Source organism: Ralstonia sp. 1B3, from assembly GCF_036631435.1.
Genome location: NZ_JAPNUG010000041.1, coordinates 54,349 through 112,019 on the forward strand (window position 1 = coordinate 54,349; position 57,671 = coordinate 112,019).

Sequence of the window (57,671 nt, forward strand, 5' to 3'; positions counted from 1 at the left end):
TTGACGAAGTCGCCGCGCAATTGGCCCTCGCCGATGACCAGGACACGATCGCTCATGCCAAGGATTTCCGGCATCTCGGAAGAGACCATGATGATCGCCACGCCGCTGGCGGCCAGGTCGGCAATCATCTTGTAGATGTCGTACTTGGAGCCGACATCCACGCCGCGCGTGGGCTCATCGAGGATGAGCACCTTCGGCATCGCCAGCACCATCTTCGTGACCACGGCCTTCTGCTGGTTGCCGCCGGAAAGGCTGGCAATCGACAGCGCCGGGCTGGCCGTCTTGATGCGCAGGCGCTTGATTTCGCGGTCGACGGTGGTCAGTTCGGCGCCCTTGTCGACACGCAAACCGCGCGCGTACTGGGCCAGCGTGGCCAGCGTGATGTTTTCGCCCACGGCCATCAGCGGGACGATGCCGTGGCGCTTGCGGTCTTCCGGGACGAGGCAGATGCCGTTGGCAATCGCTTCCGCCGGCGAGCCGACCTTGACCGGCTTGCCCTCCATGATGATCTCGGCGGTGGAGCGGCCGGGGTAGGCGCCAAACAGCGCGGACACCATCTCCGTACGCCCCGCGCCGACCAGGCCGGCAATGCCGAGAATCTCGCCGCGGCGCACGGCAAAACTCACGTTGTCGGTGCGCTTGCGGTTGGGGTTGGTGACATCCCAGCAGGTGACGTTGCGCGCTTCCATCACCACTTCGCCCACGGTGTGTTCCACCTTCGGGAACAGCGATGTCATTTCGCGGCCGACCATCATCGTGATGATGTTGTCGATGGTCATGTCGGCGGCGGGGCGCGTGCCGATGTGCTTGCCGTCGCGGATGACGGTGACGGTGTCGCACACGCGCTTGACCTCATCGAGCTTGTGCGAAATGTAGACGCACGCCACGCCGCTGCGCTTGAGGTCGTCGATGATGGACAGCAGCACCTCGATTTCCTTGGCGGACAGCGACGAGGTCGGTTCGTCCAGGATCAGCAGGCGCGCGTTTTTGGCCAGCGCCTTGGCAATCTCGAAGAGCTGCTGGTGGCCGCTGCCGTAGTTCATCACGGGCGCGGCCACGTTCACATCGGTCAGGCGCAGGCGGGCGAGGAGTTCTTCTGCCTTGGCGTGCATGGCGTCGTAGTCCATGCGGCCCCCGGCTTGGTGATCTCGTTGCCGAGGAAGATGTTCTCCGTGACGGAGAGCTGCTGCACCAGCATCAACTCCTGATGGATGATGACGATGCCGGCGCGCTCGCTGTCGCGCACGGAATGTGCGTGCAGCGGCTCACCTTCCCACAGGATCTCGCCTTCGAAGGTGCCGTAGGGGTAGACCCCCGACAGCACCTTCATGAGGGTCGATTTCCCGGCGCCGTTCTCCCCGCACAAACCGACGCACTCGCCCGGCTTCACTGCCAGGCTGACGCCGTCGAGCGCGCGCACACCCGAGAACGACTTCACGATGTTGCGCATTTCGAACAGGGTGCCGTTACTGCTCATGGCGTTCTCCTACTGACTACGACTGACCACTGCACCGGCGGCTTACTTGCCGAAGATCTGCTGATGCGTATAGAAGCCATCCTTGACGACGGTGCTGTCCAGGTTGTCCTTGGTCAGCAGCGTCGGGGTCAGCAGCACGGTGTCGACGTCCTTCTTGCCGTTGTTCAGCTTGGTGTTGAACTTCGGCGTCGTGCCCTTCACGAGGTCGACGGCCATCTCGGCTGCGGTGGCGGCGATCTGCTTGATCGGCTTGTACACCGTCATGGCCTGCGTGCCTTCGGCCACGCGCTTGACGGCGGCCAAGTCGGCGTCCTGGCCCGACACTGGCACCTTGCCCGCCAGCTTCTGGCGTGCCAGCGCCTGGATCGCGCCGCCGGCCGTGCCGTCGTTGGAGGCAACGATGCCCTGGATGTTGTTGTTGTTCGCGGTCAGCGCGTTTTCAACAATGTTCTGCGCCTTGGAGGGGTCCCACTCCGGCGTCCACTGCTCGCCGACGATCTTGATGTCGCCCTTGTCGACGTACGGCTTGAGCACCTTCATCTGGCCTTCGCGCAGCAGGCGTGCGTTGTTGTCGGTCGCGGCGCCGCCCAGCAGGAAATAGTTGCCCTTCGGCGCGAGCTTGACCACGCCCTGCGCCTGCAGCTCGCCCACCTTCACGTTGTCAAAGGTCACGTAGCCGTCGATGTCGGCGTTCAGGATCAGGCGGTCATACGACACCACCTTGATGCCCTTCTTCTTGGCGCTGGCGATGGCGTTGCCCAGCACCTTGGAGTTGAACGGCACGATCACGAGCACGTCGACGTTCTGGGCGATCAGGTTTTCGATCTGGGCGATCTGCTTGGCTTCGTTGGCGTTGGCCGACTGCACGTTGACGGTCGCGCCCAGTTTCTTGGCCGATTCGACAAAGTAGTCGCGGTCGTGCGTCCAGCGCTCCACGCGCAGGTCGTCGATCGAGAAGCCGATCACCGGCGCTTCCTTGCTGGCGTGGGCCGAGGTGGCGGCGAAGGTCAGGACCGCCGCAGCGGCGAGGGTATTCAGTACGCGGGAAATCATGAAAGGTCTCCTATTGTGCGCAAGTGCGTGCTTAGAACGTGACGCCGGTCTTCAGGCCGACGACGAAGGCATTCTTGTTTTGCGAAGTGCCGCCCGGATGAAGGATGTACTGCAGATTAGGACGGAAGTACACAGACTTCACCGGCGACCAGCTGTAATACAGCTCGCTCACGTATTCGTAACCGTCACCCACCACGGTATTGGCGCCGGTGCGGGCATTTGTCTGACGGACAAAGTCGGCGTAGCGGCCGTTATTGTGCGTAGCACCCACGGCAAAGCCCACCGTGTCGGACAGGCGATCGAACGGCCCCTTGTACTGCACGCCCACCGAGATCTGATGATCGGTCTGCGCGGTGTTGCGATCGGCCTGCGAGAAGTTCAGGAACACCGTGGCGCCGCGTCCGTCGGGTGCACCCGTGATCTGCTGCTGCAGGTTCAGGTAGACGCCGTACTGGCCGTTGCGCTGCTTGGCGTCCAGGCCGGTGATGCCGCGGGCGTTGCCGTTCACGTCTTCGTACAGGTCTTTGCCGTTCGAGGTGTTGTACCAGACGCCTGCGCGGTACGTGCCCGGGCGGCCCTCGATGGTGGGCATCCAGCCGAATTCCAGCGGAATCAGCGCGCCGGTGGTGCCGCCGGGGTTGTTCAGCTTCCAGCCGTTGCGGCGGGCCCAGCCGTCATCCACGTAGTTCGGGTTGACCTGGTACACGCCGATCTGCGCATAGGTTTCGGCCGAGGTGTGCACCTTGGCGCGTGCGCCCCACTGGCTGGTCGGCCAGTTCACCCAGTAGCCGCCCACCAGGTTGCCCGGTTGCGAGCCGCAGAACGTCAGGTTCTGGAAATCGCACGAGAACGAGAAGAAGTCTTCACCCACCGTCACGCGGCCGGCCTTGATTTCCAGGCGGTCGTTGAGCAGCTTCTGGTTCAGCCAGAACTGCGTCAGGTGCCAGGTCTGGCCGCGGCCATAGACTTCCTGGATCAGCATGTTGTTGCCGATGTTCGCATCGCTGCCGAGGTTGCGGCCGTTGCGGTCGGTGACGGTGGCCTGGAACGTGGCGCCCTGCCAGCCGACAAGTTTCTGCAGGTCCAGCGCCGTACCGATGACCCATTGATCGGTGTAGCGCGTGAGATGTTCGGTACCGCCGCTGAAGTTGTGCGCAACTTCGCTGCCGTAGCCGAGGTTGAAGGTCACGCCCTGTTCGGCCAGACGGGTGCGCAGGCCGCCCCAGTCGCCGGTCAGATACGGGCTGGTGGTGATGTCATACGCGTGGGCACTGCCTGCGCCCAGCGCGAGTACGGCGGCTGCAATGGCCGACGCGCCGACGCGTTGACCAAAGCGCGTGTTGCGGGATTGACGACGTGCGGCCGGACGTGCGGCTTCAAGCTCCATGGACTGTCTCCTGATATTGGACCGGCTGTCATGCGTGACAGCGGTGTCAGCGTTCTCTTCTGAATAGTGTGGCGGGCCGACGGACGCAAGAATGGCCACAATTGACAGCGCTGTCAATCTCGGGGTTTGCCCTAGTTCGGGTGGCGTTGGACGCTGTGCCGTGGATCGCGCGGCCCGATGTTGCGGCGCAAAAATCGGTGCCGCCCGAGCGAGCCCCGCCCGGGTCACCGGGCTTCGTACATGGCATCGACCTTGCTCATGTTGCGCGCCGTTTCCTCAACCCATTGGAGGTGCCGATATGCAACGCGAAGATGTGACCGAAATGATCGTCCTGCAGAAGATCAGGAAGCAGTTGAGCTGGGTCCAGTTGGCCGAGGTGATCGGCCATAGCAAGGGAGTGGAGCACCGCTGCGCTGCTCGGCCAGATGACGTTGACTGAAGCACAGGCCAAGGCCGTGGGCGCGGCATTGGAATTGCCGGAAGAGGCCGTCGCGCTGCTGCAGGTGCCGCCGTACAAAGGCTCGCTCCCGACGGCCGTGCCGACCGACCCGCTGATCTATCGCTTCTACGAACTCATCAGCGTGTACGGCACGACATTCAAGGCGCTGATCCACGAAGAGTTTGGCGACGGCATCATGAGCGCCATCGATTTCAACATGGACCTCACCCGCGAGCCCGACCCGAAGGGCGATCGCGTGCGCATCGTCATGAGCGGCAAGTTCCTGCCCTACAAGACTTACTGAGCCGTCACGCGTCGTCTTCGCTGTGGCCGCTGCCGTCGCTGTGGTCGTGTTCGTCGATCAGCGGCCGATGGCGGCGCGGCATCTCGGAGTCCAGCACGAGGCGGCCGTGCACGCGGCCCTTCATGCGCGTGACGTGATGCGTGCAGTCGTCCATGTGCGTACTCATGAGTTCACGCACGGTGTCGGCGTCGCGCGCGCGGGCCGCATCGAGAATCTGTCGGTGGAATTTGACATTGGATGCGCCGAACTTCGCGTGATCCTTCGGCGAGGTTTCGTTGCCGAACACCACAAGCTGCCGGATCATCTCGTTGATCAGCTCGCAGCAGAACCGCAGCATCGGATTGGGATTGGCCGCAGCCAGGATGTCGTGAAAGCTCAGATCTTCCTGACGCTGGTCGAGCGGCGCAGCGGCCTTGGCGGAAGCCGGGTCGCACAGGTCGATGGTGTGCTCGAGCGCCCGGAAATCGTCTTCGGTGAGGTGCGGTACCGCGCCTGCAGCCAGTTCAGGTTCAAGCAGACACCGCACGGTGTACACGTCCACAATGCCGATGTCCTTGAAGAACAGATAGTTCTGCATGAGCTGGAACGTGCGGTCCAACGGTACCTCGACGATGGTGCCGCCGCCCGCGGGGCCCGTGCTCACACTCACCAGGCCTTGCACCTCCAATGACTTGAGTGCCTCGCGGATGGTGCCCTTGCTGACCCCGAAGGTCTCCTGCAGCTTGACCTCCTGTGGCAGCTTGTCGCCGGGCTTGAGGTTGCGCTGCGTGATGAGCCGCTTCAGTTCTTCTGCAACGAGGTCGGCGCGCTTCTGCTTGCGGATGCCGATCGACGCCGTCTTGCCTGGTCCGAGTGTGGCCATGAATGTCCGTTCCTTGTTGCGCGCATTCTAACTGCCGGGTTGTGCTGCACGGCCTGCCCGACGTGGTGCATGCATGCCCTTCGATCGTGCGCACGCACCGCGTATCCGCATCGTCGCCCGGCACCTCCATCGCACACACCTTGGCGTAACACCGACCTCGTCGTCGTTGACGCGGCGTGGAGGCGGCTTCTATGATGATTTCGCCTATTTATCATAACAAATATAAGAAACTGGTCTGGTTCTTGCTCGACGTGATGGTCGGCGAAAACCTCGCCGGTCAAGGCTAGGAGGAAGCTGCCGCCGGTGGTGGCTCCGAGCGCTGTTCTGTATCCACGAACCCAAGGAGTGCGCTTTGAATCGTCGAGACTTGCTCAAACTGGCGGCGTTGTCGGCCGTGCCCGCGTCGCTGCTGCAGGCCCGTTCTGCGTGGGCTGCCGACGCCATCGAACTGGGCTGTCCGGTGCCGATGTCCGGCCCGTTCGCCGCCAACGGCAAGTTCGCCGACCTCGGCATGAAGCTGGCCGTGGAGCAATACGGCAAGGTGCTGGGCCGGCCGCTGGTATATAGCGTGCTCGACACCGAAGGCAAGCCGGCCACGGCCGTGCGCAAGGTCCAGGAGCTCGCAGCAGAACGCGCGCTACTTCGCGGGCGGCATCCTGTCGTCCGAATCGCTGGCGATGGGCAAGGAGGCGGAGAAGTTCGGCGGGGTGTTCATCACGACCGCGGGCGCCGATGAAATTACCGGCAAGGACTGCAACCGCGCGACCTTCCGCTGGTCGGTGCCGACGTACGGCGCCATCGAGCACCGTGCGCCCGCTGATCGAATCGATGCCCAAGGCCAAGCGCTGGTACACGATCACGCCGCAATACGTGTTTGGCGACGGGTTGCTGTCGGCGGCCAAGAACATCTTCAAGGAAAAGGGCATCGAGCATGTGGGCAACAGCTATCACGCGCTCACCGAGAAGGAATTCAGCGGCTACCTGACCAACGCAATGGCTGCCAAGCCCGACGTGCTGCTGATCCTGAACTTCGGCTCGCAATCGTCCGACACGCTGCGCCAGGCGGTGAGCTTCGGCATGAAGAAGAACACGACGATCCTGGTGGCGTGGGCGTCTGGACTGGAGCAGTTCGAATCGCTTGGCGCCGATCTGTGCGATGGCGTGTACTTCGGCGCGCAGTACTGGCACGACGTCGATACGCCCGCCAACCGCGATCTCGTGAAGCGCACGCAGGCCGCGTTCAAGACCAACCCCAACTACAGCCTCGCCGGCTCCTACACCTGCACGAAGATCCTGCTCGACGCGATGGCCAAGGCCGGCAGCGCCGAGCCGAAGGCCGTGATTGCCGCGCTGCAGGGCATGAAGTACGACGGCCTGACGGGCCCCGAAGAAATTCGCGCGGCCGACCACCAGGTGCTCAAGAACTACTACCTGCTCAAGGGCAAGCCCAAGAACCGCATGAAGGACAAGGACGACTTCGCCGAAGTGGTCGCCGTCGGCAAGGCGTTCCTGCCGGTCGAGCAGACGCAGTGCAAGCTGGCCTGAGGGTCTGATCTGCCGCACGCCCGGCTTCAGTTGCTGAAGCACGGGCGCCTGTCTTCCTGAGTGCCATTTCGGTCAACGCAATGAACGTCTACCTGCTCCAGGTCGTCAACGGCGTGGGGATCGGCATGCTCTACTTCCTGCTGGCGGTGGGGCTGTCGATCATCTTCGGGCTGTTGCGCTTCGTCAATTTCGCCCACGGCGCGTTTTATGCGCTGGGCGCGTATCTCTGCTTCCAGGCCCTGCAGATGGGCATGGATTTCTGGCTGGCGTTGGTGCTTGCGCCCATTGTCATCGGCGCGCTGGCGTGGGTGACGGAGAAGGTGCTGCTGCGCCACGTCTACGCGCAGGCGCACGAATTCCACATCCTCGTCACGGTGGGTCTGGCCCTGGTCGTGCAGGAATTGATCATCGTGGCGTGGGGGCCGCTGGGCGTGGATGTGCCGGCGCCCGATGCCTTGCAGGGCGTGGTGATGTGGGGCGATTTCGTCTACCCGAAATACCGCCTGTTCGTCATCGGCTTTACGGCCGTGCTGGCGCTCGCCCTGTGGTGGCTGCTGGAGGGCACGCGACTGGGCAGCGCGGTGCGGGCGGGCAGTGAATCGACGGAGATGGTCTCGCTGCTCGGCATCAACGTGTTCCGCCTGTTCAGCTTGATGTTTGCACTGGGCGCGGCGACGGCAGCGGTGGCCGGGGTGCTGGCGGCGCCCATTCGCGGCGCGGAACCCTTCATGGGCGTAGAGGCCCTCGGCGTCGCCTTCGTGGTTGTGGTGGTGGGCGGCATGGGCAGCTTTGCGGGGGCGCTGGTCGGCGGCCTGCTGGTCGGCATCGTGCAGAGCCTGATGAGCACGCTGTGGCCCGAGGGCGCGCGGCTGATGATCTACGTGGCGATGGCGGCCGTGCTGCTGCTGCGCCCGCACGGCCTGCTGGGGAGGGGATGATGCAAGCCGCATTCCATGGAATTTCGCGACACCGCTTCTGGTGGCTGGCGCTGGGCGTGACGTTGCTGCTGCCGCTGGTGCTGAGGTCCGGCACGTTAGCCACCGAAGTGCTCGTCTACGCGATGGCCGTGATGGCCTGCAACCTGCTGCTCGGCTACACGGGGCTGCTGTCGTTCGGGCAAGGCATCTTCTTCGGGCTCGGCAGCTATGCCGCCGGCATTGGCCTCACACAACTGGCGCTGCCGATGCCGGTGGCGCTTGTCCTGGCCGTGGTGGTGGGCGCGGTCGTGGCGGCGGTGGTCGGCTGGTTTGCCATCCGCCAGCGCGGCACGTACTTCGTCATGCTGACGCTGGCTTTCTCGCAGATGTTCTATTTCCTGGCCTACACCACGCCGTCGCTCACGGGCGGCGACAACGGCCTGCTGGATGTTCCGCGTCCGGCGTTTGCGGCGTCGCCGTGGGCGTTCTACGCGTTTGTCGCGGCGCTGTTCCTCGTCGTGTTCTTCCTCGTGCAGCGTGTGACGGAATCGGTGTTTGGCCGCACGCTGCTGGCCATTCGCGACAACGAAGAACGTGCGCTCGCCGTCGGCTACAACGTGCGCGCCTTCAAGCTGCTCGCGTTTGTCATCTCCGGTGCGGTGACGGGGCTGGCGGGCGCCCTGCACGCCATGCTCACGGGCATCGCGCCGCTGGCCAATATCGACTACCACGTCAGCGAGATGATTCTAGTGATGACCGTCATCGGCGGCACGGGCAACGTGTTTGCCTCGGTGTTGGGCGCAGCGTTCTATGTGTTGCTGTCGGACTGGCTCTCGAGCCTGTGGCCGCGCTGGCTGATGCTGCTGGGCTTCCTCTTGATTGCGGTGAGCCTGTTCATGCAGCGCGGGCTGTTCGGGCTCGGGCAGAAGCTGTGGCAGCGCCTGCGCGCGCCGCGACACGCACCGGCGGTGCAGGAGGAGCGCGCATGACCACCACGCCCATCCTCCAGGCCACCGGCATCGTCAAGCAGTACGGCAAGTTCACGGCACTGGGCGGCGTTGACTTGCGTGTGATGCCCGGCACGGTCCACTCCGTCATCGGGCCCAACGGCGCCGGCAAGACCACGCTGTTCCACATGCTCACGGGCACGCGCATGATCACCAGCGGCACCATCGTCTTCGATGGCCACGACGTGACGCGTGAAGCCGACTACCAGCGCGTACAGCGCGGCATCGCGCGTTCGTTCCAGGTGACGAGCCTGTTCCCGAGTCTGTCGGTGCGCGAGAACCTGCGCCTGGCCGCACTCGGCACCACGCCGCGTCGCGCCATGCACGGCTGGCGCCTGCCGCAGGGCGATCTGGCTTGCACCGATACGGTCGACCGCGTGCTCGATCGACTTGAGTTGCCGCGCCTGGCCGACACGCCGGCGGCCGCGCTTTCGCACGGCCAGCAGCGGCGGCTGGAAGTCGGCATGGCGCTGGCCGCCAACCCGCGCGCGATCTTTCTCGACGAGCCGACCTCCGGCATGGGCGTGGACGACCTGCCCGCCATGAAGGCGCTCATCCGCGGCCTGGCGCAGGACCACACGGTCGTGCTGATCGAACACAACATGGACATCGTGATGGACATCTCCGACACGATCACCGTCATGCAGCAGGGCAAGGTGCTGATGGAGGGCACGCCCGATGCCGTGCGAGCGGACCCGCGCGTGCGCGCCGCCTATCTCGGCAACATGATCACGGGAGGCAAGAAATGACGACGACGGCGATTCTCGACGTTGCAGACCTCCACGGCTATTACGGCAAGAGCCACGTGCTGCAGGGCGTGGCGCTCACGGTGGGCGAGGGTGAACTGGTGACGCTGCTCGGCCGCAATGGCGCGGGCAAGTCGACCACGCTCAAAACGATTGCCGGCGTCGTCACGCCGCGCGGTGGGCACGTGCGTTTTCGCGGCCGCGACATTGCCGGGCAACCACCGCATCGCATTGCCGCGCAGGGCTTGTGCCTGGTGCCTGAGCATCGCGGCATCTTCAAGCTGCTGACCGTGGAAGAGAACCTGAAGCTCGGCGCGCGGCGGGATTCTCCGTGGCAGCTGGCCGACATCTACCGCATCTTCCCGCGCCTGCATGAGCGGCGGCGCAACGGCGGCGCGAATCTCTCCGGCGGCGAGCAGCAGATGCTCGCCATCGGGCGCGCGCTGATGAACCACCCGCGCCTGCTGATGCTCGACGAGCCTGTCGAAGGTCTGGCGCCCGTCATCGTGGAAGAGATCGTTGCGCAGCTGAAGGTCATCAAGCAGGCGGGCGTGTCCATCCTGCTCGTCGAACAGAACCTCGAAGTCTGCACGCAACTCGCCGATCGCCACGTGATCATCGAACAGGGCCGCGTGGTCTACACCGGCACCAACGAAGCCTTCCGCGCCGACGACGCCATCAAGGACCGCTACCTTGGCGTCGGCCTGGCCGCTTAAACGTACACATCATGACGACCACCCAACTCGACACCACCTTGCGCATCAACGGCGCACGCCTGTGGGACACGCTCATGCAGCAGGCGCGCATCGGCGCCACGCCCAAGGGCGGCGTGCGGCGCCTCGCACTGACCGATCTCGACCGGCAAGGCCGCGATTTCTTCGTTGCACAGGCCGAAGCCGCGGGCTGCACCGTGCGCGTCGACGCCATCGGCAACCTCTTCGCGCGCCGGCCGGGGCGCAACAACGCGCTGCCGCCCGTCATGACCGGCAGCCACATCGACACGCAGCCGACCGGCGGCAAGTTCGACGGCAACTACGGCGTGTTCGCCGGCATCGAGGTTGTGCGCGCGCTCAACGATGCGGGCATCGAAACGGAAGCGCCCATCGAAGTGGCCGTGTGGACCAACGAAGAAGGTTCGCGCTTCGTGCCGGTGATGATGGGCTCCGGCGCGTTCATCGGCGAGTTTGCGCTGGACGCCGTGCTGGCCGCGCAGGACCGCGACGGCGTGGCCGTGGGCGAGGCGCTGCGCAGTATCGGCTACGCGGGGAGTGAGCCTGTTGGAGGCCGAGCCGTCGGCGCCTACTTCGAAGCGCATATCGAACAAGGGCCGGTGCTGGAGGCGCACGCCACGACCATCGGCGTGGTGACGGGCGCGCTCGGCCAGCGCTGGTACGACGTGGTCTTGACCGGCATGGAAGCGCACGCCGGCCCCACGCCGATGGAGCTGCGCCGCGATGCGTTGCTGCCCGCCGCAGAACTCGTCGGCATTGCCAACCGCATCGCGCTGGAGCGCCCGCCCCATGCACGGGCCACGGTGGGCTGCCTGAGCGTGCATCCGGATTCGCGCAACGTGATTCCGGGCCAGGTATCGATGACGATCGACTTCCGCGCGGCCGACGACGCGATGTTGTCCGACATGGACGCGGCGCTGCATGACGCAGTGGCAGAGTTGCGCACACGCAGCGGCATCGACATCGCATTGCGCCAAGTCGTCTACTTCCCGCCGCAGCCGTTTGACGCCACGTTGGTGAACGCGGTGCGCAGCGGCGCGCGGCAGCTCGGGTTGTCGGAGATGGACGTGATCAGCGGCGCAGGCCATGACGCGGTCTACCTGGCGCGTGTGGCCCCCACCGCGATGATCTTCGTGCCCTGCAAGGACGGCATCAGCCACAACGAGATCGAAGACGCCCGCCCCGAACATCTGGAAGCCGGGGCCAATGTGCTGCTGCACGCGATGCTGCAGGCCGCTGGCCGCGTTTGACACCATCACCCGACCGCTCATGCGCATCCTGATCGCCCGCTTCAATCACGAGACGAATACGTTCTCGCCGGTGCCAACGCCGCTGGCATCGTTCCATCCGCACTACGGCGCCGACGCGTACCGCGCCGCCAAGGGCACGCGCACGGCGGCCGGTGCGTTCATCGATCTGGCAGAGGCGGCAGGCGCGGAAATCGTTGTGCCCGTCGTGGCCGGAGCGAACCCCAGCGGACGCGTCGCTGCCGAGGCGTACACCACGTTGTGCGACGCCATCGTCGCGGCGGCGCCGGGCTGCGATGCGCTGTTGCTCGACCTGCACGGCGCGATGGTCGCGGAGAACAGCGACGACGGCGAAGGCGATCTGCTCGAACGCCTGCGTGCGGTGGTGCCCGACGTGCCGATTGCCGTCGCGCTCGACTTGCACGGCAATCTCACGCAGAAGTTCATCGACTTGGCCGACATCGCAGTCAGTTTCAAGACGTATCCGCACGTTGACATGTACGAAACCGGCGAGCACGCCGGCCGCCTGCTGTTCGACAAGCTGGCCGGCCGCGCGAATCCCGTGCTCGCGTGGCGCCGCCTGCCGATGGTCACGCACACCCTGCGCAGCCGCACCGACGAAGGCGCGATGCACCGCGCTGTGGCGCTCGCCAAACAGGCCGAGAACGACGGCATGCTCGCCGTGTCGGTCCTGGCCGGATTCGGGCTGGCGGACATTGCCGCCCCGTGCCTTTCCGTCGTGGTGGTCGGCAACGGCGACAAACATGCCGCCGACGCTGCGGCGCAACGCATTGCCGATGCCATCTGGGCTGATCGCGAAGGGTTTGTCTATCGCTCTGAACCGCTGACCGAATCGATCGCGCGCGCAGCCAGATTGGCGGACGCGCCCGGCAGCGGCCCCGTGCTGCTGCTCGACCACGGCGACAACTGCATGTCCGGCGGCACGTGCGACGACATGCACGTTGTGCACGAAGCGTTGCGGCAAGGCTTGAGAGGCATCGCTGTCGGGCCGGTGTGCGACCCGGAAGCCGTCGCGGCGATGATCGAGGCGGGCAAGGGTGCCACGGTCACGCTGCCGGTCGGCGACAAGGTGCCGCTCGTGCAGCTCGGCATCTACCCCGTGCCGCGCGCGCTGACGGGCAAGGTTGTCGCCATCAGCGACGGCGAATACACCATCACGGGGCCGACCTATACCGGCCAGCGCATCCGCATGGGGCGAACGGCGCTGCTCGACATCGGCGCGGCGCAGATCGTCGTCACCGAGACGCCGCAGGAGCATTGGGACCTCGGCATCTTCACGCACATCGGCGTAGACCCACATGCCGCGCGCTTCGTGCTGTTGAAGTCGCGCATGTATTGCCGGCCCGTGTTCGTGCCCATTGCCAGGGCCGTAGTGGAGTGCGACGGCGGCGGCGTAACGAGTTCGGACTACGCGCGCTTCCCGTTTGCCAAGGTGCAGCGGCCCGTGTTTCCGCTCGATGCGGACGTGGTGGCCGCCTGAGCGCTACGCGCTGTCGCGCTCAACGAGCGTGAAACCCACATCCACCGTGCGGCGTTCTTCGTCGCCGTGTTCGATGCGGTCGATCAGCAACGTCGCTGCCAGCTTGCCGATGCCTGTACCGTCGATGCGGATGGTGGTGAGTGCGGGCGTCGTGTCCTTGGCGAACACCTGGTCGCCGTAGCCGACCACGCGGAGTTGCCCGGGCACGGCAATGCCGCGATGTTGGGCCTCCATCAGCACGCCGAGCGCCAGGATGTCGGCACCGCAGAAGATGGCATCGGTGTCCGGATGCTGCGCGAGCAATGTGCCCAGTGCGCGCCGCCCGTCGCCCAGGTTGGCGGGCGATTCGGCGGCCATCACGGGAATGTGGGCTTCTGAGCCGAACGTCTTTACGAAGGCTTGCGCGCGGGCCTGCGCGCGGCGGTCGCTCGGCGTGATGACGGCGGGGTGCTTTGCGCCGCGCTGCTTCAGATAGCGCGCCGCCGCCTGGCCGACCTTCTGATGCGAGAAGCCCACCAGCATGTCCAGCGGGTTGCGCGTGATATCCCAGGTTTCCACCACCGGCACGCCGGCCGCCTGCAGCTTTTGCCGCACGCTGGCGGAGTGCACCACGCCCGTCAGCACGATGCCCGCGGGGCGCCGTCCGACGATCGCGTCGAGCAGTGCATCTTCGCGTGATTCGTCATAGCCGCTCTGGCCGATCAGCAATTGATAGCCCGCAGCAGCCAGCTCGGTGGTCAGCGCCGCGACCGTTTCCTGAAACACGCTGCCCGCAATCGTCGGGATGAGCGCGACGATCAATCGGCTGCGGTTGGATGCCAGTGAGCCGGCCACGAGGTCCGGCGTATAGCCGGTCTGCCGCACCGCTTCGCGCACGCGCTGCAGCGTGTCGCCCGACACCAGCTCCGGCGTGTTCAGCGCACGGGACACCGTCACCTTCGTCACACCCACCAGCTTGGCAAGGTCGCTCAATGTGACGCGCCCGGTGTTCTTGCGCGCACGGCGTGCGGCCGCGGGCGCGGTTTCTACGGGGACACGGTGGTGGACTTGGTCACGTGATCGATGGGCCGATTAGGGAAACACAGGGAAAAAGGGGCTAGCAATTATCGCAAAACCCGACTACGATTGCGCCAATGTTACCGGTTACATAAACCGGTAACATCAAAACTCATGACAGACGACGGCTGCACCAGATGACAGCCCGGAGGAGCAAAGGATGTTGCAGGCAAACCCAGCGTATGCTGGGCCGCTGATTCAGCTGAACGCGGCAGACAACGTGCTGATTGCGCGCGAAGGGCTCTCGCTCGGGGCCAACCTGTCGATCAACGGCACGACGGTGCGCCTGCGCGCGCAGGTGCCGGCCGGCCACAAGATCGCCGCGCGGCGGATCACCCAGGGCGAAGTCATTCGCAAGTACGACACGATCATCGGGCGCGCCGCACGCGACATCGAGGCGGGCGAGCACGTTCACACGCACAACATCGAGCTGATCGACTACGCACGCGACCCCGGCTTCGGCCTCGATGTGCGTCCGGTCGATTACATCCCGGAGGCGCAGCGCGCTACGTTCAATGGCATCGTCCGGCCCGACGGCCGTGTGGCCACGCGCAACTTCATCGGCATCCTGGCGTCGGTCAATTGCTCGTCCACCGTCATCAAGAACATCGCGGCGTGGTTTACGCCGGAGCGCCTCGCGCCGTTTCCCAGTGTGGATGGCGTGGTGGCGTTTGCGCAGACGAGCGGCTGCGGGATGTCGTCGCCGTCGGAGCATTTCGATGTGCTGCGCCGCACGCTGGCGGGCTATGCGCGGCATCCGAACCTGGCGGGTGTGCTGATCGTCGGCCTGGGCTGCGAGCGCAACCAGGTGGCGGATTTGATGGCGAGCCAGGGCCTGGAAACCGGCAAGCTGATGCACACGCTCGTGATGCAAGACACCGGCGGCACGCGCGCCACCATCGAGGCGGGCATCAGCGCCATCCAGAAGATGCTGCCGGCGGCCAATGACATCGTGCGCCGCCCGGTTTCGGCCAGCCATCTCAAGATCGGCCTGGAGTGCGGCGGCTCCGATGGTTTCTCGGGCATTACCGCCAACCCGGCGCTCGGTGCGGCGATGGACCTGCTGGTGCGCCATGGCGGTACGGCCATCCTGTCGGAAACGCCGGAGATCCACGGCGTGGAAACGATGCTCACGCGCCGCGCGGTGTCGCCGGAAGTCGGGCAGAAGCTGCTCGATCGGCTCGCCTGGTGGGAGAACTACACCCGCGGCCACAACGGTCAGTTCAACGGCGTGGTGGGCCCCGGCAACCAGCAGGGTGGTCTGGCCAACATCTTCGAAAAATCGCTGGGCTCGGCCATGAAGGGCGGTACTACGCCGCTGCAGGCCGTGTACGAATACGCCGAGCCCATCGACTGCTCGGGCTTTGTCTTCATGGATTCGCCGGGCTACGACCCCGTCGCCGTGACCGGACAGATTGCGAGCGGCGCCAACCTCATTTGCTTCACCACGGGACGCGGCTCGATGTTCGGTTCCAAGCCCGCGCCGACGATCAAGCTCGCCAGCAATACGCCCATGTTCCGCCGGCTTGAAGAAGACATGGACATCAACTGCGGCCGCATTCTCGACGGCGAGCGTTCGGTGGAAGAAATGGGCCAGGACATCTTCGAGCACATCCTGCGCACCGCTTCGGGCGAGCGCACCAAGTGAGCTGCTCGGTCTTGGCGACCATGAATTCGTGCCCTGGCACATGGGCATCGTGAGTTAGCGCCTCGACTCGAAGGCACGCATCACCTATTACAAAACAGGAGACAAACCATGCAGGACACGTCACAGGGCGGCCCGCGCTCGAAAGTGCGCTGGGTCGTCGCCGGCCTCATGTGGGCGGCGATTGCCATCAACTACATCGACCGTACCGTGCTGTCGGCCGCCGCGCCGCACATCCAGAAGGAATTCCAACTGAGCGCCGTGGAAATGGGCGTCGTCATGTCGGCGTTCTTCTGGTCGTATGCGCTGCTGCAGTTGCCGGCGGGCATTCTGGCCGACCGCTTCGGGCAGAAGAAGGTGCTCGGCTTTGCGGTGCTGTGGTGGTCCGTTGCAACGGCGTTGACGGGCCTGGCAAACGGCTTCAAGTCCCTGGTGGGCCTGCGTGTGGCGCTGGGCATCGGTGAGGCGGGTGCGTACCCCAGCAGCGCGGGCATTACCGGGCGCTGGTTCCCCAAGCAGGAACGCGCCACGGTGGCCGCCATCTTCGATAGCGGCTCCAAGCTGGGCAGCGCTGTCGCGTTGCCGCTCATCGCGTGGTTGCTGGTGATGTTCGATTGGAAGATCACCTTTGCCGTGACGGGCGGGCTGGGCATCGTGTGGGCAGTGGTGTGGTGGGCGGTGTTCAAGGAAACGCCGGAAGAACACAAGGGCGTGAACGCCGCTGAGCTGGCCCACATCCAACGCGGCCTGCCGGCAGCCCGTAGCAAGGATGAACCCAAGGTGCCCTGGACGAAGCTGCTGACGCACCGGAACATCTGGGCGATGTGCATCGGCTTCTTCATGATCAACTACAACTCGTACTTCTTCATCACGTGGCTGCCGACGTACCTCGTCAAGGAGCGTGGCATGGGCCTGATGCAGATGGGCCTCATGGCGTCGCTGCCGCTGTTCGTGTCGATGTTCGTGGAGGTGTTCGCGGGCTGGGCGTCGGACCGTGTGTATGCCTCGGGCAAGCTTTCGCTCACGGCCACGCGCAAGCTGTTCCTCATCATCGGCCTGGTGATGGCGTCGAGCATCGGGCTGGCGGCGTTCGCACAATCGGCCGTCGTGGCGGTCATCCTGCTGTGCATCGCGAAGTCAGGCACGACCGTGGCGGCATCGCAGGTGTGGGCATTACCGGCCGATGTGGCACCGGGCAACAACGTGTCGATGGTGGCGGGCCTGCAGAACAGCGTGTCGAACATGGGCGGTGTGGTCGGCCCGATCGTCACCGGCGCCATCGTGGGTGCCACGGGCTCGTTCATTCCGGCGCTGGTGTTCTCCGCCGCGCTGATCGGCCTGGCGATCCTGAATTACCTCTTCCTGCTCGGCAAGGTGGAACCCATCAGCTTCGAGCCCACTTCTGAAACCCTCCATTCGCATGACCCACGCAATGCAAACGTCCGCGCTTGAGCGCCCGAACAGCTTCAAGGCCGCGCTGGCCGCCGGGCAACGCCAGATCGGCTTCTGGCTGGCGATGAGCGATCCGTACCTGGCGGAGGTGAGTGCCACCGCCGGCTTCGACTGGTTGCTGATCGACAGCGAGCACGCCCCGAACGACGTGCGCACGATTCTCGCGCAGCTGCAGGCCGTGGCGCCGTACCGTGCCGAGCCCATCGTCCGGCCCTACAACGGCGATCCGTCGCTCATCAAGCGCTTGCTCGACATCGGCGCGCGCACGCTGCTCGTGCCGATGGTCGATACGGCGGAAGAGGCGCGCGAGCTGGTGCGCGCGGTGCGCTATCCCCCGCACGGCATTCGTGGCGTGGGCAGTGCCGTGGGCCGCGCATCGCGCTGGAGCGCCCGCACCGATTACCTGCAGGTTGCAGATGACGAAGCCTGCCTGCTCGTCCAGGCGGAGACCGTCACCGCGCTGCAAAACCTCGAAGCCATCTGCGATGTGGACGGCGTGGACGGCGTGTTCATCGGCCCGGCGGATCTGGCTGCATCGATGGGCCACCGTGGCAACGCCGGCCACCCCGACGTGCAGGCGGCCATCGACAACGCCGTGCGCACGATTGTTGCGTCGGGCAAGGCCGCCGGCACGTTGACGTCCGACGCGGCGCTCGCGCGTCACTATCTGGAGTTGGGCTGCACCTTCGTCGCCACGGGCGTTGATATCCTGATGTTCGCCAACGGCGCCCGGAAGCTCGCCCGCGAGTTCATCGCGCCGCAGGGTGCCTGATTCTTCCTCTTCTTTTTTACCGGATCTGACATGACCCGCAAGACGTACCGGATCGCCGTGATCCCCGGCGACGGCATCGGCCGCGAAGTGATGCCCGAGGGCCTGCGCGTGCTGGAAGCCGCCGCGCGCCGTTTCGGCATCAACCTCGAAACCCAGCACATCGACTGGGCCAGCTGCGATTACTACCAGCAGCACGGCACGATGATGCCCGACGACTGGAAGCACCAACTGCAAGGCATGGACGCCATCTTGTTCGGCGCGGTCGGCTGGCCAGCCACGGTGCCCGATCACGTCTCGCTGTGGGGTTCGCTGCTCAAGTTCCGCCGCGAGTTCGACCAATACATCAACCTGCGCCCCGTGCGATTGTTTGAGGGCGTGCCGTGCCCGCTCGCCAACCGCAAGCCCGGCGACATTGATTACTACGTCGTGCGCGAGAACACCGAAGGCGAATACACATCGCTCGGCGGCATCATGTATGAAGGCACCGACCGCGAAATCGTGATCCAGGAATCGGTTTACTCGCGCAAGGGTGCAGAGCGGCTGCTCAAGTTCGCCTTCGACCTTGCACAAAGCCGCGAGCGCAAGCACGTGACGCTGGCCACCAAGAGCAACGGCATCGCCATCAGCATGCCGTGGTGGGACAAGCGCGCGGATGAAGTCGCGCAGCAATATCCCGACGTCACGCTCGACAAGCAGCACATCGACATCCTGACCGCGCGCTTCGTGCTGCAGCCGGGTCGCTTCGATGTGGTGGCCGCCACCAACCTGTTCGGCGACATCCTGTCCGATCTTGGGCCCGCGACGACGGGCACGATCGGCCTGGCGCCTTCGGCCAACCTGAACCCCGATCGCACGTTCCCTTCGCTGTTCGAGCCGGTGCACGGCTCGGCGCCGGACATTTACGGCAAGAACATCGCCAACCCGATCGCGATGATCTGGTCGGCGGCGCTGATGCTGGACTTCCTGACCGAAAGCCAGGGCGAAGGCCGTGCGGCGCACGACGCGATCGTCGCCGCCATTGAAGCCGTGCTCAAGGACGGCCCGCGCACGCCGGATCTGGGCGGCACTGCCAACACCACGCAGGTGGGCGAGGCGATTGCCGCGCACCTGGCTTGAGCGGTTTGAAGGAATCGACGATGGCTTTCAGCTTGGACCAACTCCGCCACGCCGGGCTCGTGCGCACCGACAACCTGATCGACGGCCTGTGGGTTGCCGGCACCGACGGCGCACGCTTTGCCGTGACGGACCCCGCCACCGGCAGCCTCATCGCCAACGTGCCTGACAGCAGCGCCGCTGATGCGCGTGCCGCCACCGACGCGGCAGCGCGCGCCTTTCCCGCGTGGCGCGACACGCTGCCGGCCGAGCGCGCGGCCGTCCTGCGCCGCTGGCACGCGGCCATCGTTGCCAATGCCGATGCGCTGGGGCGCCTGATTTCGCTGGAGCAGGGCAAGCCGTTTGCCGAGGGGCGCGGCGAGGTCATGTACGGCGCGTCGTACGTCGCGTGGTTTGCCGACGAGGCCACGCGCATCTACGGCGATCTGATCCCGCAGCAGCAGCGCGGCAAACGCATGAGCGCCGTCAAGGAGCCCGTGGGCATCGTGGCCGCCATCACGCCGTGGAATTTCCCGCTGGCGATGATTGCGCGCAAGATCGCGCCGGCCCTGGCAGCGGGCTGCACGGTGGTCGCCAAGCCGGCGGAAGACACGCCGCTCACGGCGCTGGCACTGGCGCAGCTCGCGCAGGAAGCAGGGCTGCCCCGGCGTGCTGAACATGATTTCCGCCTCGCGTGATCGTGGTATCGAGGCCGTAGCCGATTGGCTGCACGACAGCCGCGTGCGCAAGATCACCTTCACGGGCTCGACGCCGGTGGGCAAGTATCTGGCGCGCGAGTCGGCGGGCACGCTGAAGAAGCTGTCGCTGGAGCTGGGCGGCAACGCCCCGTTCATCGTGTTTGACGACGCAGACCTCGACGCGGCCATCACCGGCTTGCTGGCGGCCAAGTTCCGCAACGGCGGCCAGACCTGCGTGTGCCCCAACCGCGTCTACGTGCAGACCGGCGTGTATGAGCGCTTTGGCGCCATGCTGGCCGCGCGGGTTTCCGCGCTGAAAGTTGCGCCGGCCACCGACCCGGACGCGCAGATCGGTCCGATGATCAACGCCCGCGCCGTCGACAAGATCGAACGCCACGTGCAAGACGCCGTCGCCAACGGGGCGCGCGTGCTGGCAGGTGGCAAGCGCCTGCCTGAAGTTGGTGAACACTTCTATGCGCCCACCGTGCTGGCCGACGCCCACAACGGCATGGCGCTCTGCAACGAAGAGACCTTCGGCCCCGTCGCGCCGCTGTTCCGCTTTGTCGATGAAGCCGAAGCCGTGCAGGCTGCCAACGACACGCCGTTCGGGCTGGCCTCGTACTTCTATACGCAAGACATCCGCCGCATCGAGCGTGTATCACGCGCGTTGGAAGCGGGCATCGTCGGCATCAACGAAGGCGCGCTTGCCAGCGAGGCGGCGCCCTTTGGCGGCGTGAAGGAATCGGGCTACGGCCGCGAGGGCTCCAAGTACGGGCTCGACGATTACCTGTCGATCAAGTACCTGTGCCAGGGCGGGTTGAACTAGCGCGCTGAATCCCAGAAGCGTTGCGCACGGAACGGGCGAACATCTACCGTCGATGTCTCGCCCGTCATCATTTCCGCAATTAATCGCCCGGTGATCGGCCCCAGCGTCAGGCCGTGGTGTGCATGGCCGAACGCGAACCACATGTTTGCGTGGTGCGGCGCCGGCCCGATGATCGGCAGCATGTCGGGCGTGCAGGGCCGCGCGCCCATCCACGGTTCCGCATCCACCCGCTCGGCCAGGGGAAAGAGCTTGCGCGCGACGGGCTCGACGGCGTTGAGCTGCACGGGCGTCTTCGGCGCATCGCGGTGTGCGAGTTCTGCGCCGGTGGTCAGACGGATGCCGCGCGCCATCGGCGCCAGGACATAACCGCCGTCCGCATCGAGCACGGGATGATTCAACTGCGCGCCTTGCGCCGGCGCGTAGTGCATGTGGTACCCGCGCTTGACGGCCAGCGGCAGGCTGTAGCCCAGGCGCGAAGTGATGACGTCTGCCCAGGGGCCCATGGCGATGACGACGTTGTCCGCGCGCAGCTCGCCTTGCTTGGTTTGCAACAGCCACGGGGCGTTGGGCGTGAGCGTGTTGGCATCGGCTTCAACCAGGCGGCCGCCGAGTTGCTCGAAATACCTTGCGTAGGCCGTGACCAGGGCGTTCGGGTCGCTCACGGAATCCGCTTCCGTATAGCGCAGGCCGCCCAGCAGCGATGTGTCCAGATGCGGTTCAACTGTGCGCAGGCGCGCCGGGTCGAGCGCTTCAAAGGCGACGCCGTATTCGCGCTGCCAGCGCTCGACGTTGCGTGTTTCCTTGTCCTGCGTGGCGGCATTGCGGAAGACCTTGATCCAGCCGCTGGGGCGGATGAGATGCGTGGCGCCGGCGGCTTCGGCCAGCGCGCGGTGCTCGCTCACGCTATGCGCAATCAGCGGTGCATACGCGCGCGCAATGGCCGCGTGCCGCGTGGGGTGCGAGTTGCGCCAGTACTGCCACAGAAACGGCAGCAGCCGGGGCAGGTCGGCAGGGTGGTAATGCACGTCCGCCGATGTGTTGCCCGCGTAACGCAACAGCGTCGACAGGTCGCGCGGGAACGCATACGGATACACACCCTCGCGCTGGATCAGCCCCGCATTGCCGAACGACGTCTCAAAGCCCGGCGCACGGCGGTCCACCAGCGCGACGGCGCGCCCGCGTTTCTGCAGATGCACCGCCACTGACACGCCGACAATGCCGGCGCCTAGCACAAGGGTGTCGAAGCGCATGGCGGCTGGCTCCTTAACCCTTGGCCAGCGCCGTGACGGCGATTTCCACATCGATGCCCGGGCGCCTCAGGCCCGACTGCACGCAGGCGCGCGTGGGCGCGTGGCCAGCCGGCACCCAGGCTTCCCACGCGGCGTTCAGCTCGGCGAAGTGCTTGGCGTCGGTCAGCCAGATGTTGGCGGAGATCAGACGCGTCTTGTCGACACCCGCTTCGGCCAGGAGGGCATCGATGCGCTCAAGGATGTTGTTGGTCTGCTCGGTGATCGACTTGAAGTCGACGTCGGGCACTTGGCCGGCCAGATGCACGATGCCGTTGGCGATCACGATCTGGCTCATGCGGGCGTTGGTGTGGAGGCGTTGGATGTCGGTCATGTCGAGAAGGTCCGTTGTAGGTTCAGACGGCCGAGGTGCCCATGCCGCTCGTGGCGGCATCGAACACCGGCGGCGCGGTGACGATGGATTGGAGTGCCGGCGTCGGCTGCGTGAGCTTGGCGAGGTCCGGACGCGGCCGCCGCAGCGTAGCAGACGCGTCGAAAGCCTGCTCGAGCGCATGCGCCACGGCAAGCGTTTTGCGGTCTCCGTGGAAAGGCCCGACGATCTGCAGGCCGAACGGCATGCCGGCGTGGTCAACGCCGCACGGCAATGACAGCGCCGGGTGCGTGGTCAGCGTGACGACGTACGTCAGCGCCAGCCAGCGGTAATAGTTCTCCTGCGCGCGGCCGTCGATGTGCGTGGCGTACAGCGCGCTCCACGGAAACGGCGACACCGGCGTCGTCGGCGACAGGATCACGTCGTACTGGCCGAACGCCGCCTGGAAGCGCGTGAGGATGCGCGTCTGTTCCGCCTGCGCCCAGGCACAATCGGCAAGCGTCATGGCGGCGCCCAGCTCGTAATTGGCGCGCGAGTTCGGCCCGATCGACGCCGGGTCGCGCACGTAAGCATCGTGCAGGCCGGCGACAAAGCTCTCCGCCCGAATGACGTCGAAGCAGCGATGCACCTCGCCAAGGTCGAACTGCACGGGCTCGCACGACCGGAACATCGGCGCGATGGCGGCAATGCGTTCGCGGAAGACCGCACGCATGCTCGCATCGACATCGCAGCAGCCGAAGTCTTCCGTCCAGCCGACGCGCAGCGTGGAGAGATCGAGCGGCGCGGGCGTGAGAAAGCTCAGCGGATCGACGTCGAAGCTGAGCGGATCGCTTGCCGACAATCCCGCTGTGGCGGCCAATTGCAGGCACGCTTCGGCTACCGTGCGCCCCATCGGGCCGACCACCGAAATGGGCGTCCAGCCGAGCTTCTTGCGCGAGTTCGGGACCAGCCCGGGCGACGGCCGAAAGCCGACCACACCGCATTTGGATGCCGGAATGCGCAGCGAGCCGCCGGTGTCGGAGCCGGTGCAGACGGGCAGCATGTCGCACGCCAGCGCGGCCGCCGCACCGCCCGACGAACCGCCCGCATTCAGCATCGGGTTGAACGGGTTGCCTGTCGCGCCCCACACGGGGTTGCGCGTATTGGCGCCGGCACCGAACTCCGGCACGTTGGTCTTCGCCACCAGCACGGAGCCCGCGGCGCGCAGACGCTCGACGAGCAACACATCCTGCGTCGGCACGTTGCCGCGCGCGGTGGGCGAGCCGTACGTCGTCAACAGGCCCGCTGTGTCTTCCAGATCCTTCACGCCGAGCGGCAGGCCGTGCAGCAGCCCGAGCGGTTCACCATTGAGCACGGCGCGCTCTGCGGCTTTTGCGGCTTCGCGCGCCTGCGGAAAGCACGTCGCCGTGACGGCATTGACGGCAGGATTGATGGCTTCGATGCGGTCGATGCAGGCGTCGAGCAGCTCGACCGGCGAGATTTCCTTGGCGCCAATCAGCCGGCGTAGTTCCACCGCAGACCGGCTGACGAGTTCGTCGTTGTGCGACATGAACATTTCCCTTTAAAGCGCTTCGCCCGTGCGGTCCCGCAGCCAGATCACCGGCACCAATGACACGAGGCATGCGGCCGCCACGTACCACGCCGGCGCCAGCGGGTTGCCGGTGCGCTCCACCAGCCAGCTCGCGATGAACGGCGAGAAGCCGCCGAAGAACGATGCGCTCACCACATAGGTGAGTGCAATGCCGGTGGCACGTACGTGCTTGGGAAACAGCTCGGGAATCATCACCAGCACCGGCACGATCTGCGCGGCCACGAACACGGCCAACAATGCCGACACGATGTACAGCGCCAACGGCGTCGGATGCGCGCCCAGAAAGGCAAACGCCGGGTAGACCGCCAGCAGCATGATGATGCGCGACGTAACCAGCACGCGCTTGCGGGTGTAGCGATCGGCCAGGCGCCCGGCAATTGGCGCGGCCACGAACAGCACCAGCGAGCTGACCACGCCCGAGGCCACCGCCGCGGTGGGCGACATATGCAGCGTGCGCACCGCGTGGCTGGGCAGGAAGAATGCGGTGATGTACACCGACACCGAACCGCCCAGTTCCGCAAACGTGCCGAGAATGGTCAGCTTCAGATGCGTGGTCAGCGCAGCCTTGAGCGCGCCTTGCGGCTTGGCGGGCTTGGTGCCGCATCGCGGCGGTCGAGCGTCTCTTCCAGCCGGCGGCGGATCAGCATGCCGGCCGGCGCTGCAAAAATGCCCAGCAGGAACGGCAGCCGCCAGCCCCAGGCGAGCACCGCCTCCTTGGAGAGCGTCACGTTGATGAGCGTGGCGACCGCCGCGCCCAGCGCGAGGCCCAGCGCGGTTGCCGCAAAGTTCCAGCTCGCAAAGAATGCCCGCGTGCGGTCGCTTGCGTATTCGACCAGCAACGTGGTGCCGGGCCCGAATTCGCCGCCGGCTGCAAAGCCCTGCATCAGGCGCGCGGCCAGCACGATCATCGGGGCGAAGATGCCCGCCGTCGCGTACGTGGGCGCCGTGGCGATGAGCGCGCACGACAGCGCCATCATCATGATGGTCAGCACCATCGCCTTCTTGCGCCCGGCGCGATCGGCATACGCGCCGATGATCACGCCGCCGAGTGGCCGCACCACAAAGCCGACGCCAAACACCCCGATCGACAACAGGAACTGGTTCACCGGCGATGCCGACGGAAAGAACAGTTGCCCGATCTGGATGGCGAAGTAGCTGTAGATGGTGAAGTCGTAAAACTCCAGCGCTGTGCCGATGGTGGTAGCGGCAATGACTTGCGTGCGTGACAGCGCGGGGCGGCTGTCGAGGGCGAGTGTCGACACGGGCGGCTCTCCTGGGTTGGAGGCTGGGGAGGGTTTGAGTTATCGTATACGAGAAAAATCAAATTCTCGTATACGAGAAAACCCGGAGACGTGCGTGGCATCGAGCGCAAAAGCGGCTATCCAGCCCCATTCAATCGACGAGGCACCGGCGCAGCTCAATCACCAGGAGGTGGGGGCGCGCATCCGTGAGGCGCGCAAGGCGCGCGGGCTGACGCTGCAGGAGCTGTCGGAGCGTTCTGGCGTGGCGCTGTCCACCATTTCCAAGGCCGAGCGCGGCGATATTGCCCTCACCTATGAGAAGTTTGCCGGCCTGGCGCAGGCGTTGGGGCTGGAATTCGAGCAACTGCTCGGCCGGCGCCGCACGCCCGACGCTGGACCGCTGCGGCCCACCTTCACGCCATCGGGCGGCCAGGTCATTTACGACACGCCGAACTACGAATACGGCATGCTGGCCGACGCGCTGACCGGCAAACGCATGCTGCCGATGCGCGCACACATCCGCGCGCGCTCGGTCGACGACTTTCCCGATTACATCCGCCACCCTGGCGAGGAATTCGTCTTCGTGCTGGGCGGCGAGATCGAACTGCGCTTCGAGAACGGCGACGCCTTTCGCCTGACGCCGGGCGACAGCCTGTACTTCGACAGCGCAGTCGGCCACATCTATCTGTCCGTCAGCAAGGAAGACGCCGAGATACTCGCGTGCTGCACCGGCACGGACGTGCGCGAACTCGGCGACGTGATCTGAGCTGCGTCGCCGCGTGGCGTCGCTTGTTCATTTGCGTAAGGCCCGCCCCGCCAGCACATCCGGCATCGCCTTGCCGTCGGCCACGGCCACCGCGCCGTTGACCAGCACCCAGCGTACGCCCACAGGTGGCAGGCCCGGCTGTTCGTAGCTTGCGCGGTCGGCATAAGTGGCCGGGTCGAAAATGACCAGATCGGCAAACTTACCCGCCTGCACCGTGCCGCGATCCTTGATGCCGAAGATTTCGGCCGTGCGGGCGCTGGCCTGGCGGATGGCAAACGGCAGCGTCATCACGTGCTTGCGCGTGACGTATTCACCGATGCGGCGTGCAAAAGTGCCGGCTTCGCGCGGGTGTCCGGCAATGCCGTCGGAGCCGCCCACGACGAAGTCCTGCTTCATGAAGGCTTCCAGGTCGGCGTCGCTCATGTTGAACGACACGATGTTCGTGCCGCCGTGCTGGATCACGCTGATGGCCGCATCGACGGGGCTCACGCCGAGCTTCTTGCCCAGCGCCTCGAGCGACTGCCCGTTGTATTCGGGGTTGGCAGAGATCAGCACCTGCGCGGCGGGCCCGTTACGCTGTTGCATGGCTTTTTCCATGTCGGTGGCAATGCGGGCACGCGTGGCCGGGTCTTCCAGGCGCTTGAGCAGCGCGTCGTTGCCGCCGTCACGCGCCCAGCCGGGCACCAGCGCCGGAATGATGTGCGTGCTCGACGCCGTGTACGGATACTGGCTTGCCGATACGTTCATGCCGTCGGCCTGCGCCTGCCGCATCAGGCCGATGACCTCCGCGCTCTTGCCCCACGAATCCACACCCAGCGCCTTGATGTGCGAAATGTGGATCGGGATGCCCGACTGCCGGCCGATGTCCAACGCCTCTTTCACGGCGTTGACAAGCCCCGTGCGAAAGTTGCCCTCGTCGCGCAGGTGTGTGTCGTAGATGCCGCCGCGCGCGGCCACGATCTTGGCCAGCGCGACCACCTCGTCGGTTTTGGCGAACACGCCCGGCGTACACGAGGCCCGTCGACATGCCGAATGCGCCGTCGCGCATGCCGTCTTCCATCAGCGTCTGCATGGCCTTGAGTTCGTCGGCGGTGGGTGCACGCGCCACGTCGCCCATCACGCGGTGGCGCACGGCGTTGTGGCCCACCAGCATGGCTACGTTCGTGCCGATGCGGTTGGCGTCGAGCGCCTTGAGCGTCGGCCCGATGCGGTCGAGATCCGGCCCGTCGCCTTCGAGCACGATGCCGTCGTTGCCGATCACCACCGTCGTCACGCCTTGCAGCAGGTACGGCAGGTTCTGGTGCCGGTCTTTGGAGATGAGGTTGTGATAGGCGTGCGTATGCGGATCGATAAAGCCCGGCGCCACCACCAGCCCGCGCGCATCCAGCACCGTCTTCGCCTGCACGCCCGTGGCGGAGGGCTGCACCAGCACGATGCGGTCATCGCGGATGCCCACGTCGGCCACGAAGGGCGCGCCGCCGCTGCCGTCGACCACCGTGCCGTTGCGGATCAGGATATCGACCGGTTCAGGCTCCGGCGCGGCACGGGCCGGACCAGCGAGCGCAAGGCTCAGGGTGAGGGCGGACAGCAGGCACTGCGGCAGACGGTGTGGGCGCATATCGGCTTCCTTGTGGTTTGCAGCGAGTGTAAGGAGCCTTGTTGCCCACATGACATGCAAATGGTTCGGCCCGGTATGCGGAACGGACATGCAGGGCTTCACGGCGCTGGAACGCTTGCGCGCAGGCGTCAATACAACACTCAGCGTTATCAATATCTGAATTAAGAACAACTAATCACCCGGAAAGCCTTGCCAGCATTGGGTGTGGCAAGACATTGGCGACAATGTGCGGCCGTCCCCACTTTGGAGGGGGGCAACTGCCTTGCCCCGGTGACACAATCGCGAAAATTCAGAAGTCATGCTGCGCGACATGCGACGCATGGCAGACCCGGTCGGGGAGCTTCATGCAAGAGAGTTGGATGGCAATTTCGGCGGCGCGCGCGCGGGCGCATCGCCTGTACGGCGTGCGCGGCTGGCTCGTGACACTGCTGTGGCTGAATACGCTGCCGGCGCTGGCGATCGTGCTGGCGATGGGCATGATGCTCACGCTCGGCGACGCCAATGGCGGACCGGCGCGGGCGGCACCGGCGCTGGCTGGGCTCGTCTTTCCGCTGGGGCTCGTCACCGTGGCTTTCCTGCGCCTGCGCTGGTTTCCGATGGTGTGGCTCGGATACGGCGTGCTCCAGCTGCTGGCCACGCTGGCCATGAGCGGCGGAATCCACGCGTGGACGACACAAGCCTCCGGCGGCACGGCAGGGCGCATGCCGATCATGCTGCTGCTGGCAGCGGAGGCGTTGCTGCTGATCGGCACGGCAGCGTACATCTGGTTTTCGCGCCGCGTGCGCGTGACCTATCGGCATGAGGTGCGGCTGACCGATCCTGCTGCAGCGCCGGCTGTGTTCGACAAGCCCGCCCCCAATGAAACGCCCTCTGACGCCACCGACCACGCACGCGAACGGGCCGCCCTGCGGCGCGTTGCGCAGGAACTGAGTTCCGGCGTGCTGGACACTCGAACCTGGATGCACGTCATGCGGCATCACGCCGATGCCACCGACGGCACCCGCACGGCGGCCTATGTGCGTGCGCGCATGTCAGAGCTGTGTCCGCCGGCGCACGTGCATCCGCCGGTCGTGCGCACGTTGTCGACGGGGCTGGGCGCGCTGCTGGTCAGCCTGATCGCAGCGGGTGCGCTGATGGCGGCGGTGATTGCGCTGGCGCTGCGCGTGCCTGGCGAGGGCACCGAGCTGCTTGAACTGCTCGTTGCCGTGGCGCTCACGCTGAGCTGGCTCGGTGGCCTCTTTGTTGGCGCGGGCTTCCTGCGCCGCGTTGCCTGACGCCTATCGCGTGGCCATCGGCGCGGCCGCGGCCTGGTTCCAGTCGCCGCCTACCGCCTTGACGAGGAACAGGCTCGTCGTCATTTGCTGGCCCAGAATCTGCACCGCCGTGCGCTGGTTGTTCAACAGCGACTGCTGCGCGGTGATCACGTCCAACGACGTTGCCAAGCCGCCCTCATAGCGTGCGCTGGCAATGTCGTAGACCTTGCGGGCGCTTTCCACGGCATGGCGCGCCTGGCTTGCGGCACGGTCCAGCGATTGCAGTCCGGCCAGACCATCTTCGACTTCCTGCAGCGCGCCCAGCACCGTCTGGCGGTAGTTGGCGATCGCACCTTGGTAGGCCGCGTTGGCAATGTCCACACGCGCCCGCGTGCGGCCGGCGTCAAACACCGTCTGCGCGATCTGCGTGCCGAACGACCACAGCAGCGTCGGCGCAGAAAACAGCAGCGCCAGATCGCGGCTTTCCCAACCGGCGCCGCCGTTGAGCATCACGCTCGGGAAGAACGCAGCGCGTGCCACACCGACTTGCGCGTTGGCAGCAGCGGCCCCGCGTTCAGCGGCCGCCACGTCGGGCCGGCGTTCGATGACGTCGGACGGCAGCGCCACCGGAATCTGCGGCGCCGTGCCCTTGAGCGGCGTCGGCTCGATGTGAAAAGCGGGTGCAGGTGTGCCGACCAATGTGGCCAGCGCGTGCTCGTACTGCGCGCGTTGCTTGGTCAGCAGTTCGGCCTGCGTGGCGGTGCTGTCGACCAGCGCCTGTTGCTGCGCCAGGTCGAGCCCCGATGCCACGCCGTCCTGATGCCGTGAGGTGACGAAATCGAGCGCCTTGCGCTGCAGCGCCAGCCCTTCCTGCACCACGGCGATTTCCGCGTCGGTCTCGCGCAGGTTGTACCAGGTGGTGGCGACCTGCGCGGCCAGCAGCAGGCGGAAGTTCTCGACGTTGGCTCCGGCCTGCTCTTCGCTCGCCGCCGCGTTGGCGACGGTGTTGCGCACGCGGCCGAACAGATCGGCTTCGTAACTCGCCTCGGCGCGCAGCACGAAATCGCTCTGGATGGTCGACATGGTCGGGCTGGTGTACGACGAGAGCGGTCGCTCCGACGACGTGCGCGTGCGCGTGTCGTTGTTGGTGGCCGTGATGGTCGGCAGCAGGCTGGCGCGTGCCACGCGCGTCTGCGCCTGTGCCTGCTCCAGGTTCGACAGCGCGACCTTGAGCGACTGGTTGTGCGCCAGCGCCTGCGTGATCAGCCTGTCGAGCTGTGGATCGTTGAAGCGTTGCCACCACGGGCCTTTGGGCGCGGCGTCGGCGGGCTGCGCGGCGCGCCAGGGTGCCTCGGTCTGCCAGCGCGCCGGCACTTCCATGGCGGGGCGCTCGTACGTCGGCGCGAGCGAGCAACCGGCCAGCGAGACGATCAGCGAGGCCGCCAGCGCGGTGGTGTGCAGCCGCGTCATGATGCGTGCGGCGCCGATGCCCCCGGTGCCGATGCGGGCGCGGGGGTGACGATGCTCACCGCCTCGCCTTGCTCGATCGAATCGGCCGGGTTCAGGATCAGCGCGTCCGTCGCCTTCACGCCAGACACGATTTCCACCGTGCGGCCGTAGTCGCGCCCGATGGTGACAGGGCGCAGGTCGACGCGGCCGTTTTCTGCAATGGCGATGCGCGGGCCTTCCTTGCGGAAGAGCAGCGTGTTCGTCGGCACGAGATAGGTGCCCTGCGCGTTGGCGCCCGCATCGTCGCCGGACGATTTGCCCTTGATGGCGACCTGCACATACGCACCCGGCAGCAGGCGGCCGTCCTTGTTGGGCAGCTGCACTTCCACTTGCATGGTGCGCGTGGTGGCGTCGATGGCGCCGGAGGCGCGCGCGATGGTGCCGTGGAAGGTCTGGCCCGGCAGTTCGGCCAGCGTCACGGCCACGTCCTGGCCGACCTTCACCTGCTGCGAATACGCCTGCGGCACATACAGGTAGATGCGCAGCGGATCGGTCTGCGCCAGCGTGAACAGCTCCCGGTTGGCGCCCGCATTGCCGGCGTTGACCAGCGTGCCGACGTCGACATTGCGCTTGGTCACCACGCCTGCAAACGGCGCCACCACGCGGCGGAAGCCTTGCAGCTCCTGCAAGCGGCGCACGTTGGCTTCGGCAGCGGCCAGGTCGGCCTGGGCCTGGTTGGCGGCGCTGGTGCGCTCGTCCAGCTCCTGTTGCGAGACGGCGTCTTTCTGGCGCAGGTTCTGCCAGCGCGTGAGCGACGTCTGCGCCAGCGCCTTGCGTGCGGCGGCCTGGTTGCGTGTGGCCTGCGCCTGGTTCAGTTCCTGGTCGACTTCGGGCGTGTCGAGCAGCGCCAGCACTTCGCCCTTGTCGACGTGGGCGCCGATGTCCTTGAACCAGCGCAGCACATAGCCGCTCGTGCGGGCATAGATGGGCGATTCAACGTAGCCCTGCAGCGTGCCCGGCAGCGTCAGCTCGCGGTTGGCGCTGGCCGGTTTGGGGGCGACGGTGGTGACGTAGCGACTGGTCTGCGCGTTCACCTGCCGCTCCAGCGCCTGCGCGTTGTAGTAGCGGCCGACCAGCGTGCGCCCAGCGCCCAGCGCCAGCACCACCACCACGGCAATCACGACCCAGCGTGCGCGGCGCATGGCGGGACCGCGATCCACCTGTTCGATCGGGTCGACGGTGACGACGTGGTGCGGCGGGCCGTCCGCTGGATGCCCGGAATGCGCCCCAGGATGGGCACTGGATGTTTGCTCAGACATGTCCTTCGCTTCCCCGCAAATCGTGACTACGCCGGGCGGCGCGCCGCTGCAATCTGTTGTGCACGCTGGCAAACACCACCGGAACAAAGAAGAGGGTCGAAACGGTCGCGAACAGCAGACCTCCGATCACCGCGCGCCCCAGCGGCGCGTTCTGCTCTGCGCCCTCGCCGAGGCCCAGCGCCATGGGCACCATGCCGATGATCATTGCCAGCGCCGTCATCAGCACCGGACGCAGGCGGGTGGCGCCGGCTTCGAGCGCGGCCTGCACCGGCGCAATGCCTTCGGCCAATCGCTCGCGCGCGAACGAGATCAACAGAATCGAATTGGCCGTCGCCACGCCCATCGTCATGATTGCCCCCGTGAGCGACGGCACCGACAGCGTCGTCCCCGTCACGAACAGCATCCACGCGATGCCCGCCAGCGCCGCGGGCAGGGCCGTCACGATGATGAGCGGGTCGATCCACGACTGGAAGTTCACGACGATCAGCAGGTACACCAGCACGATCGCCATGACGAGGCCGAGCCCCAAGCCGAGGAACGACGATTCCATCGTCTTCACCTGACCGCGCACCGTGACCTGTGCGCCGCGCGGCAGCTTGGGGCGGATGTCGTCGACGGCTTTCTGTACTTCCTTGGCGACCGCGCCCAGGTCACGGCCCTGCACGGCGGCATAGACGTCCACCACCGGCGTGATGTCGTAGTGCGACACCACTTGCGGCTGCACCGCGGGGCTGACCTGCACGAGGTTGCCCAGCAACTGCGGCCCGCCTGCCTGTGCAGCGCCGCCGCGCGAGCTTGCCACCGGCGTGCGCAGCAGCGCGTCGAGCGAATCGACGCGGTACTGCGGGCTGGTGACGGCCACCTGGTACACCACGCCGTTGATCGGGTTGAGCCAGAACGTGGGCGAGGTCTGGAAGCTTGAGCTGAGCGACACGAGCAGGTTCTGCGCCACGTCGCGCCCTTCCAGGCCGACCTGCTGGATGCGCGTACGGTCCATGTTCAAGGCGAGCGTGGGCTGGTCGAAGCGCTGGTGCACATGTGTATCCACCGCGCCAGGAATCTGCTTGATGCGGTTGGCCAGCATGCCCGCAAGCTGCTTATTGGTGGCCACGTCGGCGCCGGAGAACTGCACGTCGATGGCCGACGGCAAACCAAAGTTCAGGATCTGGCTGACGATGTCTGCAGGCTGGAACGCGAATTCCACGCCCGGAAAGCGCTTCGGCAGTTCTTCGCGCAGGCGGCGGATGTATTCCGCGCTGGGTTTGCGCTCGCCCTCGTGCAGGGCAATCAGGATTTCGCCGTCGAGCGTGCCGATGGTGCCCGCGTTGCTGTACGACAGATTGATCCCCGAGTTCGGCACGCCGAGGTTGTCGAGAATCGTCGACAGTTCCTGTTTGGGGATGATGTCGCGGATGGCTGTTTCCACCTCGTCGGCCAGCCGTGCGGTTTCTTCAATCCGCAGGCCCGACGGTGCGCGCATGTGCAGGCGGATCTGTCCGGCATCTACATCGGGGAAGAAGTCACGGCCCAGCACCAGGAACAGCGCGCACGACGCCACGCAGAAGCCCAGGAATGACAGCGCGAATACGCGGCGGCGCTCCAGCAGCCCGCCGAGGATGGCGGCGTAGTTGCCGCGCATGTGTTCGAACTGCGTGTTGAATGCCCGGTAGATGCGGCCGAACGTGCTCGGTTTTGCGTCGGCTTTCCCGGCGTCATGCGGGTGGCCGGTCATGAGCATCATCACCAGCGTCGGCACGAGCGTGCGCGAAAGCACGTATGAAGCCAGCATCGCAAAGATCACCGCTTCGGCCATCGGCACGAACAGGTAACGCGCCACGCCCGTGAGGAAGAACATCGGCACGAACACGATGCAGATGCAGATTGTGGACACGAAGGCGGGCACGGCAATTTCGGCGGCGCCATCCAGGATGGCGGTGACGGGCGCCTTGCCTTCGTGCAGATGGCGCTCGATGTTCTCGATGGTGACGGTGGCGTCGTCCACGAGAATCCCGACCGCGAGCGCCAGGCCGCCCAGCGTCATCAGGTTGATGGTCTCGCCGATCAGGTGCAGCACGATGATCGACGACAGGATCGACAGCGGAATCGACACCGCAATGATGGCCGTGCTGCGCCAGTTGCCGAGGAACAGCAGGATCATGGCCGCCGTCAGGCATGCGGCGATGATCGCCTCGCGGATCACGCCTTCAATGGCCGCCTTCACGAACAGCGACTGATCGAACAGGGGCGTGATCTTCAAGTCTTGCGGCAGCGCGGCGGCCGCGGCCGGCAGCAGCTTGTGGATGTTGTTGACGATATCGAGCGTCGATGCGCCGCCGTTCTTCAGGATGGACAGCAGCACCCCGCGCTGGCCGTCCTGGCGCACCACATTCGTCTGCGGCGAGAAACCGTCGCGCACGTGGGCCACGTCGCCCAGGTACAGCGTGGCGCCGTTGCTGGTCCTTACCGGAATCGCATTGAGCGCGGCGATGCTGCCCGGCGTGCCGTTGAGCGTGACGCCGTATTCGGTGGCGTCGATCTTTTGCGTGCCGGCCGGCAGGATCAGGTTCTGCGCGCCTACCGCGTTGACGATGTCGACGGGCGTCAGGCCCTGCGCCAGCAGCTTCTGCGTATCGAGATCGACCGTGATCTGCCGGCTCTTGCCGCCATACGGAAACGGCACCGCGATGCCCGGCACCGTGATCAGGCGCGGGCGCAGGAAGTTCAGCGCCGCATCATTGAGTTCCTGCTCCGACAGCGTGTTGCTCGACAGGCCCAGTTGCAGGATCGGAATGCTCGACGCCGAATACTTGATCACCAGCGGCGGCGTGGTGCCCGGCGGCAACTGCCGCACCTGCGCCTGCGTGCTCGCCACGATCTGCGCGAGCGCGGTCTGGATGTTGGCGTTGGGCTGGAAGAAGACTTTGATGATCGACACGCCGCCCAACGATTGCGACTCGATGTGCTCGATGTCGTTGACGGTCGTCGTCAGGCTGCGCTCGGTGACGGAGACGATGCGGTCGGCCATCTCCTTCGCGGGCAGCCCGTTGTAGTTCCAGATGATGCTCGCGACCGGAATGTCGATTTCCGGGAAGATGTCCGTGGGCGTACGCATGAGCGTAAACGGCGTCGCCAGCAGGATCAGCAGGGCGAGGACGATGAACGTCAGCGGCCTTCGCAGCGCGAGTTGGACAATCCACATGGAGGCGTTTCAGAACCGCGGTGCGTTGATGGAGGGCGACGGTTGTTCGATCCCGCCCGACAGGCAGGGACCAGCCATTCTAGCGCCGGGGGCCGCCGATCAATATGTCGCTTTGATCTGACTTTATTACATTGCATAACGGCAACTGCCGTGGCAACTGAAGGGCCCCGCTCAGCGCAGATTGCGCCCGCATTGCAGCAGCAGATCGTGCAGCAATGCCGCGTGCGCGGCGTCGATTCCTTGCAGCATTTCCTGCTCGAGCCGGCTGACGGCCTCGTCGCACAGCGCCAGCAGCGCGAGCGCTTCGTCGGTCAACCCGAGCATGACGATGCGGCCGTGCGTTGGGTCGGGCGTGCGCGTCACCCAGCCGCGGGCTTCCATCGCCTTCACCACTTCATTGGCCGACTGCGGCGACATGAACGAGCGCTCCGCCAGTTGCGCGTTCGACAGACTGCCCCGCGCGTGCAGCACAGACAGCGCCGTGAATTGCGGCACCGTCAGCCCGTGCGGGGCGAGCGCTTCGCCCAGGCGGCGCTTGACGATGCGATCGGTGCGGCCGATCAGGTAGGGCAGTCGTGCAGACGTTGCGGGTGCGCCGTCTTGTGCGGGCTGAGGTGTGTTGCGTTTGGTTCGTGTGGCCGCCATGGATGTGAGTGGGTGTGCACCTATGCAGATGCGCACATTCTGCTACGTGTCGTTCGGATCAGGGTTTACGGCAATGATAATCTCCTTGTTATATCAGGCTACCTGATATTAAATTGGCACCAAGCTGAGACGCGCCGCACACAAGACGGCGGGCATCTCAAGCAGCCGACAGATCAAGGAGACGGAAATGGCTGATTACCAAGGGCGCTGGCAAACCGTGGACGTAAAGGTGGACCAGGGCATTGCATGGGTGACGTTCAACCGCCCCGAGAAGCGCAATGCCATGAGCCCGACGCTCAACTCGGACATGATCCAGGTGCTCGAAGCGCTGGAGCTGGATGCCGATGCCAAGGTGCTGGTACTGACCGGCGCAGGCGATGCGTGGACGGCCGGTATGGATTTGAAGGAGTACTTCCGCGAAGTCGACGCCGGCCCGGAAATCCTGCAGGAGAAGATCCGGCGCGATGCCTGCCAGTGGCAATGGAAGCTGCTGCGCATGTATGTTGCCGACCATCGCGATGGTCAACGGCTGGTGCTTCGGCGGCGGGTTCTCGCCGCTGGTGGCGTGCGATCTGGCGATTGCGGCGGACGAGGCCACCTTCGGCCTGTCGGAAATCAACTGGGGCATTCCGCCGGGCAACCTCGTCAGCAAGGCGATGGCCGATACCGTGGGCCACCGCCAGGCGCTCTACTACATCATGACCGGCGAGACCTTCACCGGTCAGCAGGCCGCCGCCATGGGCCTCGTCAACGAGAGCGTGCCGCGTGCCCACCTGCGTGCGCGCACCGTGGCACTGGCCGAGAAGCTGCTGGAGAAGAACCCCGTGGTGCTGCGCGCCGCCAAGCACGGCTTCAGCGCAGCCGCGAGCTGACGTGGGAGCAGAACGAGGATTATCTGTACGCCAAGCTCGACCAGGCCACGCTGCGCGATCCGGAGGGCGGCCGCGAGCAGGGCCTCAAGCAGTTCCTGGACGACAAGTCGATCAAGCCGGGCCTGCAAGCCTACAAGCGCGCCTGATCTGGTCCGCTCACGCCAACGCCCCCGGAGACGAACCCATGCCTGAGGTGACTCAGCTTGTGACCCTGCTGATCGGCGGTGAAAGCCGGCCAGCTGCCAACGGTGCCACCTTCGAGCGCCGCAATCCCGTCAACGACGCGGTCGCATCGCGCGCGGCGGCGGCCACGCTGGAAGATGCCGACGCCGCCGTGCAGGCTGCTGCCGATGCGTTCCCCGCGTGGGCGGCCTTGGCGCCGGGCGAGCGCCGCAAGCGGCTCCTGAAGGCCGCCGACTTGATGGACCAGCACACCGACGCCTTCATTCGCGCCGGCGCGGCGGAGACCGGCGCCAGCCCCAACTGGATCGGCTTCAACGTCATGCTGGCGGCCAACATGCTGCGCGAAGCCGCCTCCATGACCACGCAGATCGACGGCAGCGTGATCCCCTCGGATGTACCGGGCAACTTTGCGATGGCCGTGCGCCAGCCCTGCGGTGTGGTGCTCGGCATTGCCCCGTGGAACGCGCCGGTGATCCTGGGCACGCGCGCGCTGGCAATGCCGCTGGCATGCGGCAACACGGTCGTGCTCAAGGCGTCGGAGCTGTGCCCGGCCGTGCACCGGCTGATCGGCACCGTGCTGCAGGAGGCGGGCCTGGGCGATGGCGTGGTCAACGTGGTGACCAACGCGCCGGCCGACGCCGCCGAGGTGGTGGAGCGCCTGATCGCGCATCCGGCCGTGCGCCGCGTGAACTTCACGGGCTCGACGCATGTGGGGCGCATCATTGCGCAGCACGCGGCGCGGCACCTGAAGCCTGCGCTGCTGGAGCTGGGCGGCAAGGCGCCGGTGCTGGTGCTGGACGATGCCGACCTGGATGCCGCGGTGGACGCGATTGCGTTTGGCGCATTCTTCAACCAGGGGCAGATCTGCATGTCGACCGAACGCGTCATTGTCGATCGCAAGATTGCCGATGCCCTCGTCGACAAGCTGGCCGCCAAGGCGCGCACGCTGCGCGCAGGTGACCCGACTGACGCGACCGCGCAACTGGGCGCGATGGTGAGCGTAGATGCAGCCAGGCGCGTGCAGGCGCTGGTGGAAGATGCCCGCGCGCACGGCGCTGCGCTGCCCGTCGGCTTGCACATGGATGGCGCCATCGTGCAGCCGGCCATCGTGGATGGCGTGACGCCCGCCATGCGGCTGTACAACGAGGAATCGTTCGGCCCCGTGGTGACGGTGGCGCGCGTGGATGGCGATGAAGAGGCGATTCGCCTGGCCAATGACAGCGAATACGGTTTGTCGGCCGCCGTGTTCAGCCGCGATGTGTCGCGCGCCATGCGGGTCGCGCAGCGTATCGAATCGGGCATCTGCCACATCAACGGCCCCACCGTGCACGACGAGGCGCAGATGCCGTTTGGCGGCGTGAAGAGCAGCGGCTACGGCCGGTTCGGCGGCAAGGCGTCGATTGCGGAATTTACTGAGCTGCGCTGGATCACCTTGCAGAATACGCCGCGCCACTATCCGGTTTAACCGATCTGAAGTTCGGCAGCCGCCCACCACAACCATAAAACGGGCGGCGCATTCAGGAGACAAGACGTGAATCACGTCGAAATGCAGGCTCAGGGCCCGCAGGTTCAAACCGGGCATCACACGCCGCCCCCGGCAGGTGTGCCCGATCACCCCTACAGGCAGGTTGCCGTGAGCGATGCGCCTGCGCGTTGCGAGATGGACGCGCGCGGCGGCGGTGTCTGGCACGTGCGCAATACCGAAGCGCTGGCGGAACATCCGGCGCGCATGACCGACTGTCTGGTCGCGGGCGCGCAGCGCCACCCGGATCGCGTGCTGGCTGCACGTCGCGGGCCGGACGGCGCATGGATCAAGCTGACCTACCGCGAGATGCTGGTGCGCGCACGCGCCATCGGTCAGGCATTGCTGGATCGCGGCGTCTCCACCGAGCGCCCGCTGGCGATTCTGTCCGGCAATGATCTTGAGCACTTGCAGCTGGCGCTCGGCGCCATGTGGGCGGGTGTGCCCTACGCGCCGGTGTCGCCGCCGTATGCATTGGTGTCGACGGATTTCGGCAAGCTGCGCCACGTGTTTGACGTGCTGACGCCGGGGCTCGTCTATGCGGCGGATGGCGCGGCCTTTGCCAACGCCATCGGCGCGGTGGTGCCGCCCGGCGTGGAGGTCATCACGCGCGACGGCGTATTGCCCGGGCGCAGCGCCACCGCCTTCGACACGCTGCTGCACACGCCCGTGACCACGGCAGACGCCGCGCAGGCCGCAACCGGCCCCGATACGCTGGTCAAGGTGCTGTTTTACCTCCGGCTCGACGCGCGCGCCCAAGGCCGTGCCGACCACGCACCGCATGCTGTGCAGCAACCAGCAGATGCTGCGCCAGACGATTCCCGAATTCGCCAAGGAGCCGCCGGTGCTGGTGGATTGGCTGCCGTGGAACCACACGTTCGGCGGCAGCCACAACGTCGGCATCGTGCTCTACAACGGCGGCACGCTTTACATCGATGACGGCCGGCCCGTGCCGGGCAAGTTCGACGAGACCCTGCGCAACCTGCACGAGATCGCGCCCACTGCGTATTTCAACGTGCCCAAGGGATGGAAGAACTCGCGCTGGCGCTGGAACGGGACCCGGCGCTGCGCGAGACCTTCTTCTCCCGCGTGAAGCTGTACTTCTTTGGCGGTGCAGGACTGTCGCAAGAGGCCTGGGACCGGCTGGAGCGCGTGACCGGCCAGCACTGCGGCGAACGCATCCGCATCATGGCCGGCCTGGGCATGACAGAGACGTCGCCGTGCTGCCTGTTCACGACCCGGCCGATCATGCGTTCGGGCTATGTCGGCACGCCGGCGCCGGGCTGCGAACTCAAGCTCGTGCCCGTGGGCGACAAGCTGGAGGCGCGCTTTCGCGGGCCGCACGTCATGCGTGGCTACTGGCGCCTGGGCGAAGAGCCTGCCGCACCGGTCTTCGATGAAGACGGCTACTACTGCAGCGGCGACGCGCTGCGTTTCTACGACGCCGACCACCCCGAAAAAGGCCTCGTCTTCGATGGCCGCATCGCGGAGGACTTCAAGCTCAGCTCTGGCACGTTCGTCAGCGTGGGCCCATTGCGTGCACGTGTGATTGCCGCGGGCGCGCCGTATGTGCAGGACGTGGTGATTGCCGGCATGAACCGTGACGACATCGGCTTGCTGGTGTTCCCGCAGATGGAGCGATGCCGGCGGCTCTCTGGCCTGCTGCCAAGCGCCAGCGCAGCCGAAGTGCTGGCCGCCCCTGCCGTGCGCGCCGCATTTGCCGCACTGCTGCACGAACTGAACGCCACGGCCACCGGCAGCGCGACGCGCGTGGCGCGGCTGCTGTTGCTCGACGTGCCGCCATCGCTTGACCGCGGCGAGGTCACCGACAAGGGCACGCTCAACCAGCGCGCCGTGCTCGCCCACCGTGCCGAGCAGGTCGACACGCTGTATCGCGATGGCGATCCCGCGGTGATTCGCGCGGGCTGATTCCAACGCAGGACGACACCCAACCGGCAAAGACCGGTTCATCCACCCAGGAGGAGACTCATGAAGACCGTCATGTCACGGGGCATGGCGCTGGCCGCGCTCGCCCTCGCGCTGAGCTGTGCCGGCTGCAACGACGACAGCACAGGCGACGCATCGTCGTCGCAAGCTTCGCAGCTGCCGCAGCTTTCGCCCGCCACGGGTTTGAATCTCGCCAGCGCGTGCGAGAGTTTTGCCGGCAAGCTGAGTTTTGCCAACACCAGCATCACCGCCATCTCGACCGTGGCGGCAGGCACGTTGAGCGTGGGCGGCAACGCCGTGCCCGAGCACTGCCTCATCACCGGCACCATGAACACGCGTGTGAGCCCGGTGGACGGCAAGACGTACGCCATCGGTTTCGAGATGCGTCTGCCCAAGGCATGGAACGGTCGCTTCTACTACCAGGCCAACGGCGGGCTGGATGGCGCGGTGGCCACGGCGCTGGGCGCGTTGGGCGGTGGTCCCGCCAGCAGTGCACTGGGCTCGGGTTTGCCGTCATCAGTTCGGATGCCGGGCATAACGGCAGCCAGGTGCCGCTGTTCGGGCGCGACCCGCAGGCCCGCCTCGATTACGGCTACAACGCCGTTGCCACGCTCACGCCGATGGCCAAGGCGATGATCGCGCAGGTGTACGGCAAGGCGCCGGACCGCAGCTACTTTGGCGGGTGCTCCAACGGCGGGCGCCATGCGATGGTGGCCGCCGCGCGTTCGGCCAATGCGTATGACGGCATCGTGGCCGGCGACCCGGGTTTCCATCTGCCCAAGGCGGCCATCAACGAGGTGTACAGCGCCCAGCAACTGGCGACGGTGGCGACCGCCAACACCAGTGCGGGCTTTCCAGACATCACCACGTCCCTGAGCGCCGCGGAGCGCGCCATGGTGGCCAGCCACGTACTCGCCAAGTGCGACGCATTGGACGGCACGACCGACGGCATGATCAACAACCTCAAGGCTTGCCAGACCGCCTTCAGCCTCGCCAACGACGTGCCGACCTGCACCGGCACCCGCGACGGCACCTGCCTGACCGCCGCGCAGAAAACCGTGATGGCCAACCTGTTTGCCGGCGCGCGCAACAGTGCTGGGCAGGCGTTGTACTCGGGCTTTTCGTTTGACGCCGGCATCAGCGGCAGCAACTGGGCGGCGTGGAAGCAAGGCAACTCGATCCAGCTGGATCCTGCAGCGCTGGCGTTCGTGTTTACGACCACGCCGCAGCCGGCGTCGGCCATCACGTCACTCACCGCGTATGGCCTGGCGTTCAACATGGATACCGACGCCCCGAAGATCTTCGCCACTGACGCCACGTACACCGAATCCGCCTGGTCGTTCATGACGCCGCCCGATGAGACCAACCTCGGCACGCTCAAGGGGCGCGGCGCCAAGCTGATGGTCTATCACGGCACGAGCGACCCGGTGTTCTCGTCCGACGACACGACCGACTGGTACCAGCGCCTGGCCGCAGCCAACGGCGGCGATGCCAGCAACTTCGCGCGCTTCTATCCGGTGCCGGGCATGAATCACTGCGCGGGCGGGCCGACCGCCGACCAGTTCGACATGCTCACGCCGCTGGTGGCCTGGGTGGAGCGCGGCGTGGCGCCCGACAGCGTGGTCGCCACCGCACGCGGCCCCGCCAACGCCGTGCCGAATGCCGAAGTGCCCAGCGACTGGAATGCCGCCGGCCACGACCGCACGCGTCCGCTGTGCGCCTACCCGAAGAACGCGCGCTACACGGGCACCGGCAACATCAACGACGCCTCGAGCTTCAGTTGCCAATGACGGCCGCCCAACATCCGGAAGGAGACGCCATGCAAACCACCACCACGACGTTGAGCCGGGAGTCCGTTGGCCCCGGCGTCGCCATGACGCTCGGGCTGTGCTTCATCGTTGCGCTGCTCGAAGGGCTCGATCTGCAATCCATCGGCGTGGCTGCGCCGCGCATGGCGCGCGAGTTCGGCCTGTCGGTCGGGCAGATGGGTTTTGCCTTCAGCGCCGGCACGTTCGGCCTGTTGCCGGGCGCCATGCTGGGCGGCCGCCTGGCTGACCGCATCGGTCGCAAGCGCGTGCTGATCCTGGCGACGGCGCTGTTCGGCATCTTTTCGATCGCCACCGCGCACGTGTGGGATTTCAACAGCCTGCTGATGATTCGCGTGGCCACCGGCATCGGCCTGGGTGCCGCCATGCCCAACCTGATCGCGCTGTGTGCCGAAGCGGTACCCGCACGCCTGCGCAACACCGCCGTGAGCGTCATGTATTGCGGCATCCCGTTTGGCGGTGCCATCGCCGCGGTGGTCGGCATGTTGAGCGCCGGCGATTCCGGCTGGCGCCATATCTTCTACGTGGGCGGCTTCGGCCCGCTCGTCGTGGTGCCGCTGCTGCTGACGCTGCAGGAATCGCGCCGGTTCGACAGCGCACAGCGTGGCGCCATCCAGCCACCGCCCGTGTCATGGGCGCTGTTTGGCGAGCGCCGCACGGCCGCCACGCTGTTCCTCTGGGTCAGCTATTTCTTCACGCTGATCGTGCTGTATTTCCTGCTCAACTGGTTGCCCTCCCTGATGGCCGCACAGGGGCTGAGCCGGCCGCAGGTGGGCATGGTGCAGATCCTGTTCAACATTGGCGGCGGTGCGGGCGCGCTGGGCATTGGCATGTTGATGGATGCGGCGCGCCCGCGCTGGGTGGTGTCGGGCATGTATGTCGGCATCATCGCGGCGCTGTCGTTGCTGGCTGCGGCGGGCGGCATGGCATCGATGTCGGCCGGCGCCTTCATGGCTGGGCTGTTCGTGATCGGCGCGCAGTCGGTGCTGTATGCGCTGGCGGCGGCGTACTACCCGACCGTCGTGCGCGGTACCGGCGTGGGCGCTGCGGTGGCGGTGGGCCGGTTGGGCTCGATCGCCGGGCCGCTGCTGGCCGGTCAACTGCTGGCGATGGGGCAGCACGCCACCACCATCATCGGCGCCAGCATCCCGGTCACCATCATCGCGGCGCTGGCTGCGCTGCTGCTGCTCAAGCGGCCGCGCGTGCAGGACTGACATAGCGGTTGTTCTTTCTCGCGCCGTCGACCCGATGGCGCCTTCCACGCATACCAAACCGCCGGCCTGCCAGACATGGGGGGCGGGACCGGCTCGACCCTAGGAGGGGCCCCACATGCAAACCACCACCTTGCGCACGCACTGTCTCGTGCTGGCCACTGCCACGTGCGCGCTCGCCAGCGGCGCGGCCAATGCGCAGAGCGTCACGCTCTACGGCCTGATCGATACCGGCATCGAATACGTAAGCCATGCCAATACCAACGGCAACGGCCTCACGCGCATCCCGTCGGTCACGGGCACGCTTCCTTCGCGCTGGGGCCTGCGCGGCGCTGAAGACCTGGGCAACGGCATGAAGGCCGTGTTCACGCTGGAAAGCGGTTTCAACACCGACACCGGCACCTCCGGCCAGGGCGGACGCCTGTTCGGCCGGCAGGCGTGGGTTGGGCTCGCAAGCGATTACGGCACCGTCACGCTGGGTCGGCAGTACAGCATGGTGTTTCTGTCGCTGGCCGATGCAGACATCCTCGGCCCCAGCCAGTACGCCATCGGCTCACTCGATGCCTACATTCCAAACGCGCGCACGGACAACACCATCGCCTACAAAGGCACCTTCAGCGGCCTGACGGTGGGCGCCACGTATTCGTTCGGGCGTGACGCGGCGGGCGGTGTGCCGGCCTCCGGCACCTGCGCGGGCGAGGTGGCAGGCAATGCATCGGCGTGCCGTGCCATGTCGGCCATGGTCAAGTACGACGCGGCCACCTTTGGCGTGGCCGGCGCTTATGAAGAACAGCGCGGCGGCACTGGCGCCACCGCATCCTTCTTCAACGGCAGCGCGCCCATTGCGCTGACCGATGCGGGCGACAAAGACCGCCGCATCGTCGCCAACGGCTATGTGAAGCTCGGCAACGCCAAGCTCGGCGTGGGCTGGATCGGTCGCCACGTGCAAGCCGTTGCCGGCGACGTCCGTTCCAACCTCTACTTCGTCAACGGCAGCTATCCGCTCACGGGTGCGCTCACGCTGGATGCGGGCCTCATCCGCCTGATCAACGCCGACCAGAGCCGCAGCGCGACGATGGCCGTGCTGCGCGGCGTCTATGCGCTCTCGAAGCGCACGGCGCTGTATGCGCAGACGGGCTATCTGTGGAACAGCGCCAATGCGCAGTATTCCGTCAGCGGCGGCGGGGGTGGGACCACGCCGGGCAAGGGTGTGAACCAGCTTGGCGCGATAGTGGGGATGCGGACGGCGTTTTGATGCAGCGGGGGGCGGCACCGTCACCCGTTGACGATCTCGCCCCCATTCGGATGCAGCGTCTGCCCCGTCATGTAGCTCGCATCGGCAGACGCGAGAAAGATGTAGCAGGGCGCCACTTCATCCGGCTGGCCCGCCCGGCCCAGCGGCTCGTTGCTGCCGAATTTGGCGACGTGCTCGGCGTCGAAGGTGGACGGGATCAGCGGTGTCCAGATCGGCCCCGGCGCCACGGCATTCACCAGGATGCCCTTCTCGGCCACCTGCTGCGCCAGTGATCGCGTAAACGCGACGATTGCGCCCTTGGTGGCGGCGTAGTCCACCAGGTGGCCGCTGCCCCGAAACGCCGTGACAGAGGTGGTCGTGATGATGCGCGCGCCTTCATGCAGGTGCGGCAGCGCGGCACGGATCAGATAGAACATCGCGAAGACGTTCGTGCGGAACGTGCGCTCGAGCTGCACGGCGTCGATGTCGGCCAGGCTTTGCTGGGGGTGCTGTTCTGCCGCATTGCTCACCACGATGTCGATCTTGCCGAAGGTGGCCACCGCCTGCGTGACCACCGCGCGGGCATGCGCTTCGTCGCCCAGGTCGCCGGCAATGGCTTCGCAGCGGCGGCCAGTCGCGCGGACGAGGCGGCAGGTCTGGTTGGCGTCGTCGTGTTCGTCCAGGTACGCGATCAGCACATCGGCGCCTTCCTTGGCAAAGCCGATGGCGACCGCGCGGCCGATGCCGCTGTCGCCGCCGGTGACGATGGCGACCTTGTCGGCAAGCTTGCCGCTGCCGACGTAATTTTCCATCTCCGCCTGCGGGCGCGGCGTCATGTCGCTCTCGGTGCCGGGCTGGCGGTCCTGGTGCTGCGGTGGTTGCTGCTGTGGCTGCTCGGGCATGGCGGGCTCGCTATGAAAGTGTGGATACACCGGCTTTCAGCACACGGCATGCCATCGCGTTTCAACCCGGCGTGGCGTGCCGTCTGGCGCGCATGCGCGCGGCACGCCGCTTGCTGGCGTGGTGGAAAACACTTCACATCCACCACGGGAGGCGCCATGGACACGCTGCTGTTCCTCTTTGGCGAAGGCAAGGATCTCAATCCGTTGCAAACCGCGATGCGCGCGGTGGTGGTGTTTGCCATTGGGCTGGCGTTGGTGCGCCTGTCGGGCCGCCGCTCGTTCGGGCAGCGTGCACCGTTCGATTTCGTAGTTGCGGTGTTGCTGGGCGCCACGCTGAGCCGCGCGATCGTCGGCGCGTCGCCGTTCGTGGCGACGCTGTCGGCGTCGTTCGTACTGGTGGCGGTGCACCGTCTGCTCGGCTGGGCATGCGTGCGGATGCCCAAGCTCGATCGGCTCATCGCCGGCCGCGAACGCGAGATCTATCGGGAAGGGCGCTTCGACCAAGGCCAGATGGATGCCGCGCTCATCACCGTGGGCGACCTGCATGAAAGCGTGCGCCAGACGCTGGGCTCGCGCACGCTGGACGATGTGGAAGCCGCCATCCTGGAGCGCAACGGACAGGTCAGCCTGATCCGCAAGCGCCGCTGATTCTCCACACCTGCACACGTACACCGGAGCCAACCATGCGAGACAAGCAAGAGAAGGAAAACCGAGACGCCGAACAGCGTCAGGCCGACTGGGAGCAGGCAGAGTCGCACCGCAAGCCGGGCGATCGGCCGGCCAATGCGGAAGCCGGTCGCACCGGCAGCACGGCCCCAAGCCGCAGAGCAAGCACGACACGCTGCGCCGCATGCGGCAGGGTGAGGTGCCGCCGGGCATCACAGGCGACAAGCTGCACGATCCTGGCGACCAGGCACCCGACGCACCGCCCACCGATAACCGCAGCTGAGCCCAGCGTGCCGGCAGCAGACGACACCCCGTGGTACCGCCGGCTGGGGCCCGGCTTCATCACCGGCGCGGCGGACGACGACCCCAGCGGCATCGCCACGTACGCGCAGGCCGGCGCGCAGGTCGGCACGGGCATGCTGTGGACGCTGCTGCTGACGCTGCCGCTGATGATTTCCATCCAGCTCGTCAGTGCGCGCCTGGGGCGCGTGTCCGGCCGCGGCGTGGTGGCCAATATCCGGCAGCACCACTCGCCGTGGCTGGCGTATGCGTTCGTGGCGCTGGTCACCGTTGCCAACATCATCAACGTCGGGGCCGATATCGCGGCCATGGGCGACAGCGTGCGGCTGCTGCTGGGTGGATCAACCGCTTGGTATGCGTGCCTGTTTGCCGTGTTCACGCTCGTGCTGCAAATCTGGATGCCGTATCGCCGCTATGCGCGCTATCTGCAGTGGACTGCGCTGTCGCTGCTGGCATACGTGGCCACGGCATTTGTCGTGAAGGTGGACTGGGCGCATGCGCTGCACGACACCGTGGTCCCGCAGCTGCATTGGTCGAAAGACTATGCAATGACACTCGTCGCAGTGTTCGGCACCACCATCAGCCCGTATCTGTTTGTCTGGCAGGCCGCAGGGGAGGTGGAAGAAACCCGCCTGGCTGAAGACGAAGCGCCGCTCAAGAAGGCGCCGTGGCAGGCGAAGGACCAGTTCGCTCGCATCCGCATCGACACGACGGTCGGGATGGTGGTGTCGGCATTGATTGCCTTCTGCATCATGCTGACGGCCGCTTACGCGCTGCACACGCATGGCGTCACGAAAATCGAAACCTGTGCGCAGGCCGCCGAAGCGCTCAAACCGGTGGCTGGCCGCTTTGCGCAGACGTTGTTTGCCGTGGGCGTGATCGGCACGGGGCTGCTTGCGGTGCCGGTGCTGGCGGGCTCCGCTGCCTATGCCGCCGCGGAGGCCTTCAAGTGGCACAGCAGCCTTGAAGCGAAGGTGCACCGCGCGCCCAAGTTCTACCTGTTCCTCACGCTGGTGATGGCGGCGGCCACGGTGATGGTGTTTCTGCCCATCGAGCCGTTCAAGCTGCTGTATTGGGCCGCGGTGCTCAATGGCGTGGCCGCCACGCCTGTCATGGTGATGCTGCAGCTGATGTCGCGCCGCAAGGCGGTGATGGGGCCGTTCCGCAGTTCTCCGCTGTTGCATGGCACGGCCTGGCTGGCGACGCTGAGCATGTGCGCCAGTACCTTGCTGTTCTTCGTGCTGGCCGCGCGAGGGTCCTGACAGGCCGCCGGGTTGCCACGCAGGCACCGGGGTTGCGTGTCTTGGGCGAAACCGCGCAACAAGTGCGGTGTCCTGTTCACCAACCAGGGGTCAATCATGAAAGCTGTCGTATTTCACGGCATCGGCGACATTCGTCTGGAAGACGTGCCCGAGCCGACACTGCGCGAGCCCACCGACGCCATCGTGCGCCTCACGGCCAGCGCCATCTGCGGGACGGATCTGCACTTCGTACGCGGCACCATGGCCGATGTGAAGGAGGGGCGCATCCTCGGCCACGAAGGTGTAGGCGTGGTGGAAGCACTCGGCGACGACGTGCGTAACTTGTCGGTCGGCGATCGGGTGGTGATTCCGTCCACCATTGCATGCGGCGCGTGCGCATATTGCCGTGCCGGCTATACCGCGCAATGTGATGTGGCGAATCCGCACGGGCATCTGGCCGGCACGTCGTTCTACGGCGGCCCGGAGGAAGCCGGCGGCTTCGACGGCCTGCAGGCCGAAAAGGCGCGTGTACCGTTTGCGCACGTCAACCTCGTCAAGCTGCCCGACGAGGTGTCGGACGACCAGGCCATTCTGCTGTCGGACATTTTTCCCACCGGCTACTTCGGCGCCGATCTGGCCAACATCAAGCCGGGCCATACCGTTGCCGTGTTCGGCGCAGGGCCGGTCGGGCAGTTTGTGATCGCCTCCGCCAAGCTGATGGGCGCTGGGCGCATCTTTGCGGTGGACCACCTGGCGGACCGGCTCGACATGGCGCGCGCCCAAGGCGCCGAGGTGATCGATTTCGAACGTGAAGACCCGGTGCAGGCGTTGCGCCGGCTGACCGGTGGCATTGGCGTGGATTGCGCCATCGATGCCGTGGGCGTGGACGCCCAGCATGCCGACCACGGCCCGGCACGCCCCGACGACAAGACGGCCGAAGCGTTTGCCGCCGAGCGCAAAGCCACAACGCCGCAAGCGCGCGGCACGGGCGCCGTTTCCGACGCCAACGAGAACGCACCGTGGCAAGCCGGCGATGCGCCCTCGCAAGCGCTGCGCTGGGCTGTCGAAGGCCTCGCCAAGGCGGGCACGCTGTCGATCATCGGCGTGTATCCGCCCAACGACACGACGTTCCCGATCGGCATGGCGATGAACAAGAACCTCACCATCCGCATGGGCAACTGCAACCACCGGCGCTATCTGCCCAAGCTGGTCGAACTGGTGCGCACGGGCGCGATCGATCCGGCGACCGTGTTGTCCGTGCGCGAGCCGATGGCGGCGGCGCTCGATGCCTACCGCGCCTTCGACACGCGCGAGCCCGGCTGGATGAAGGTCAAGCTGGACCCCCAAGCCACTGACGGCGCTCGCACGCCCCGCGCCTCACGGGCATGAGCCGGGCGCTGCACGATCGCGTCGCCAGCCTCGGGCCGGTGCTGGTGATCTCGCCGCACTTTGACGACGCGATCTTCTCGTGCGGGGCGTTGCTCGCGGCGCATCACGGCAGCCGCACGGTCACGGTGTTTGGTGGGGCGCCTGAAACTCCAGTCTCAACGACCTGGGACCAGGAGGCGGGCTTTACCGATTCCACCCAGGCAGTGGCCGCGCGCCGGCTGGAAGATGCACAGGCGCACGCGCAGGTCAGCGCCACGGTGCATCACCTCGGTTTTTGCGACAGCCAGTACGGGCAGACGCCCACCGTGGCCGAACTGGAGCGAGCGCTCTACCGGCTGGTGGAAAGGCGCGCGGCAGACGCGGTGTTCGTGCCGCTGGGGCTGTTCCACAGCGACCACGTCCTCGTGCACGAAGCGGCGTTGCTGCTGCTGCGAAAGCTGCCGCAGCGGCTCTGGATCGGCTATGAGGACGCGCTGTACCGGCGTGGGCGCGGCGCCGTGCAGGATCGCATCGTCGCGCTGGCTGCGCAGGACATCGTCGCCACGCCGGTATCGCCTGTCACGGCGGTCGATGGACGCCAGAAGCGCCGCGCCGTGGCCTGCTACGCCAGCCAGTTGCGCGCGTTCGGCCCCGGCGGCGTGGAAGACCTGCACCAGCCCGAACGTTTCTGGCTGCTGGAACCCAAGCAAGGAGAACCCGATCATGCAACCGTTGGATGACGCCCGCAGGGTGCAGGCACCGTGTTCCATCGTCGTGCTGACGTACAACCGCGCAGCCACCGTCCTCGAGACGCTGGGCAAGTTGGTGGCGCTGGAGGAACCGTGGCCGATCGTGGTGGTGGACAACGGCTCCACCGACGGCACCGCCGACCAGATCGCTGCGCGCTTTCCTGACGTCGCCATCGTGCGCGCGCCGCGCAACTACGGCGCGGCCGGTCGCAACTTCGGCGTGGCCAGCATCGATACGCCTTACGTGGCTTTCTGCGATGACGACACCGCGTGGCTGCCAGGCTCCGTGGGACGTGCGGTCGATGTGCTGCAGCGGTATCCGTCGGTGGGCGTGGTGGCGGCGCACGTGGTGGTCGGCCCCACGCGCCGCGACGACACAGCGTGCGAGCCCATGGCCACCAGCACGTTGCCTTCCGATGGACTGCCTGGCCCCGCGCTGCTCGGCTTCATGGCCGGCGCTTGCGTGGCGCGCACGCGTGCCTTTACGGAGGCCGGCGGCTACCGGCGCGACCTGTTTATCGGCGGTGAAGAAAGCGTGCTGGCGCTCGACCTAGTCGACGCGGGCTGGCGCATCGTCTACTGCCGCGAGGTGGTCACGCACCACAACCCATCGCCGGTGCGTGATGTGAAGCAGCGCCGTGCACTGCTGGCGCGCAACGAGATGCTGAGTGCGTGGCTGCGCTTGCCGCTTGACCTGGCCTGGCGCGTCACGGGCCGCGCCATCCGCGCGATGGCCGAACAGGGCGTGCTTGCCGAGGCGTTGCCGGCCGCGCTGGTGCGCCTGCCGCGCGCATTGCTGCGCCGGCATACCGTGCAGCCGACCACCGTGGCGCTGTGGCGGCAGATGGACGCCGACCGCCAGCGCCGCCGCGCCATCCCCACACTGTCGATCGGCTAGCCCGGTGGCCGTGCCGGCCGGAAGCTCAGGCCGGCACGGGCATCGGCGCCAAGAAAAACTGCTGCCGGAAATACTCGACCGTACGCGCCAGCCCCACTTCAAGCGCGGTGCGCGGCTCCCATCCGAGCACCTCGCGGGCCAGCGTGATGTCGGGGCACCGCTGCGTCGGGTCGTCCTGCGGCAGCGGGTGGAAGACGAGTTCCGACGTCGAGCGCGTGCAGGCCACAATCTGCTGCGCGATATCGAGCATGCTCATCTCCACCGGGTTGCCCACGTTCACCGGTCCCGAAAAATCCGGCGGCGTGTTCATCAAGCGCACCAGCGCGTCGATGAGATCGTCCACGTAGCAGAAGGCACGCGTCTGGCGGCCATCGCCGTAGAGCGTGATCGGGTCGCCGGCCAGGGCCTGCATGATGAAGTTGGAGACAACGCGCCCGTCGTTCGGGTGCATGCGCGGGCCGTAGGTGTTGAAGATGCGCGCGACCTTGACGTCCAGGCCATGCTGGCGGCGGTAGTCCATGAACAGGGTCTCGGCGCAGCGCTTGCCTTCGTCGTAGCACGAGCGCACGCCGATCGGGTTGACGTTGCCCCAGTAGCGCTCGGTTTGCGGATGTTCATGCGGGTCGCCGTACACCTCGCTGGTGGAGGCTTGCAGGATGCGCGCGCCCACGCGCTTGGCCAGCCCCAGCATGTTGATCGCACCGTGCACGCTCGTCTTGGTGGTCTGCACCGGGTCGTGCTGGTAATGGATCGGTGAGGCCGGGCAGGCCAGGTTGTAGATATCGTCCACCTCCACATACAGCGGGAAGGTTACGTCGTGGCGCAGCACCTCGAAGCGCGGGTGGCCCAGCAGGTGGGCGATGTTGCGCTTGGTGCCGGTGTAGAAGTTGTCGACGCACAGCACATCGTGCCCGTCGCGCAGCAGGCGGTCGCACAGGTGCGAGCCGAGGAAGCCCGCGCCGCCCGTGACCAGCACGCGGCGCTGGTCGCGCCAGTGGTGGTGCGGCTCGGGATGGCTGGGGTGGTGTGCGTCTCCGTGGTGTCTCATGCCGCCTCCTTCCTGTTCTCCATGACGGTGGCAAACGCGTCCAACCAATCGGCGACGAAGCGGTCGATGCCGAAACGCGTGCGGGCCGTCTCGCGTGCTGCGTCGCCCCAGCGGCGGGCCAGGGCCGGCTCGCGCAGCAGCGTCTGCATGACGCCTGCCAGCGCATCGGGGCTGGTGTCGACGTAGCCGTTGTGGCCGTTGCGAATGACCGTGCTCATCTCCGTGGTGGCCAGGCCGACGATCGGCATGCCGATGGTCATCGCTTCCACCACGGCCAGGCCCAGGCTGGTGTAGCGGATCGGGTTGAAGAAGAAGCGGTAGCGCGCGCAGAAGGTGGGCAGGTCGAGGTTGCCGACTTCGCCGATCCCGCCCGCGGCTTCCGCCCCCATGCCCACCAGATCAAGCGGCACGTGCTGGCGCAGCGACTGGAACACGTCGGCACCCAGCCGCCGCCCGCGCTTGTGCAGATGATTCACGACCACGATGCCGCGCTCCAGCTCGCCGGTGTAGGTGGCCGGCACGGGCAAGTGCACGCCGTGTTCGATCACGCGTGTGGGCGTGATGCCGCTGTCCCACATCAACGCGTTGAACGGCGTCACATGCACCAGCAGCACGTTCGGGTCTTGCACCCAGTGCAGCGTGTTGGTGGGGTGTTCCTGCGGCGGATCGTGTTCGAGATAGATCGTCGGCAGTGCCCGCTGCGCCGGGCTGAGCACCGAGAGGCGATCGTTTTCCCAATGCGCGCGCGATTGGTACAGCACCGCATCGAAGTGCTGCCCGGCAACGGCGTCGAACGGGACTTCGTGCACGTTGTCACCCCAGGGCAGCGCGCCGACCTTGCCCGCGTAACCGGGCGGCACGCGGCCCGAGGCATCGGGCGGCCGCGTCACAAGATAGAAGTCGTGCGGCACCTGCGACAAGTAGTACAGGTAGTTGCCGTGCACGTGCCACGTCAGGATGCGCAGGCGTTGTCGCGTGGGGTGGGTCATGAGGTGGAATTCTCGATCGTGTGCGATGCGGTTCGGGACTCGGCACCCTGGGGCGCGTAAGACGCGCGCAGGTGGACATCGGGGTCGAACAGCGCGGCATACGCGGCGTCCAGCACCTGACGCGCCGTCACATCGCGCGCGCATTCATGCCCGGTCGGGCACGTCCAATGCATGCACGGCCGGCACGGCGGGTGCACGGCCAGCACGCGGTGCAGCGTGCGGTCAGCGGGCGCCCAGCGTTCCACGTCGCTGCCGCAGGCAATGACGAGGCTGGGCGCGCGCACCGCCGCCGCCACGTGCGACACGCCGGTGTCGTTGCAGATGAGCAGGCGCGACAGCCGCAGCAGTGCCGCGAGCCCGCCAAGCGAGGTTTGCCCCACCACCGAGGCCGCACGCTGGCGCATGCGGCTGCGGACTTCTTCGGCGAGGGCCGCCTCCGATGCCGCACCGGTGATCACCACATGAAACCCGCTGACGATGAGCGTGTCGGCCACTGCCGCAAAGCGCTCCGGCCACCAGCGCCGCGTGGGCATGCGCGCGCCCGGGTGCAGGCAGACAAGGCGGTCGCGGTCCAGGGCTTGATGGCGCAGGAGCGCAAGCGCCTCGGCATAGTCTTCGCGCAGGAGCGGAAAGTCCGGTGTGGCCGGCACCGCCGGCGCCCCCAGGTGATTGAGCAACGCCAGCAGGCGTTGCGCCTCGGGCAACTGCGTCGGCCACGGGAGCAGCCCTGCGTTGGCCTGTCGCGCGATCGCCCCGCTGGGCTGAAACCCGAACACATGGTGCGCGCCAAACTGGCGGACCACCTCCGTCGATTGCGGCCCGCTGCCGTGCAGCTGGATGGCGACATCCAGGCAGCGTGCCCGCATGCCGGCATAGAACGCGTGTGTCGCTTCTGCATCGGCCGGCCCGGCTTCCGGAAAGCCGTCGCCGCCCGGAAAGGCGACAAAGTCGTCCAGCAGATCGGCATAGCGCTGTTGGAACTGGCGCGCCCATGGCAGGCCCACCAGCGTGATGTGCGCCTGGGGTGCAGCGGCCCGCAGCGCGCGCAGGGCCGGCACGGCACACAGCATGTCGCCGAGTTGCAAGGCGCGAAAGACGGCGATGCGGCGTGCGCCGCGCAGGAGTTCAGCAGCGGGCGTCATAGGAACCAGACCCGGAAATGCCATGCACCGCGCAGGCGCCAGTACAGCGCCAGGGGCGGAATGGCAATGGATGTCCAAAACATTTCAAGCACATGCCGCGCGGTGTGTGCGGTGCCGCGCAGCCGCATGGCGGTGAAGCGCAGCGTGAGCGCCAGCCAGACCACGGCGGCCGCAGCAGCCACCCACGGCAGATGCGCGGCCAGCGCGGCCACTGCAACCACCACGGCCGCCCCCACGCCGTAGTAATGCCACGGCGGCACCGGCCGGATACGCGTGCGGTAAAGCCGGGGGTGCTTCTTGTAGAGCAGCGCGTCGTAAAACACCTTGCGCTGCTGGGACACGCTCACGCCCCAGGGCGCTGGCCGCACGGTGGTGCATCAAGGCGCGCGGCGCCTGCACGATGCGCCCGCCTGCATCGAGAATGCGGAACTGCAGATCGGAATCCTCCCGCCACGCCAGCCGGAAGCGCTCGTCAAAGCCGCCGACGCGCTCCAGCATCGCGCGCCGCACGAAGCAATTGGCGGTGACGAATTCTGCGCGAGTGAGGCCGCTGGCGTCGCGCTCGTAGTCCGTCGGACGCTCGGGCAACGGCATGCGGACTGCACCGGTGGCGGCGTCGGGCGGGCCGCCGTTCTCAGCACCGGCAACGCCCTCGGCCGTGGTCATGATGCGCCAGCCTTCCGCCAGCCACGTGGGCGCCGGAATGGTGTCGTCGTCGGTGAAGGCGATGATGTCGCCGGTGGCGGCGCGCCAGCCGCGGTTGCGTGCGGCGGCGGGGCCTTGCGTTTCGCGCACCGGCACGTACTGCACGCGCCAGCCGGGGGCCGCAGCGGCAAAGCCGTCCACGACCGCGCGGGTGGCGTCGTCCGGGCCGTCGTCTGCCACGACCAGTTCCAGGCGGTGCGCGTCGAACGTCTGCGCCCGCAACCCGTCCAGGCAGCGTTGCAGCATCTGCGGCCGTCGCCATGTGGCAATCACGACGGACATGGCGGGCGCCCCTTGCACGGGGGCCACCGACGACACGTCAAACGGCATCGGATGGTTCATGCGACCCCCGCCAGGCCTGGGACGCGCCGCAGCCCATCAACGTTGCGCACGGCACCGTCTTCCTGGGTTTGCGACTGCTCCGGACGGTTGGCCGTCTTGCGCAGCAGGAACGGCCCGATCACCAGCGCATCGAGCGGCGATGTCCAGAACGATTCCACCGCATCGCGCGGGCTGCACACCATGGGCTCGCCGCGCGTGTTGAACGACGTGTTGACCAGGATCGGCACACCGGTGCGACGCTCGAACGCCGCCAGCAGGTCGTAATACAGCGGATGCTGGCGGCGGTTGACGGTCTGCACGCGCGCGGTGCCGTCGACGTGGCGCACGGCCGGGATCTGCGTGGCGCGGTCTTCCCGCACGTCGAAGATGAACAGCATGAACGGCGCGACCTGTGCACCGACAAACCAGTCGGCGGCGCGCTCTTCCATCACCACCGGGGCGACGGGGCGGAAGTCCTCGCGGTCCTTGATCTCGTTCAGCCGCGCCTGCATGTCGGCGGGGATGGGCGAAGCGAGGATGGACCGCGCACCGAGCGCGCGCGGGCCGAACTCCATGCGGCCCTGGAACCAGCCGATCACCTGGCCCTGCGCCAGCAGCTCGGCGGTCTGCTCGGCAATGTTGTCCAGACGCTCGAACGGCAGCTTCGACCACGTCAGGAACTGCTCGATCTCTTCATCGGCATACGACGGGCCGAGATAGGCGTGGTCCATCTTCCACAGGCGTTGCTTGTTGCCGCGCGCCTGGTAATCCGTCCACAGCGCGGCGCCAAGCGACGTGCCGGCATCGCCGGCCGCTGGCTGCACCCAGACGTTTTCGAACGGGCCGCGATCGCGGATGCGCGCGTTCATCACGCAGTTGAGCGCCACGCCGCCGGCCATGGCCAGGTTGCGCGCGCCGGTGGCCTGGTGCAGCCACTGGCTCATTGTCAGCACCGTCTCTTCCAGCACCTGCTGGAGCGAACGGGCGATGTCAAAGTGGCGCGGTTCCATCGGGCCGCCACGCTGGCGCGGCGGGCCAAAGCGCTCTTCCAGCCGCAGCGGTGTCACGGTGTAGCGGCCGTCTGGGTCAACGCGCACCATCTCGTGGAATGCGTCGACATAGCGCGGCTCTCCGTATGACGCCAGCGCCATCACCTTGTATTCGTCGGACGAACGCAGAAAACCCAGGTAGTCCGTCACCTCTTCGTAGAGCAGGCCGAGGGAGTGGGGCAGGTCCACCTGCTGCAGGCGCGTGTATTCGCCGTTGCGGAAGAGGCCGTAGGACGTGGTCGCACGCTCGCCGCGTCCGTCCATCGTGAGCACGGCACAGTCGTCGAAGGGCGCCGCCAGGAATGCACTGGCCTCGTGCGCCAGGTGGTGCTCCACAAACGACCAGCGGAACGGCCCGGTGTGCTTCACGTTGGCGAAGCGCGCCCGCAGATGATGCGGCGCGCCGTCGGCCAGCTGGCGCGGGGCGTTCAGCACGTACGACAGAAACAATGGGTCCCACGGCGCGGCGCCGGGCGGCAGATCCAGCTGCGCCGACGGCTGCAGCGGCAGCGCGATATGGGTCTGCGCCTGCAGGTCGGTCAGCAGGGCCGGGTCGAGGGAGTAGGCGACGTGGTCCACGCGTGCCAGGTCGATACCGGCTTCGGCCAGGCAGTAATCGATGGCGTGATACGGCAACTGCCAGGTGGAAAACGGCACTGGCCGCTTGGCGTGCTTGACGTGCGTGAAGCGTTCGTCTTCAGCGGCGGCAATCACCACACCGTCACGCACCAGCGTGGCGGAGGAGTCGTGATACGCCGCGTTGATGCCGAGGGTGTAGAGCGGTTTGGCTTCCATGCGGGGGCTCCGTCAATCGGTTCAGTCAATACAAGTCATGGGCGGCGCTCAGGCGACCGGCGTGGGCGCGTTCGATGCAGACGACGCAGCCATGGCAGCGCCCGGCCATAACGCCTGCGCGACGCGCGACGATTGCCACAGTGGGTGCGCCGCGGCCACCACTTCCTCTTCCGTCACGCCGGTCAGGCAGGCCTGATGGCCAAGCGGGCACACGCTTCGATAGCAATAGCGGCACGGCACCTGGTGCGAGAGCACCGCGTGCGGAACAGCCCAAGGCGTGTGCTGCGGATTGGTCAGCGCGTAGAGATCGACCACCGGCGTCTGCGTGGCCGCAGCCAGATGCACCGGGCCGCTGTTGTTGGACACCAGCAGCGCCGCACCTTCAATGAGCGCCGCCAGCTCACCCAGCGTGAGCACCCCGGCCAGGTTCATGACGCGCTGCCCGGCAATCAGCCCGGGCAGGCACACCTGCTGCACCAATTCCGCTTCAGCCGGCGCACCGGTCACCAGCACCGGACACCCATAGCGGTTTGCCAGCGTGCAAGCGATATGCGCGAACCGATCGGGCGGATAGCGCCGCGACGCCGCTGTCGCACCCGGATGTAGCACGATCCACGGTGCATCCGTGGTGATGCCCCGCTCGGCCAGCTTGGCGCGCACAGCATCGCGGTCCGTCGCGCGTACGTTGAAGCGCAGCCGATGCGGCAGATGCGGCCACGTCCGTCACGTGCTGCACGAGGTCTAACTGGCGGCGCACCTCGTGGCGCACGTCGCCGGGTGCGGTGGCGGCAATGCGCGCATCGGGGTCGGCAATCCAGTCGGTCAGCAGCGCGTATGGGTTCTCGCGGCAGTGCGCGAGGCGCAGCGGAATGCCCGCCAGAAAGCACAGCATGGCGGCCGGCAACGGATTCTGCGTGTGCACGGTAAAGATGACCGCCGCGTCGAAGGCGCCGTCGCGCAGCGTGTCGACCAGCGCGCGCGTTTGTTCGGCGTCTGCCGCGTTGGCGTGCTTGGCCCACGGCACATCGCAGACGATCACGTCGTCGATGTCGGACAGGTGCGGCGCCGCCGTGGCGCCCGATCGCGAGGTCAGCAAGGTGAGATGACGGCTCGCGCTGCGCGCGTGTTCGTCGGCCTTCAGCGCATGAAAGGCCGGCGTGGTCATCACCACGTCGCCCAGGTTGTCCGGCCGCACACAGGATGCGGCTCGCGTTGGCCCACACGGCGCGGCGCTCGGGAATGCCGGCT

General features: G+C 66.6%; 38 protein-coding genes and 10 pseudogenes (1 of these 48 running past the window's edge). 26 read left to right on the forward strand and 22 right to left on the reverse strand.

Annotated features, from left to right (window positions below; genetic code table 11):
- The 3 genes and pseudogenes from OWR21_RS12170 to OWR21_RS12180 all read right to left on the reverse strand — a co-directional run.
- A pseudogene (locus OWR21_RS12170) lies at positions 1 to 1,477 on the reverse strand (xylose ABC transporter ATP-binding protein); it reaches 70 nt to the left of the window's first position.
- A gap of 42 nt (positions 1,478 to 1,519) precedes the next feature.
- Positions 1,520 to 2,530 (reverse strand): D-xylose ABC transporter substrate-binding protein, encoded by a 1,011-nt coding sequence (gene xylF, locus OWR21_RS12175; protein ID WP_147218518.1) that lies wholly within the window; start codon positions 2,528 to 2,530, stop codon positions 1,520 to 1,522.
- A gap of 31 nt (positions 2,531 to 2,561) precedes the next feature.
- Positions 2,562 to 3,917, reverse strand: a complete 1,356-nt coding sequence (locus tag OWR21_RS12180; RefSeq protein WP_027679690.1) for a carbohydrate porin — start codon at positions 3,915 to 3,917, stop codon at positions 2,562 to 2,564.
- 298 nt (positions 3,918 to 4,215) lie between these two features.
- Between OWR21_RS12180 and cynS the strand changes: the two are divergent.
- Positions 4,216 to 4,660, forward strand: a pseudogene (gene cynS, locus OWR21_RS12185) (cyanase).
- 4 nt (positions 4,661 to 4,664) lie between these two features.
- On the opposite strand, the gene OWR21_RS12190 reads toward cynS, so the two are convergent.
- On the reverse strand, positions 4,665 to 5,522 hold the full coding sequence (locus OWR21_RS12190) for a FadR/GntR family transcriptional regulator (RefSeq protein WP_332395384.1): 858 nt from the start codon (positions 5,520 to 5,522) through the stop codon (positions 4,665 to 4,667).
- 352 nt (positions 5,523 to 5,874) lie between these two features.
- Between OWR21_RS12190 and OWR21_RS12195 the strand changes: the two are divergent.
- From OWR21_RS12195 to OWR21_RS12225, 7 genes and pseudogenes are all read left to right on the forward strand, one after another.
- A pseudogene (locus tag OWR21_RS12195) lies at positions 5,875 to 7,067 on the forward strand (ABC transporter substrate-binding protein).
- A gap of 80 nt (positions 7,068 to 7,147) precedes the next feature.
- A complete protein-coding gene (locus OWR21_RS12200; protein ID WP_009240143.1) occupies positions 7,148 to 8,005 on the forward strand; it encodes a branched-chain amino acid ABC transporter permease in 858 nt (285 codons plus the stop codon).
- A complete protein-coding gene (locus tag OWR21_RS12205; protein ID WP_332395385.1) occupies positions 8,005 to 8,973 on the forward strand; it encodes a branched-chain amino acid ABC transporter permease in 969 nt (322 codons plus the stop codon). Before OWR21_RS12200 ends, OWR21_RS12205 begins: the two co-directional genes overlap by 1 nt.
- Complete coding sequence (locus tag OWR21_RS12210) at positions 8,970 to 9,740, forward strand: ABC transporter ATP-binding protein (RefSeq protein WP_147218506.1); 771 nt, start codon at positions 8,970 to 8,972, stop codon at positions 9,738 to 9,740. Before OWR21_RS12205 ends, OWR21_RS12210 begins: the two co-directional genes overlap by 4 nt.
- Positions 9,737 to 10,453 carry an ABC transporter ATP-binding protein gene (locus OWR21_RS12215; protein WP_063393855.1) on the forward strand — a complete coding sequence of 239 codons (717 nt, stop codon included), beginning with the start codon at positions 9,737 to 9,739 and terminating at the stop codon, positions 10,451 to 10,453. The genes OWR21_RS12210 and OWR21_RS12215 overlap by 4 nt, the downstream gene beginning before the upstream one ends.
- Positions 10,454 to 10,464: 11 nt before the next feature.
- A complete protein-coding gene (locus OWR21_RS12220; protein WP_102079207.1) occupies positions 10,465 to 11,718 on the forward strand; it encodes a Zn-dependent hydrolase in 1,254 nt (417 codons plus the stop codon).
- A 19-nt stretch (positions 11,719 to 11,737) separates the two neighbouring features.
- Positions 11,738 to 13,216, forward strand: a complete 1,479-nt coding sequence (locus OWR21_RS12225; RefSeq protein WP_332395386.1) for a M81 family metallopeptidase — start codon at positions 11,738 to 11,740, stop codon at positions 13,214 to 13,216.
- Positions 13,217 to 13,219: 3 nt separating this feature from the next.
- On the opposite strand, the gene OWR21_RS12230 is transcribed toward OWR21_RS12225, so the two are convergent.
- On the reverse strand, positions 13,220 to 14,188 hold the full coding sequence (locus OWR21_RS12230) for a LacI family DNA-binding transcriptional regulator (protein WP_332395387.1): 969 nt from the start codon (positions 14,186 to 14,188) through the stop codon (positions 13,220 to 13,222).
- Between the two features lie 244 nt (positions 14,189 to 14,432).
- Between OWR21_RS12230 and OWR21_RS12235 the strand changes: the two are divergent.
- The 5 genes and pseudogenes from OWR21_RS12235 to OWR21_RS12255 all read left to right on the forward strand — a co-directional run bounded on the left by OWR21_RS12235 (position 14,433) and on the right by OWR21_RS12255 (position 20,757).
- Positions 14,433 to 15,978: pseudogene (locus OWR21_RS12235) on the forward strand (UxaA family hydrolase).
- A gap of 50 nt (positions 15,979 to 16,028) precedes the next feature.
- On the forward strand, positions 16,029 to 17,369 hold the full coding sequence (locus tag OWR21_RS12240; RefSeq protein ID WP_332395388.1) for an MFS transporter: 1,341 nt from the start codon (positions 16,029 to 16,031) through the stop codon (positions 17,367 to 17,369).
- Positions 17,338 to 18,141 (forward strand): 4-hydroxy-2-oxoheptanedioate aldolase, encoded by an 804-nt coding sequence (hpaI, locus tag OWR21_RS12245; protein ID WP_316874819.1) that lies wholly within the window; start codon positions 17,338 to 17,340, stop codon positions 18,139 to 18,141. Before OWR21_RS12240 ends, hpaI begins: the two co-directional genes overlap by 32 nt.
- 30 nt (positions 18,142 to 18,171) lie before the next feature.
- Complete coding sequence (locus tag OWR21_RS12250) at positions 18,172 to 19,257, forward strand: tartrate dehydrogenase (protein WP_332395389.1); 1,086 nt, start codon at positions 18,172 to 18,174, stop codon at positions 19,255 to 19,257.
- A gap of 20 nt (positions 19,258 to 19,277) precedes the next feature.
- Positions 19,278 to 20,757, forward strand: a pseudogene (locus OWR21_RS12255) (NAD-dependent succinate-semialdehyde dehydrogenase).
- Here OWR21_RS12255 and OWR21_RS12260 read toward each other — a convergent pair.
- From OWR21_RS12260 to OWR21_RS12275, 4 genes and pseudogenes are all read right to left on the reverse strand, one after another.
- Positions 20,754 to 22,007, reverse strand: a complete 1,254-nt coding sequence (locus tag OWR21_RS12260) for an NAD(P)/FAD-dependent oxidoreductase (protein ID WP_316890508.1) — start codon at positions 22,005 to 22,007, stop codon at positions 20,754 to 20,756. The pseudogene OWR21_RS12255 and the gene OWR21_RS12260 sit on opposite strands and share 4 nt — an antisense overlap.
- A 13-nt stretch (positions 22,008 to 22,020) precedes the next feature.
- Entirely contained in the window at positions 22,021 to 22,377 is a 357-nt protein-coding gene (locus OWR21_RS12265) for a RidA family protein (RefSeq protein WP_332395390.1), read from the reverse strand.
- 22 nt (positions 22,378 to 22,399) lie between these two features.
- Complete coding sequence (locus tag OWR21_RS12270; RefSeq protein ID WP_332395391.1) at positions 22,400 to 23,923, reverse strand: amidase; 1,524 nt, start codon at positions 23,921 to 23,923, stop codon at positions 22,400 to 22,402.
- Positions 23,924 to 23,935: 12 nt separating this feature from the next.
- Positions 23,936 to 25,227 (reverse strand): annotated as a pseudogene (locus tag OWR21_RS12275) (MFS transporter).
- A 94-nt stretch (positions 25,228 to 25,321) separates the two neighbouring features.
- Here OWR21_RS12275 and OWR21_RS12280 point away from each other — a divergent pair.
- On the forward strand, positions 25,322 to 25,972 hold the full coding sequence (locus OWR21_RS12280) for a helix-turn-helix domain-containing protein (protein WP_316874812.1): 651 nt from the start codon (positions 25,322 to 25,324) through the stop codon (positions 25,970 to 25,972).
- 27 nt (positions 25,973 to 25,999) lie between these two features.
- Here the strand turns inward: OWR21_RS12280 and OWR21_RS12285 are convergent, their stop codons facing one another.
- Positions 26,000 to 26,719: an amidohydrolase family protein gene (locus OWR21_RS12285; protein WP_332395392.1), complete on the reverse strand. Its 720-nt coding sequence runs from the start codon at positions 26,717 to 26,719 to the stop codon at positions 26,000 to 26,002.
- Positions 26,637 to 27,590 (reverse strand): amidohydrolase family protein, encoded by a 954-nt coding sequence (locus tag OWR21_RS12290; RefSeq protein WP_332395393.1) that lies wholly within the window; start codon positions 27,588 to 27,590, stop codon positions 26,637 to 26,639. The genes OWR21_RS12285 and OWR21_RS12290 overlap by 83 nt, the downstream gene beginning before the upstream one ends.
- A 344-nt stretch (positions 27,591 to 27,934) precedes the next feature.
- Between OWR21_RS12290 and OWR21_RS12295 the strand changes: the two genes are divergently transcribed.
- Complete coding sequence (locus OWR21_RS12295; RefSeq protein WP_332395394.1) at positions 27,935 to 28,864, forward strand: hypothetical protein; 930 nt, start codon at positions 27,935 to 27,937, stop codon at positions 28,862 to 28,864.
- Positions 28,865 to 28,867: 3 nt separating this feature from the next.
- Here the strand turns inward: OWR21_RS12295 and OWR21_RS12300 are convergent, their stop codons facing one another.
- From OWR21_RS12300 to OWR21_RS12315, 4 genes are all read right to left on the reverse strand, one after another.
- Positions 28,868 to 30,313 (reverse strand): efflux transporter outer membrane subunit, encoded by a 1,446-nt coding sequence (locus tag OWR21_RS12300; protein ID WP_332395395.1) that lies wholly within the window; start codon positions 30,311 to 30,313, stop codon positions 28,868 to 28,870.
- Positions 30,310 to 31,611, reverse strand: a complete 1,302-nt coding sequence (locus tag OWR21_RS12305) for an efflux RND transporter periplasmic adaptor subunit (protein WP_332395396.1) — start codon at positions 31,609 to 31,611, stop codon at positions 30,310 to 30,312. Before OWR21_RS12305 ends, OWR21_RS12300 begins: the two co-directional genes overlap by 4 nt.
- Positions 31,604 to 34,810, reverse strand: coding sequence for an efflux RND transporter permease subunit (locus tag OWR21_RS12310; protein WP_332395397.1), 3,207 nt, complete (start codon positions 34,808 to 34,810; stop codon positions 31,604 to 31,606). Before OWR21_RS12310 ends, OWR21_RS12305 begins: the two co-directional genes overlap by 8 nt.
- A 171-nt stretch (positions 34,811 to 34,981) precedes the next feature.
- Entirely contained in the window at positions 34,982 to 35,455 is a 474-nt protein-coding gene (locus tag OWR21_RS12315; protein ID WP_147217618.1) for a MarR family winged helix-turn-helix transcriptional regulator, read from the reverse strand.
- A 187-nt stretch (positions 35,456 to 35,642) separates the two neighbouring features.
- On the opposite strand from OWR21_RS12315, the pseudogene OWR21_RS12320 reads away from it, so the two are divergent.
- The 6 genes and pseudogenes from OWR21_RS12320 to OWR21_RS12345 all read left to right on the forward strand — a co-directional run bounded on the left by OWR21_RS12320 (position 35,643) and on the right by OWR21_RS12345 (position 44,271).
- Positions 35,643 to 36,473 (forward strand): annotated as a pseudogene (locus tag OWR21_RS12320) (p-hydroxycinnamoyl CoA hydratase/lyase).
- A 38-nt stretch (positions 36,474 to 36,511) separates the two neighbouring features.
- On the forward strand, positions 36,512 to 37,975 hold the full coding sequence (locus OWR21_RS12325; protein WP_332395398.1) for an aldehyde dehydrogenase: 1,464 nt from the start codon (positions 36,512 to 36,514) through the stop codon (positions 37,973 to 37,975).
- Positions 37,976 to 38,056: 81 nt separating this feature from the next.
- Positions 38,057 to 39,961, forward strand: a pseudogene (locus OWR21_RS12330) (feruloyl-CoA synthase).
- A gap of 60 nt (positions 39,962 to 40,021) precedes the next feature.
- Positions 40,022 to 41,769: pseudogene (locus OWR21_RS12335) on the forward strand (tannase/feruloyl esterase family alpha/beta hydrolase).
- A 29-nt stretch (positions 41,770 to 41,798) separates the two neighbouring features.
- Positions 41,799 to 43,019 (forward strand): 3-(3-hydroxy-phenyl)propionate transporter MhpT, encoded by a 1,221-nt coding sequence (mhpT, locus tag OWR21_RS12340; protein WP_332395399.1) that lies wholly within the window; start codon positions 41,799 to 41,801, stop codon positions 43,017 to 43,019.
- 115 nt (positions 43,020 to 43,134) lie between these two features.
- Positions 43,135 to 44,271: a porin gene (locus tag OWR21_RS12345; RefSeq protein ID WP_332395400.1), complete on the forward strand. Its 1,137-nt coding sequence runs from the start codon at positions 43,135 to 43,137 to the stop codon at positions 44,269 to 44,271.
- Positions 44,272 to 44,291: 20 nt separating this feature from the next.
- Here the strand turns inward: OWR21_RS12345 and OWR21_RS12350 are convergent, their stop codons facing one another.
- Positions 44,292 to 45,152 (reverse strand): SDR family oxidoreductase, encoded by an 861-nt coding sequence (locus OWR21_RS12350; protein WP_332395401.1) that lies wholly within the window; start codon positions 45,150 to 45,152, stop codon positions 44,292 to 44,294.
- A 156-nt stretch (positions 45,153 to 45,308) separates the two neighbouring features.
- Between OWR21_RS12350 and OWR21_RS12355 the strand changes: the two genes are divergently transcribed.
- From OWR21_RS12355 to OWR21_RS12375, 5 genes are all read left to right on the forward strand, one after another.
- Positions 45,309 to 45,800 carry a DUF421 domain-containing protein gene (locus OWR21_RS12355; protein ID WP_316874802.1) on the forward strand — a complete coding sequence of 164 codons (492 nt, stop codon included), beginning with the start codon at positions 45,309 to 45,311 and terminating at the stop codon, positions 45,798 to 45,800.
- 308 nt (positions 45,801 to 46,108) lie between these two features.
- Entirely contained in the window at positions 46,109 to 47,380 is a 1,272-nt protein-coding gene (locus OWR21_RS12360) for an Nramp family divalent metal transporter (protein ID WP_332395402.1), read from the forward strand.
- 96 nt (positions 47,381 to 47,476) lie between these two features.
- Positions 47,477 to 48,748: a zinc-dependent alcohol dehydrogenase gene (locus OWR21_RS12365; RefSeq protein ID WP_316890525.1), complete on the forward strand. Its 1,272-nt coding sequence runs from the start codon at positions 47,477 to 47,479 to the stop codon at positions 48,746 to 48,748.
- Positions 48,745 to 49,467: a PIG-L deacetylase family protein gene (locus tag OWR21_RS12370; RefSeq protein ID WP_332395403.1), complete on the forward strand. Its 723-nt coding sequence runs from the start codon at positions 48,745 to 48,747 to the stop codon at positions 49,465 to 49,467. Before OWR21_RS12365 ends, OWR21_RS12370 begins: the two co-directional genes overlap by 4 nt.
- Positions 49,451 to 50,374, forward strand: a complete 924-nt coding sequence (locus OWR21_RS12375; RefSeq protein ID WP_332395404.1) for a glycosyltransferase family 2 protein — start codon at positions 49,451 to 49,453, stop codon at positions 50,372 to 50,374. The genes OWR21_RS12370 and OWR21_RS12375 overlap by 17 nt, the downstream gene beginning before the upstream one ends.
- A gap of 25 nt (positions 50,375 to 50,399) precedes the next feature.
- Here OWR21_RS12375 and OWR21_RS12380 read toward each other — a convergent pair whose 3' ends face one another.
- The 6 genes and pseudogenes from OWR21_RS12380 to OWR21_RS12660 form a co-directional block, all read right to left on the reverse strand.
- Positions 50,400 to 51,422, reverse strand: a complete 1,023-nt coding sequence (locus tag OWR21_RS12380; RefSeq protein WP_332395405.1) for a UDP-glucuronic acid decarboxylase family protein — start codon at positions 51,420 to 51,422, stop codon at positions 50,400 to 50,402.
- Positions 51,419 to 52,411, reverse strand: coding sequence for a glycosyltransferase (locus OWR21_RS12385; protein ID WP_332395406.1), 993 nt, complete (start codon positions 52,409 to 52,411; stop codon positions 51,419 to 51,421). The genes OWR21_RS12380 and OWR21_RS12385 overlap by 4 nt, the downstream gene beginning before the upstream one ends.
- Positions 52,408 to 53,553 (reverse strand): glycosyltransferase family 9 protein, encoded by a 1,146-nt coding sequence (locus OWR21_RS12390; RefSeq protein WP_332395407.1) that lies wholly within the window; start codon positions 53,551 to 53,553, stop codon positions 52,408 to 52,410. The genes OWR21_RS12385 and OWR21_RS12390 overlap by 4 nt, the downstream gene beginning before the upstream one ends.
- A pseudogene (locus OWR21_RS12395) lies at positions 53,550 to 54,600 on the reverse strand (glycosyltransferase family 2 protein). The gene OWR21_RS12390 and the pseudogene OWR21_RS12395 overlap by 4 nt, the downstream one beginning before the upstream one ends.
- A complete protein-coding gene (locus tag OWR21_RS12400) occupies positions 54,597 to 56,423 on the reverse strand; it encodes a carbamoyltransferase family protein (protein ID WP_332395408.1) in 1,827 nt (608 codons plus the stop codon). The pseudogene OWR21_RS12395 and the gene OWR21_RS12400 overlap by 4 nt, the downstream one beginning before the upstream one ends.
- A 48-nt stretch (positions 56,424 to 56,471) precedes the next feature.
- Positions 56,472 to 57,083, reverse strand: coding sequence for a glycosyltransferase family 9 protein (locus OWR21_RS12660; RefSeq protein WP_442968628.1), 612 nt, complete (start codon positions 57,081 to 57,083; stop codon positions 56,472 to 56,474).
- Positions 57,084 to 57,671 lie beyond the last annotated feature (588 nt).

What these genes read in the sequence shown, in the direction of transcription:
- xylF (WP_147218518.1), bottom strand. Translation starts at nt 2,530, where the DNA reads ATGATTTCCCGCGTACTGAATACCCTCGCCGCTGCGGCGGTCCTGACC.
- OWR21_RS12180 (WP_027679690.1), bottom strand. Translation starts at nt 3,917, where the DNA reads ATGGAGCTTGAAGCCGCACGTCCGGCCGCACGTCGTCAATCCCGCAAC.
- OWR21_RS12190 (WP_332395384.1), bottom strand. Translation starts at nt 5,522, where the DNA reads ATGGCCACACTCGGACCAGGCAAGACGGCGTCGATCGGCATCCGCAAG.
- OWR21_RS12200 (WP_009240143.1), top strand. Translation starts at nt 7,148, where the DNA reads ATGAACGTCTACCTGCTCCAGGTCGTCAACGGCGTGGGGATCGGCATG.
- OWR21_RS12205 (WP_332395385.1), top strand. Translation starts at nt 8,005, where the DNA reads ATGCAAGCCGCATTCCATGGAATTTCGCGACACCGCTTCTGGTGGCTG.
- OWR21_RS12210 (WP_147218506.1), top strand. Translation starts at nt 8,970, where the DNA reads ATGACCACCACGCCCATCCTCCAGGCCACCGGCATCGTCAAGCAGTAC.
- OWR21_RS12215 (WP_063393855.1), top strand. Translation starts at nt 9,737, where the DNA reads ATGACGACGACGGCGATTCTCGACGTTGCAGACCTCCACGGCTATTAC.
- OWR21_RS12220 (WP_102079207.1), top strand. Translation starts at nt 10,465, where the DNA reads ATGACGACCACCCAACTCGACACCACCTTGCGCATCAACGGCGCACGC.
- OWR21_RS12225 (WP_332395386.1), top strand. Translation starts at nt 11,738, where the DNA reads ATGCGCATCCTGATCGCCCGCTTCAATCACGAGACGAATACGTTCTCG.
- OWR21_RS12240 (WP_332395388.1), top strand. Translation starts at nt 16,029, where the DNA reads ATGCAGGACACGTCACAGGGCGGCCCGCGCTCGAAAGTGCGCTGGGTC.
- hpaI (WP_316874819.1), top strand. Translation starts at nt 17,338, where the DNA reads ATGACCCACGCAATGCAAACGTCCGCGCTTGAGCGCCCGAACAGCTTC.
- OWR21_RS12250 (WP_332395389.1), top strand. Translation starts at nt 18,172, where the DNA reads ATGACCCGCAAGACGTACCGGATCGCCGTGATCCCCGGCGACGGCATC.
- OWR21_RS12260 (WP_316890508.1), bottom strand. Translation starts at nt 22,007, where the DNA reads ATGCGCTTCGACACCCTTGTGCTAGGCGCCGGCATTGTCGGCGTGTCA.
- OWR21_RS12265 (WP_332395390.1), bottom strand. Translation starts at nt 22,377, where the DNA reads ATGACCGACATCCAACGCCTCCACACCAACGCCCGCATGAGCCAGATC.
- OWR21_RS12270 (WP_332395391.1), bottom strand. Translation starts at nt 23,923, where the DNA reads ATGTCGCACAACGACGAACTCGTCAGCCGGTCTGCGGTGGAACTACGC.
- OWR21_RS12285 (WP_332395392.1), bottom strand. Translation starts at nt 26,719, where the DNA reads ATGAACGTATCGGCAAGCCAGTATCCGTACACGGCGTCGAGCACGCAC.
- OWR21_RS12290 (WP_332395393.1), bottom strand. Translation starts at nt 27,590, where the DNA reads ATGCGCCCACACCGTCTGCCGCAGTGCCTGCTGTCCGCCCTCACCCTG.
- OWR21_RS12295 (WP_332395394.1), top strand. Translation starts at nt 27,935, where the DNA reads ATGCAAGAGAGTTGGATGGCAATTTCGGCGGCGCGCGCGCGGGCGCAT.
- OWR21_RS12300 (WP_332395395.1), bottom strand. Translation starts at nt 30,313, where the DNA reads ATGACGCGGCTGCACACCACCGCGCTGGCGGCCTCGCTGATCGTCTCG.
- OWR21_RS12305 (WP_332395396.1), bottom strand. Translation starts at nt 31,611, where the DNA reads ATGTCTGAGCAAACATCCAGTGCCCATCCTGGGGCGCATTCCGGGCAT.
- OWR21_RS12310 (WP_332395397.1), bottom strand. Translation starts at nt 34,810, where the DNA reads ATGTGGATTGTCCAACTCGCGCTGCGAAGGCCGCTGACGTTCATCGTC.
- OWR21_RS12315 (WP_147217618.1), bottom strand. Translation starts at nt 35,455, where the DNA reads ATGGCGGCCACACGAACCAAACGCAACACACCTCAGCCCGCACAAGAC.
- OWR21_RS12325 (WP_332395398.1), top strand. Translation starts at nt 36,512, where the DNA reads ATGCCTGAGGTGACTCAGCTTGTGACCCTGCTGATCGGCGGTGAAAGC.
- mhpT (WP_332395399.1), top strand. Translation starts at nt 41,799, where the DNA reads ATGCAAACCACCACCACGACGTTGAGCCGGGAGTCCGTTGGCCCCGGC.
- OWR21_RS12345 (WP_332395400.1), top strand. Translation starts at nt 43,135, where the DNA reads ATGCAAACCACCACCTTGCGCACGCACTGTCTCGTGCTGGCCACTGCC.
- OWR21_RS12350 (WP_332395401.1), bottom strand. Translation starts at nt 45,152, where the DNA reads ATGCCCGAGCAGCCACAGCAGCAACCACCGCAGCACCAGGACCGCCAG.
- OWR21_RS12355 (WP_316874802.1), top strand. Translation starts at nt 45,309, where the DNA reads ATGGACACGCTGCTGTTCCTCTTTGGCGAAGGCAAGGATCTCAATCCG.
- OWR21_RS12365 (WP_316890525.1), top strand. Translation starts at nt 47,477, where the DNA reads ATGAAAGCTGTCGTATTTCACGGCATCGGCGACATTCGTCTGGAAGAC.
- OWR21_RS12370 (WP_332395403.1), top strand. Translation starts at nt 48,745, where the DNA reads ATGAGCCGGGCGCTGCACGATCGCGTCGCCAGCCTCGGGCCGGTGCTG.
- OWR21_RS12375 (WP_332395404.1), top strand. Translation starts at nt 49,451, where the DNA reads ATGCAACCGTTGGATGACGCCCGCAGGGTGCAGGCACCGTGTTCCATC.
- OWR21_RS12380 (WP_332395405.1), bottom strand. Translation starts at nt 51,422, where the DNA reads ATGAGACACCACGGAGACGCACACCACCCCAGCCATCCCGAGCCGCAC.
- OWR21_RS12385 (WP_332395406.1), bottom strand. Translation starts at nt 52,411, where the DNA reads ATGACCCACCCCACGCGACAACGCCTGCGCATCCTGACGTGGCACGTG.
- OWR21_RS12390 (WP_332395407.1), bottom strand. Translation starts at nt 53,553, where the DNA reads ATGACGCCCGCTGCTGAACTCCTGCGCGGCGCACGCCGCATCGCCGTC.
- OWR21_RS12400 (WP_332395408.1), bottom strand. Translation starts at nt 56,423, where the DNA reads ATGGAAGCCAAACCGCTCTACACCCTCGGCATCAACGCGGCGTATCAC.